Consider the following 57,671-nt stretch of genomic DNA (forward strand, 5'->3'; position numbering starts at 1 on the left):
GCCCCGACTCTTTCCCAGCCCGCACCGGTGCGTGAGCGGGGCGTGATCGACACGTCCCTGCGGCAGGCCGCGCGGCGGCGCAAGGGGGTCCGGTCGGTCGGGTTCCACGCGTTCATGATCGTGTGCACGATCGTGGTGCTGTATCCCGCGGCGTGGATGCTGATGAGCTCGTTCAAGCCCAGCAACGAGATCATCGGGAACATCAGCCTGTGGTCGGACAACCTGTCGTTGTCCAACTTCGCGACCGCACTGTCCGGGATCGGCGGGGTCGGGTTCTGGACCTTCTTCGGCAACTCGATGATCCTGGCCGTCGCGTCCGTGGTCGGGGTGGTGCTGTCCTCCACGGTCAGCGCGTACGCGTTCGCGCGGATCGACTTCCCCGGCCGCAGCGTGTTCTTCGCGATCATGATCGGCACCCTGCTGCTGCCGTTCCACGTCGTGATCATCCCGCAATACATCATGTTCAACGAGCTCGGCATGGTGAACACGTTCATCCCGCTGCTCGCGCCGAAGTTCCTCGCCGGCGAGGCGTTCTTCGTGTTCCTCATGGTGCAGTTCATGCGCAACCTGCCCCGCGAGCTCGACGAAGCAGCCCGCATCGACGGCGCCGGGCACGCCCGCATCTTCGGCTCGATCATGCTGCCCCTGATGCGCCCCGCGATCATCACCTCCAGCATCTTCGCGTTCATCTGGTCCTGGAACGACTTCCTCGGCCCGCTGCTCTACCTGAAGAAGCCCGACCTGTACCCGCTGCCCATCGCGCTACGCCTCTACGTCGACCAGACATCCGTGTCCGACTACGGCGCCCAGATGGCCATGGCCGTCCTGGCCCTGCTGCCCGTGATGCTCTTCTTCATCCTCTTCCAGCGCTACATCGTCGACGGCGTCGCCACCCAAGGCCTCAAGGGCTGACGATGGCACACGGCGAGACGGTGCACAGGAACGCGACGGAAGGGGTGGCCATGGCGGCAAGGTCCGGGCGGGAGGGTCGCGGCCGGCGGAAGCGTTCCGGCGCGGCGGGCGAGACCCGCACCGGGGCGGCCCTCGGGCTGTTCGCCGAGGTGGTGCTGGCCGGCGTGCTGGTCGCGCTGGGCAGCCTGCTTCTGGTCACCGCGGTGCCGTCCCTGGCGGCGGGCGTGGCACACGTCCGCCGCCAGGTGACCGGCCACGAGATCGGGGTGGCCCGCTTCGCCCGCGACTGGTGGGCGGCCGTGCGGGCCCTGTGGCCGCTCGGTCTCGCCGCCGTCGCGGTGGCGCTGCTGCTCGCCCTCGACTGGCAGCTCGCCCGGGCGGACGTGCTGCCCGGCGCGAGCGTCGTCGCGGTGGTGGTCGCGGTGGCGGCGGCCGCCGTGGTCGTCGTGCTGGCCCGGGCGGCGGGGGCCTGGTCCGAGGGGGCCGACACCTCCTCCGGCAGCGCCACCGGGATGACGGCGCGCGAGGCGCTGGCCGCGGGCGCGCAGCGCACGCAGGACGACCTGACCGGGTCCGTGCTGCTCGCCGTCGCGGCAGCGCTGTGCGTCGTCTTCGTCTGGATGCTGCCGCCGCTCGTGCTGGTGGTGGGCGGCCTGCTCGCCCTCGCCGTGGTGGGTGTCGAGATCCGCCGCTCCGCGGCCGGCTGAGCCGACCAACACACCGCCGATGGTCGAGCGGGTCGAGACCTGGTCCGTGGTCTCGACAGGCTCGGCCGACACTGTCTGATTCCGCAATGCAACGATGCAGAGAGGAACGAACCCATGCGTACGACCAGAACCACCGCGGGCGCCGTCGCGGCACTGACGGCGGGAGTGCTCGCCGTCGGCGGCGTCTCGGCCGCCGCGGCGCCGGCCCCCACCGGAGGCCACGGGCGGCCTGACGGCGTCCAGCTGGAGCACCTCGACCGGGGCCTCGTCGCCGCCTCGACCAGCGAGGGCGTGTTCCTGTCCTGGCGGCTGCTCGGGGACGAGGTCACCGGGCACACCGACACCGGGATGGCCGGGCCGGGTTTCGTCGTCTTTCGGGACGGGAAGCGGATCGCGACAGTCACGGACTCCACGAACTACGTCGACACGGCGACAGCAGGCGGCGGCGCGACCGCGCGCTACGCCGTCGCGCCCGTCACCGAGGGCAAGCACGGCACGGAGCTGGTCGGCAGGCCCAGCGCTCCCGTGACCGCCTGGTCCGACGACCACCTCGACGTCCCGCTGAACAAGCCCGCCGACGACGTGACGCCGCTGGGCGAGCCGGTCACGTACTCCGCCAACGACGCGTCCGTCGCGGACCTCGACGGCGACGGCGCTCTCGAGATCGTCGTCAAGTGGTACCCGTCGCGCGCCAAGGACGTGTCGCAGAAGGGGTACACGGGCAACACGTACCTCGACGCCTACGAGCTCGACGGCACCCAGCTGTGGCGCATCGACATGGGCGTCAACGTCCGCTCGGGCGCGCACTACACGCAGTTCCCGGTGCAGGACTTCGACGGCGACGGGACCGCCGAGGTCATGGTGAAGACCGCGCCGGGCACCAAGGTCACGACGTACCGGGACGGGCGGCCCGCGAACGAGCGGTACGTGCCGATCTCGAAGGCGGACCGCAAGGCCGGCGTCACGAACCAGGACGACTACCGCTGGAGCGCCGCGGACTACGCGGACCACCTCGTGGAGCTGTTCCAGGGCTGGACCGAGGAGCCCGAGGTCGAGAGCGGTCAGTGGCCGGCGACGATCGAGGCGGCGCTCGGCATCGAGCCGCGGTACGACTACCCGCTGTCCGAGGACGACGCCCGCGAGCTGGTGGACCTCTACGTGGACGAGTGGGCGCCCGCACGGTCGGACCGCAACGACCTGCGCACCTTCGACGGCTTCGTCCTCACCGGGCCGGAGTACCTGACGGTCTTCGACGGCCGCTCGGGCAAGCCGCTGGACACCGTGGACTACGAGCCGGGCCGCACGGACGACGGGCTGCGCTGGGGCGACTACGAGTGGACGCGGATCGAGCCGGGCAACCGCGTCGACCGGTTCCTCTCGGGCGTCGCCTACCTGGACGGCGAGCACCCGTCGGCGATCTTCGCCCGCGGGTACTACACGCGCGCCGCGATCGCGGCCTACGACTGGGACGGGCGGCACCTGTCGACGCGCTGGACCGCGGACTCCGGGTTCAAGCCGATGAACAACCCGTTCCTGGACAGCGCCAACAAGGGCGTGCGGCCGGACCCGGAGAACGAGCTGACGCAGCTGTGGGGGCAGGGGTTCCACTCGCTGTCCGCGGCGGACGTCGACGGCGACGGCCGGCAGGAGATCGTCTATGGGGCGGCCACGCTCGACGACGACGGGACGCTGCTCTACTCGTCGTCCGACACCCTGCCGGAGGGGTCGTCGAACCCGGGCGCCGAGGCGAACCTCGGCCACGGCGACGCCATGCACGTCACCGACATCGACCCGGCGCGCCCGGGCCTGGAGATCTGGACCTGCCACGAGGGCGGTGCCGGCGTGCCGTACGGCTCGGTGCTGCGCGAGGCCGCGACGGGCGAGGCCTTGTTCGGGGCGTTCTCGGGCAAGGACACCGGCCGGTGCCTGGTCGGCGACGTCGACCCCACCCCCGGCATCGAGGTCTGGGCGTCCATGCCCGACGGCACGGACGCGTCCGGGCTCCTCAGCGCCACGGGGGAGCAGCTGCGCGCCACCACGCCGGGCACCAACCAGACCGTGCGGTGGGCCGCCGACGGCACCACCCAGATCGTCACCGGCTCGCGCGAGGAGACCCCGCGGATCGTCGACGGCGACGGCACCGTGCGCCGCACGCTGGAGGGCACGCGCACGAACAACGACACCAAGGGCAACCCGTCGCTCGTCGCCGACGTGCTGGGCGACTGGCGCGAGGAGGTGCTGGTGCGCACGACGGACTCGTCCGCGCTGCGGATCTACACCTCCACCGAGGTGAGCGACATCAAGATGTACACCCTGCTGCACGACCCGCAGTACCGGGCCGAGGTGGCCCGCCAGCAGACCACCTACAACCAGCCGTCGTACCCGGGGTTCTACCTGGCGTCCGACACCGACTGGTCGCAGGTCCCCGTCCCGTCGCTGAAGTAGTCCGCAACTACCTCGGCGGGGCAGGAACTACCTCGCCAGAGAGGAACACCCATGAAGGTCCCCGCCCGTCGCCGGCTCGTCGCCGTCGTCGCCCCCGCGGCCGTCGTCGCGCTGCTCGCCTCGTCCTGCTCGGCGGACGACGCCCCGTCGGGCGTCGCCGAGACGCTCGACCCGGACGAGAAGATCACCTTGACCGTCGCCTGGTGGGGCGACGACGACCGCGCCGCGCGGTACACCGAGGCGCTGGACCTCTTCGAGGAGCAGCACCCGAACATCACCATCCAGAGCTCGTTCGTGACGTTCGACGACTACTGGACGGCGCGGGCCACCGAGGCGGCAGGCAGCTCGCTGCCCGACGTCATGCAGTTCGACTCGTCCTTCCTGCGCGAGTACGCCGGCACCGGGCAGCTGCTCGACGTCACGCCGTACCTCGGCGAGGGGTCGGACGCGGCGATCGACACGACCGAGCTCGCGCCTGAGCTCGTCGACTCGGGGTCGATCGACGACGCCGTGTACGCGGTGCCGACGGCCACGAACACGTGGGCCACGTTCTACAACCCGTCCGTGGTGGAGAAGCTGGGCATGGAGCCGCCGGCCGAGGACTTCACGTGGGACGACCTGGCGGCGTGGACCGCCGAGGCGAGCGAGACGGGCGCCGGCGAGGACCCCGCGCTGTACGGGGCCAACGACTACACCGGCGTGTTCTGGGCGTTCCTGCAGCACCTGGTGCAGGAGGGCGTCACGCCGTTCACGGACGACGGGAAGCTCGGCTTCACCCGCGACGACATGGCCGAGTGGCTGCACTCCGGGGACGCGCTGCGCGAGGCCGGGGCGTTCTTCCCGGTGAAGCGTGCGCAGCAGCTCGCGCCCGAGGGCGGCTTCACCGTCAACGAGCAGGCGCTCGAGATGAGCTGGGACAACTTCCTCGCCGGGTACGTGGCGGGCTCCGGGCAGGACGACATCGCGATGCTGCCCACGCCGTCCGGGTCGGACGGCGAGAAGCACATGTTCGCGCGCACCTTCCAGATGGCGGGCTCCGCGCACACCGAGCACCCGGCCGCGGTGGCCGCCCTGCTCGACTTCTTCGTCAACGAGCCCGAGGTGGGCCGCATCTTCGGCACGTCGAAGGGCGTGCCCGCCACGCAGGCGCAGCGCGACGCCATGGAGCTCGAGCCCGGCTCCGTCGACGAGCGGGTGGTGCAGTACGAGGAGGAGCGCGCCGACGACATCACCGAGCCGGCGCCCATCCCCGTGGAGGGGTTCGGCGCGCTCGAGGCGGAGTTCAAGCGCCTCGGCGAGGAGCTCGCGTACGGCAACGTCACGGCGGACGAGTTCGTCGAGCAGTGGTTCACGATGGCGGACTCGCAGCTCGCCTGACCGCCTGACCCGGCACCGTCACCGCGAGATCCGAGCCACCTCGGCAGAGAGGCACACATGAAGGTCACCATCCTGGGCGCCGGCGCGATCGCCGGCGCGCACGCGGAAGCCGTCCGCGAGCTGTCCGCGCGCGGCGGGCCCGTCGGCGTCCGGCTGACGCACGTCGTCGACGTCGACCCCGGCCGCGCGGCCGCGTTCGCGGCCGAGCACGGGGTGCCGCACCACGGCACCGACCTGCAGGCGCTGCTCGACGCGGGCGAGGTCGACGTCGTGCACATCTGCACGCCGCCGTCGGTGCACCTGGACGCCGCGGTGGCGGCGCTGCGGGCGGGGGCGCACGTCGTCGTGGAGAAGCCGGCGGTCCTGTCGCTGGCCGAGGCCGACGCCCTGGCGGCGGCCGAGCGGCAGGCGATCGACGCGGGCCTGCCGGGTCGGTTCACCCAGATCGTGCAGCACCGGTTCGGCGCGGGGATCCAGCGGCTGCGCCGCATGCTCGACGACGGCACGCTGGGCGCCGCCTACGTGGCGCAGTGCGACACCCTCTGGTTCCGCACCCCGGAGTACTTCGAGGTGCCGTGGCGGGGGCGCTTCGACACCGAGGGCGGCGGCACCACCATGGGCCACGGCATCCACCAGTTCGACCTGCTGCTGGCCGTGCTCGGCCCGTGGACCGAGGTGCGGGCGATGGCCGGCAGGCTCGCGCGGCACACGGACACGGAGGACGTCTCGACGGCGCTGGTGCGGTTCGCGGGCGGCACGATGGCGACGATCACGAACTCCGCGATCTCGCCGCGCCAGACGTCACGACTGCGCTTCGACACCGAGGCGGCGACGGTCGAGCTGGAGCACCTGTACGGGTACGACGACACGAGCTGGACCATCACCCCCGCGGCCGGGCGCGAGGACGTCGCCGAGGCGTGGGCGGCGGACGCGGCGGCGACGCACGAGGCGTCGGACGGCGGCGCGAGCGGCCACCTGGCCCAGCTCGTGCCCACCTATCTCGCCCTGGCCGAGCGGCGCACCCCGCCGGTCACGGTCGCCGACACCCGCGCCACCCTCGAGCTGGCCGCGGCGATCTACAAGTCCGCGTTCACGGACGCCACCGTCCGGTCCGGCGAGATCGTCGAGGGCGACCCGTTCCACGCCTCGATGGCCGGCTCCGGCACGCCCTGGCCGCCGGTCAAGGACGTCCCGTCCGCTGGTTGAGCCTGTCGGAACCCGGCTCCCGGGGTCTCGACAGGCTCGACCAGCAGTGCCCCCGCCGCCCGGTCTGACACGCCCTGAGAAACGCCGACCGCGCGGTCGGCGCCCCTGTTAACGTGACCACGCTCACACGCGCCCGGGGCACGCGCCCCGGCCGACGTCACGACGAAGTGGGGACGGATGCGACAGGTCACGAGACGGGAGCTCCTCGGCTGGGGGCTCGCCGGGGGAGCGACGGCGATGCTCGCCGGGTGCGCGACACCCGGCACGACGTCGGTCAACGCCCAGCCGGTGGTGCCGGCCGCGGCAGGGGAGAAGGTCACGCTCACGTACTGGGCGTGGCTCAAGGACCTGCAGAAGGTCGCCGACGTCTGGAACGCCAAGAACCCGGGCGTCCAGGTGCAGGTCTCCTGGATCCCGGGCGGTAACGACGGCGGCTACCAGAAGATGTACTCGGCGCTCGCGGCCGGCGGCGGGCCCGACCTGGCGCAGGTGGAGATGCGCACCGTGCCCGAGTTCATGCTGGTCAACGGGCTGGTCGACCTCGAGCGGTACGGGGTCTCGGAGCACGCCGACAAGTTCGACGAGACCCTCTGGAGCCAGGTGAGCTTCGCGGGCGGCGTCTACGGCATCCCGCAGGACTCCGGCCCCGTGGGGATGTACTACCGGCCCGACCTGTACGAGCAGGTGGGCGCCGACGTCCCCACCACGTGGGCGCAGTGGGCCGAGGTGGCGCCCGCGTTCCGCGACGCCGGCGTCTACATCGACTCCTTCCCGCTGGACGACACGTCGGTGTTCACCGCGCACGCCATGCAGGCCGGGGCCACGTGGCTGCGCAGCGCCGAGGACGGCTGGGTCATCGACATGGCGGGCGAGGTGACGCTCGACGTCGCGCGCTTCTTCGACCAGGTGATCGACGACGACCTGGTGACCACGGCCGCCAACCCCTACACCCCCGGCTGGTACGCCGCCGCGGCGCACGACCAGATCGCCTCCCTGGTGAGCGCGAGCTGGGGCGACGCGCTGCTGCAGAGCGTGAGCGGGGCCGAGGGGAAGTGGCGCGTGGCGCCCGCCCCGCGCTGGGACCACGGCTTCGGGTCGTCGTTCATCGGCGGCTCGACGTCGGCGGTGCTGGCGAACAGCAAGCACCCGAAGGAGGCGATGGAGTTCGCCGTCTGGATGAACACGGACCCGGAGGGCATCGACGCGATGATCGAGCACTCCGGGATCGGGTGGTCGCCCGCCCGCGACTACATCGGGGCCGCGCGCGAGGAGCCGAGCGAGTTCTTCGGCGGGCAGCGGTACAACACGGAGGTCTTCCAGCCCGCCACGCAGGACCAGAACCCCGACTGGCAGTGGTGGCCGATCACGCAGCAGACGTTCAACATCCTCGGCGACGGGTTCCGGCGCAAGGCGACGGGCGGCACGCTCGTCGACGCCGTCGTCGCCGCGGAGGAGCGGACCATCGAGGTGTTCCGTCAGAAGGGCCTGACGATCCGGAAGGCGGAGCGATGACCACGCAGACCACCACCACGCCGACCGGCGCGGCGCCCGGTACGCGCGTCGCGGGCCGACCGCCGAAGAAGCGCAGCACCGCCGTCGACCGTGCGCCCTGGATCCTGGTGGGTCCGTTCCTCGCGCTGTTCCTGCTGACGTTCGTGCTGCCGATCATCGTGGCGATCGGGCAGAGCTTCACCACCGTCACCCGTGCCGGCCTGTTCGGCGAGCAGGGTGTCACCACGGGCTTCGCCTGGTTCGAGAACTACCGGATCGCGCTCGAGGACGGGAACTTCGTCGCGTCGATCTGGCGGATGCTGCTGTTCGGCGTCGTGCAGGTGCCGGTGATGATCGTCGCCGCGACGGTGCTCGCGCTGCTGCTCGAGTCCGCGTCGGCGCGCTGGCCCGGCTTCTTCCGCGCCACCTTCTTCATGCCGTACGGGATCCCGGGCGTCATCGCGACGATCCTGTGGTCGTTCCTCTACGTGCCGGGCCTGAGCCCGATCATCGACCTGACCGAGACGCTGTTCGGGTTCACGCCCGACTTCCTCGGCGCCGGCACCGTGCTGTGGTCCATCGCGAACATCGTCACCTGGACGTACGCGGGCTACAACATGCTCATCATCGTGGCCCAGCTCAAGGCCATCCCGCCGGAGATGTACGAGGCGGCGCGCGTGGACGGCGCCGGCCCGTGGCGCACGGCGTGGAGCATCCAGCTGCCGCTGATCCGCCCGGCGCTGGTGCTCACCACCGTCTTCTCCATCATCGGCACGCTGCAGCTCTTCGCCGAGCCTCAGCTGCTCATGACGGTCTCGCCCGCGATCGACTCGCAGTTCACGCCCAACCTGTCCGCCTACACGACCGCCTTCGCCTACAACGACTACAACGTCGCGGCCGCCCAGTCGGTGCTCATCGCGCTCGTCGCGTTCGCGCTCTCCTTCCTCTTCCTCCGGCTGACGAACAGGAGCTCGCGATGACCAGCGCCACCGTCTCCACCGCGCCGCGCCGCACCGACGTCCCTGACGTCCCCGCCCCGCGGGAGGGCCGTTCCGGCCGCCGTCCGGCGTCGACGATCCTCGTCACCGGCATCCTCGTCGTCGTCGCGATCTACTTCCTGGTGCCCGTGTACTGGGTGGTCGTCGCGGCCTCGAAGACGACGGACGACCTGTTCGGCACCAACGGCTTCTGGTTCGGCAACACCTTCGCCCTGTTCGACAACCTCGGCGCCGTGCTCACGTACGGCGGCGGTGTCTTCGTCCGCTGGTTCGCCAACTCGGTGCTGTACGCCGGGGTGGGCGGGCTGATCGCCACGTACCTGGCCGCGGCGGGCGGGTACGCCCTGGCCAAGTACCGGTTCCGTGGGCGGAACCTCATCTTCGGGCTCGTGCTCGGCGGCGTCCTGGTGCCCGGCACGGCCACGGCCCTGCCGCTGTTCCTGCTGTTCAGCCAGCTCGGGCTCGCCAACACGTACTGGAGCGTGCTGATCCCGTCGCTCGTGTCGCCGTTCGGGTTCTTCCTGTGCCGCATCTACGCGGACGCCACCGTGGACTCCTCCCTCGTCGAGGCGGCCCGGATCGACGGCGCGGGGGAGCTGCGCATCTTCCACACCCTCGGGCTGCGGATCATGACGCCCGCCCTCGTGACCGTCTTCCTCTTCCAGATCGTCGGGATCTGGAACAACTACTTCCTGCCGCTCGTGATGCTGAGCGACCAGGACCTGTACCCGATCACCCTCGGGCTCAACAACTGGAACAGCCAGACCGACCGGCTGCCCGAGTTCTACGAGCTCACCACCGGGGGCGTGCTGCTCTCGGTCATCCCGCTCGCCGTCGCCATGATCGTGCTGCAACGGTTCTGGCGCGGCGGCCTGACGGAAGGCGCTGTCAAGGCATGACCCTGCACTCCCCGCTCCCGCACGAGTCCACCGCGCCCTGGTCGGGGCGGGTCGACCCGCCACGGTCCGCCCCCGCCGGGGACACGCCCCGGCTCTCCCTCGACGGCACGTGGGGCTTCCGCCTCCTGGCGGGCGTCCCCGGTTCCCCGGGCGGCCACGGCGTGCTCCCCCACGGCGAGGCACCGGCCGACTTCGCGCAGCCGGGCTACGCGCCGTCGTCCGCCGCCGGCTGGGGCGAGCTCCCCGTGCCCGCGCACTGGGTGCTCGAGGGCGACGGCGCGCACGGGCGCCCGATCTACACGAACGTGCAGTTCCCGTTCCCGGTGGACCCGCCGCACGTGCCGGACGAGAACCCGACCGGCGACTACCGTCGCGAGGTCGACGTCCCGGAGGCCTGGGCCGAGAGCGGCCGCGTGCTGCTGCGGTTCGACGGCGTGGAGTCGTTCTTCACGGTGTGGGTGAACGGCGTCGAGGTCGGTTCGGCATCGGGCAGCCGGCTCGCGCACGAGTACGACGTGACCGACGCCGTGCGCCCCGGCGCCAACACCGTCGCCGTGCGGGTGGTGCAGTGGTCGGCCGCGAGCTACCTCGAGGACCAGGACCAGTGGTGGCTGCCCGGCATCTTCCGCGACGTCACCCTGCTGCACCGGCCCGTCGGCGCGCTCGACGACGTGTGGCTGGACGCCGACTTCGACCCCGCCACGCAGGACGGCGTCCTCGTGCCGGAGGTGCGGGCCGACGACGCCGCGTACCCGGTGCGGCTGCGCGTGCCCGAGCTCGGGGTCGACGTCGTATGGGCCTCGCCCGAGGACGTCGCGCCCGTGGCCGTCGGCGCGGTGGAACCGTGGTCGGCGGAGGAGCCGAACCTGTACGACGCGACCGTGGCGTCGGCGGGCGAGACGGTCACCCTGAGGGTCGGCTTCCGGCGCGTCGAGATCGTCGGCGACCGGCTGCTCGTCAACGGTCGCCGGGTCACGTTCTCCGGCGTGAACCGGCACGAGACGCACCCCGACCGCGGGCGCGTCTTCGACGAGCAGCATGCCCGCCGCGACCTGGCGCAGATGAAGCAGCACAACGTCAACGCCATCCGCACCAGCCACTACCCGCCGCACCCCGGGTTGCTCGACCTCGCCGACGAGCTGGGGCTGTGGGTGATCCTCGAGACCGACCTCGAGACCCACGGCTTCGAGGCCGGCGGCTGGGTGGGCAACCCCAGCGACGACCCGCGCTGGCGCGACGCCTACCTCGACCGCGTGCGCCGCACCGTCGAGCGCGACAAGAACCACCCGAGCATCGTGCTCTGGTCGCTCGGCAACGAGTCGGGCACCGGCAGCAACCTCGCCGCGATGGCGGAATGGGTGCACCACCGCGACCCGTCGCGGCCCGTGCACTACGAGGGCGACTACGCCGGCGAGTACACCGACGTCTACTCGCGGATGTACTCGACGGTGCCGGAGACGGAGTCGATCGGTCGCGACGACGTGCTCTCCCCGCTGCTCGGCTGCAGCGTCGCCGATTCGGCCCGGCAGCGGTCCAAGCCGTTCCTGCTGTGCGAGTACGCCCACGCGATGGGCAACGGCCCGGGCGCGCTGGACCAGTACCGCGAGCTCGTGGACACCCACCCGCGGCTGCACGGCGGGTTCATCTGGGAGTGGCGGGACCACGGCATCCGCACCACCACGCCCGACGGAACCCCGTACTTCGCGTACGGCGGCGACTTCGGCGAGGTCGTGCACGACGGCAACTTCGTCATGGACGGCATGGTGCTGTCGGACGACACCCCCAGCCCGGGGCTGACCGAGTTCTGGCACGTCGAGCGGCCGGTCGTCGTGCGGCCGGTGGACGGGCCGGCGTCGGGGAGCGTCGAGATCTGGAACCGCCGCCACACCGCGGACACCGCCGACCTCGTGCTGCGCTGGCGCGTCGAGCACGACGGCGAGGTGGTCGCGTCCGGCGAGGACGGCGCGTCGGTCGCGGCGGGGGAGCGGGCCGTCGCCGGGCTGCTCGACCCGGCGTCCCTGCCGGAGGCGAGCCGGGGCGCCGAGGCGTTCCTCACCGTGGAGCTCGCGCTGCGCGAGACCGCGTCGTGGGCCGACGCCGGGCACGTCGTCGCGCGGGACCAGTGGGCGCTGCCGACGCCCGCCGCCGTCCGCGCGCCGCGTCGTGCGGGCGTGGCGCTCGCGGACGCCCCCGTCGCCTTCCGCGGGCCGGAGCTGGTGAACCTGGCCGGCGCGGACGTGTCCGCGCCGCGCGTCGAGCTGTGGCGCGCACCCACGGACAACGACCAGGGTGCCGCGATGGGGTCCTACGACGTCGGCGACCCGACCGCCATGCCGTGGCGCGGCATGCCCGCGCCGCCGGTCGCGGACCGCTGGCGCCGCCAGGGCCTGGACCGGCTCACCCACCGCACCGTCGCCGTCGAGCAGACCGCCGACCGGCTGCGGGTGCTGCGGCGCGTGTCGGCGGCGCAGAGCCGCGCGTCGATCGCCGTCGAGGAGACGTGGACAGCCGAGCGGTCCGCCTCCGGTGTCGTGGAGGCCGTGCTGCGCGTCGTCATGACGCCCGACGACCGGTGGGACGACGTGTGGCCGCGGATCGGCGTGCACCTGGCGCTCCCGACCGACGTCGACGGCGCGGGGTGGTTCGGCCTCGGCCCGCACGACTCCTACCCCGACGTGCGCGGGTCGGTCGTGGTGGGGCGCCACCGCGCGGGCATCGACGACCTGTCCGTGCCGTACGCGCGGCCGCAGGAGTCCGGGCACCGGTCCGAGGTGCGCGAGCTGGTGCTGGAGCGCGGCGGCCGGCCGTGGGCGGGCGTGACGCTCGGCCGCGACGCGCGCGGTCGCCTGCCCGGGTTCACGCTCGCCCGGCACTCCGCCCACGAGCTCGCGGCGGCCGCCCACCCGCACGAGCTGCCCGAGCCGTCGAGCCACCACCTGTACGTGGACGCCGCCCAGCACGGCCTGGGCTCCCGCGCCTGCGGCCCGGACGTGTGGCCGACGGCGATGCTCCGCCCGCAGGCCCGCACCCTCGAGCTGCGCTGGCGCGCTCTGTGACGCCCCGATCGCGCGTCGCGAGGTAGTGCACATCCCGCCGAGGTAGTCCGGTCCCTGCCGAGGTAGTTCGTGACATCGCGTCACGAACTACCTCGGCGGGAGCTGAACTACCTCGGCGGGACGGCGGAGGTGTCCGCGACGGTCGCGCCGCCGTCGAGCACGATCCGCCGGCCGCGGAACCGCTCACGCATCGTCCGGTCGTGGGAGACGAGCACGAGCGTGCCGTCGAACGCCGCGAACGCGCGCTCCAGCTCTTCGACGAGCGCGGGGGACAGGTGGTTGGTCGGCTCGTCCACCAGCAGCACGTCCGTCGTGGTGGTGACCACGCGCGCGAGCTCGAGGCGGGAGCGTTGCCCCTGGGACAGCTCGCGGACCGGGCGGGGCAGGTCCTCCGGGCGGAACAGGCCCGTGGCGAGCAGCGCCTCCGCGTGCTCCTCCAGGTCGCCCGGCCGGCCGGCGGCGAAGGCGTGCAGCACCGTGCGCGCGTCGAGCGACGTGAACCCGCCCGCCTGGCGCAGGTGCCCGACGGCGCCGACGGTGCGAGCCGTGCCGGTGTCCGGTGCGACCTCGCCCGCCACCACGCCCAGCAGCGTGCTCTTGCCCGCACCGTTCGGGCCGGTCACGAGCACGTGCTCGCCCGCGGCGATCGTCAGGCGGGGGACCGCGAGGCGCGGCGCGTCGAGACGGCCGCGCACCTCGACGCCGTCGAGGAGGATCGCGGGGCCGGTGCCGTCGGCCCCGCCGTCGCTCCGGTCCGTCGCCGGCCCGGCCGTAGCGACGTCGGTCCGGAATTCCGCCCGGTCGGCGGGCCGCTCGGCGGGGTCGTCGGTGAGCCGCCGCACCCGCTCCTTGGCGTTGCGGATGCGCCCGGTGGCGCCGTGGGTGCGCGCCCGGGAACGGAACGCGCCCGAGCCGAAGGAGGCCATGGGCAGCTTGCGCGGGATCCGCTCCATCGCCTCCGCGTTCGTGTCGGCGATCCGTTGCTGCCGGCCCAGGTCCGCGCGCCACCGCTCGTAGGCGAGCCGCAGCTGCTCGCGCTCGGCGTCCTTCGCCGCGAGGTAGCCCGCGTACCCGGTGCCGTAGCGCCGCGCGCCGCCGCCCTCGACCTCGACGAGCGTCGTGGTGAGGCCGGCCAGGAACGCGCGGTCGTGGGTGACCGCGACGACGGTGCCGTCGTGCGCGTGGAGGCGGTCGGTGAGCCAGTCGAGGGCGTCGTCGTCCAGGTCGTTGGTCGGCTCGTCGAGGAGCAGCAGCTCCGGGTCGGCCGCGAGCGTGGCCGCCAGCGCGAGGCGCGAACGCTCCCCGCCCGAGAGCGTGCCGAGCGCACGGCCATGGTCCAGGCCGGGCAGGCCCAGCCGGTGCAGCGCGACGGCGACCCGCCGGTCCGCGCCGCTCCCGTCGCGGGCGTCGAAGCGCGCGGTGAGCGCCCCGTACCGGCGCAGGGCGTCGTCCAGCGCGGCGCCGTCGAGCGTGCCGAGCCGGTCCTCGAGCGCCGCGATCTGCGCCGCGAGCGTGCGGAGGTCCGCCAGGAGGTGGTCGATCGCCTCGGCGACGGTGCTCGCCCCCGGCAGCTCGACCGTCTGCGGCAGGTACCCGGCGCCGCCCGGCGCGTGCACGACGCGGGTGCCGTTCTGTGGCTCCAGCGAGCCGGCGACGACGGCGAGCAGGGTGCTCTTGCCGGAGCCGTTGTCCCCGACGACGCCGACGCGCTCGCCCGGCGCGACGGTCAGGGACAGGCGGTCGAGCACCACGCGGTCGGCGTAGCGCAGGGTGATGTCGGTGAGGGTGAGCTGTGACGGGTCCATGGGTGGGACTCCTTCCGTCGCCGGCGTCGGCGACCGTGGAGGACGGCGGGCGCGCGGACGCCGACGCGGAGCAAGGCTGTCGGACCTGCTCGACGCGTCGGCGCGGGTGTGCTCACAGAGTTCCCATCGCCGTGCACCCTACGGACCCGGCGCGCGGCGCACCAGCGGATTGTCGGGGGCCGGGCTCACCAGGACAGGGCGACCGGACCGATCAGCCCGGACGGGCGGCGGTCGCCCTCGTAGTAGTTCGCGGCGCTGTTGCTCACCAGCACCTCGAGGGTGCGACGGCCCGGCCGGAGCGTGCCCGCCGGGAGGTCGAGCACGTACGGCGCGGTGAGGGCGTGCCCGACGACGACGCCGTCCACGCGCACCGTCGCCGCCTCGCCGACGACGCCGAGGTCGAGGCGGGTGGCGCCCGCGCCGTCGGGCACGTCCACCTCCGCCGCGTACCGCACGGAGCCGGCGAGCCGGCGCAGCGCGGGCTCGCGGGACCAGTCGCCGAGGCGCAGCTCCGGGGGCGCGACGGCGGACGGGTCGTCCGCGATCGCGTCCGCGTCGCCGACGACGCGATCGACCGTGCCGCGCCAGCCCGCGACCTCGAGCCGCCGGCCGAGGGCCGGGGCCGCGGGGACGACCGGGCGCCCCGCGGCGCGGACGAGCGCGAGGGTGCGGCGGCGCTCCAGGTCCAGCAGCACACGGCCGTCGGCGTCGCGCTCCACCGGGTGCCGGGTGTCGGCGAACGGGTCCCACCAGCAGGCGTCGTCGGGCACGGCGGGGAGCTGCAGCGCGGTGCGGACCCGCTCCTCGCCCTCGTGGAAGACGACGTACCCGGCGCCACCGGCGAGGACGACGGCGCGCAGGCCGGGCGCCGCGGGCTCGGCGTCGACGACGGGCAGCGCGCGCGACCGCAGGTCGTCCTTGAGCGCAGCGACGTCGGGCACGCCGTCGTCCGGGTCGACCAGGACCAGGTCGGTCCCCGCGGCGGCCGCGGCGTCGTCGCGGTCGACGTAGCCGAAGTCGACCTGCGCCTCCAGGAGGGCGCGCACCACCGGGCCCGACGGCGCGGCGTCGGGCCGGCTGAGCACCCCCACCGGCCACACGGGCGGCGTCGCGTCGAGCAGCTCCGCCACCCGCCGCACGTACCCGACCAGCGGCGCCAGGTGCGGCCACCACGAGTTCCACCGGCCGAGGTCGGGCTCGCTCTCGAACGCGCGGCCCCCGCGCACGGAGGCGAAGAACGCGTGCAGCACGGGCGTCGTCACGCCGCGGCTCAGGTACCAGTCGAGCAGCCAGCGCGCCTCGTCGAGGCTGAGTCGCCAGCCGTACGCGCCCAGCACCTCCGTCACGGCGGGTGCCCCCCGCCGTCGCGCGGCGCTCGCGGCCACCTTGGGCGCAGTGCTCTCGGGCCCGTCGAGGCCGCTGGTGCCCACGGTGTCCCCGGGAAGCACCCAGCGCCAGACCGTGTCCTGCCCCGGCCAGTGCAACCGGCCGGCGGTGGCCAGGTCGTCGGGCTCGGCCGGGTGACCGGTGAGGGCGATGCCGTGGGCGGCGCACCACGCGGCCTGCGCGTCGTAGTACACGCGGTGCAGCCGCGCCCGCACGGCGTCGTCGTAGGCGCGCACGAACCCCGTGGCGTCCGGGTCCGTGCCGCCGGGCCGCGTGCCGTCGCCGCTGTCCCACAGCTCGGGAAGCCGTCGCAGCACCTCGGGCTCGGGGACGTCGAGGCGGGCCGCGACCTCCGCCTCCAGCCCCGGCGTGTACGGGCGGGCGAGCGGGCGGTGCCCGCGGCCCAGCAGGAACGGCTCGTCCGTGAACATCGCGACGACCGTCGTGCCCAGGTGCTCCCCGAGCGCCGCCGCGTACGCGTCGTGGGTGAGCTCGAGAAACGTCGCGATGGCGTCCGGGTTCAGCAGGTCGGCCGCCGGCGGGGCGAGCGCGGAGCCGTCGTCCTGCTCCGCGTGCGCCCCGCGGATCGTGCCGCCGCTGGTCGCGTCGAACACCGCCGTCACGCGCCACGCGCCCGTCGGCAGGGCGAGCCGCACCAGTCCCGGCGCGTGCACCGGGAGCAGCACGGCGACCCTGCTTCCCGTGTCGTCGCCCGCGGGCCGCGCGACGACGCCCAGCAGCCGCGCGTCCAGGTCGCGACCCAGGGCGGGCCGCCAGTACGCGGCCTCGTCCCCGCCGTCCGGCCCGCTGTCCGTGACCGCGACGTCGCGCGTCACGGGCACGAGGCAGCGCGCGGCGAAGGCGGGGTCGCGCGCCACGACGCCGCCGTTCGCCGACCCCGACGGGTACGACGCCTCGTCGTACAGCATCACCGCCAGCCCCAGCCGGGCGCACTCGTCCACCGCGACGCGCACCAGCCGCAGGAACTCCGCTGTCAGGTACCCGACGCGGCGGCCCAGCCCGACCCGGGCGCTGAGCGTGACCCCGACGAACCCGGCGCCGGCGATCTCCCGGAGCTGCCCGAGCACCGCGGCGTCGTCCAGGTCGTCGTTCCAGAACACGAACGCGTAGGGCCCCACCGGCCCGTCCGGCGTGGGCGGCGGCATCAGCCGACCCGCACCACGCGCACCGCGCCCGCGGGCACGACGAGCGGTCCGTCGACGGCGTCGCCGGTGAGCAGCTCGACGCCGGTCACCGGGGCGCCTGCGGCGCCGAGCGTCGCGTCGGCGTCCGTGTGGTTGATCGCGAACAGCCACGACGTCGCCACCCCGGTCGAGCCGCGCTGTCCTGAGCGTGTCGCAGGGTCGTCGGCCCACCGCCGCACCACCTCCACGCCCGCCGGCGCGACCACGTCCGGCCCCACGCCGGCCTCGGCCACGAGCCGCTCGGCGAGCGCGTCCAGGCCTGCCTCGTCGAGCCGCGTCGCGACGTACCAGGCCCGGCCGGACCCCACCTCGCGGCGGGTGATCGCCGGTCGCCCGGCGAGGGTGCCGTCGTGGTACGACGCGACCACCTCGGTGCCGTCGGTCACGCGCGTCTTCTCCGTCCACAGGTCGGCCCCGGCCTCGCCGCCCACCGCCTTGCCGACCACCCGCACGGACACGCCGTCCTGCAAGGGGTGGAACTCCTCGGTGCGCACGCCCAGCAGGTCGCGGAACGCGCCGGGGTAGCCGCCGAGGCGCACGTGGTCGCTCTCGTCCACGATGCCGGAGAAGTAGGTGACGACGACGGTCGCCCCGCGCTCGGCGGCCGCCGCCACGTTCGCGGCGTCCGCGTCGGTGACGACGTACGTGGTGGGCAGCACGACGAGGTCGTACCCGCCGAGGTCGGCGCCCGGCGGCACGAGGTCGGTCGTGACGCCGAGCCGCCACAGGGCCCGGTACCAGGCCTGCACCTGGTCCATGTAGCGCAGGTCCTGGGTGGGGTGCGAGTCGAGCTCGGCCCCCCACCACGAGGGCCAGTCCACGACGACGGCCGCGCGCGAGCGCACCCGCGACCCGCGCACCTCGCCGAGCGCGCGCAGCGCCTTGCCGAGGTCCACGACGTCGCGCCACAGGTCGGAGTCGCGGCCGGCGTGCGGCACCATCGCCGAGTGGTACTTCTCGGCGCCCGCCCTCGACTGGCGCCACTGGAAGAACATCACCGAGTCCGCGCCGCGCGCGACGTGCTGCAGCGAGTTGCGCAGCATCTCGCCCGGGGCCTTGGGCGTGTTGCGCGGCTGCCAGTTCACCGCCGACGTCGAGTGCTCCATGAGGATCCACGGCGCACCGCCCGCGACGCCGCGCGTGAGGTCCGCGGAGAAGGCCAGGTCCACGTGCCGCTCGGGGTCGGCGGACATCGTGTAGTGGTCGTTGGCGACGACGTCCAGCTCAGGGCCCCACGTGAAGTAGTCCATGCCCTTGCAGTGCGCGGTCGCCATGAGGTTGGTCGTGACGGGCACGTGCGGCGTGATCTCGCGGAGCGTGTCGCGCAGGTCGCGGTAGTAGTCGAGCAGCGCGTCGGAGGAGAACCGGTGGAAGTCGAGCTGCTGCGTCGGGTTGGCGAAGGTGGGCGCAGTGAGGGGCGGCAGCACGTCGTCGAACGACCCGTAGCGCTGGGACCAGAAGGCGGTGCCCCACGCCTGGTTGAGGGCGTCGACGCTGCCGTACCGGGCGCGGAGCCAGTCCCGGAACGCCGCGGCGGCCGTGTCCGAGTAGTCGCGCGACACGTGGCAGCCGATCTCGTTGTCCACGTGCCAGACGGCGAGGGCGGGGTGGTCGCGGTAGCGCTCGGCGATGCGGGTGGTCATGCGCAGCGCGTAGTCGCGGTGCACGGGGTGGGTGACGGCGTACGACTGGCGCCCGCCCTGGTGCAGCACGGTGCCGTCGGCCAGGCGGGGGAGGATCTCGGGGTGGCGGCGCGTGAGCCACGGCGGCGGCGACGCGGTGGCGGTGGCGAGCGCTACGCGGATCCCCGCCGAGTGCAGGCGGTCCATCGTCTCGTCGAGCCAGACCCAGTCGAGCTCGCCCTCGCGCGGCTCGATGGTGGCCCAGGAGAAGATCGCCACGCTGAGCACGTTGACGCCGGCCTCGCGCATGAGCTCGAGGTCCTCCAGGCGCACGTCCTGCGGCCACTGCTCGGGGTTGTAGTCGCCGCCGAAGCCGAGGCCGTCGAGGCCGGCGTTCCAGGGGCGGGGGGTGGGGGTGGACTCCGGTGTCGTGCGTCGTCGCATGGCACGAGTCTGTCATGTATCGATTCAACGGGGAAGCGCTTGCCGACCGGTGTCCGGATGCCGAACATGCACCTGCGCTCGGGATGTCGCCGCATCCCGAGCGCAGGTGCATGTTCGGCAGGTGGGTGGTGGATCAGCCGACGCCGGTCGTCGACTCGCGGACCACCAGCTCGGGCTGGAACGTCACCTGCTCGACGACGTCGTCGGGGTCCAGCAGCAGGTCCGCGGCGCGGTGGCCGAGCTGGTGGGTGGGCTGGCGCACCGACGTCAGGGGCGTCGCCAGCTCGCCCGCGAACGTGACGTCGTCGTACCCCACGACGGCCATCCCGGACGGCACCGGGACGCCGGCGGCGCGCAGCGTGCGCAGCGCGCCGAGGGCCGTGAGGTCGTTGACGCACATGGTGGCCGTCGGCCGGTCGGCGAGCCCGAGCACCTGCTCGGTGCCGGACTGGCCGCCGTCGGCGTTGAGCGTGGAGATCGTGATCTCGACCAGCGCCTCGCCCGGGTCCAGCCCCAGCTCGACGAGCGCGTCGTGCAGGCCGGCGCTGCGGTCGGCGCACTGGCGGATCGTGTGCGCCCCGTTGAGGAAGGCGATGCGCTCGTGCCCCAGGTCGACGAGGTGGCGCGCGGCGGCGGCGGCGCCCGCGCGGTCGTCGACGGCCACCGACGACAGCGTGTCGACCGGCGACGGGCGGTCGAGCAGCACCACGCGCACGCCGCGGGCGCGGAGGGCCTCCAGGTGCTCGACGTCGGGGGTGGACGGCACGACCATGAGGCCCTGCACCCCGTGCTCCTCGAACAGGCGCAGGTAGCGAGCCTCGCGCTCCGGGTTCTCGTCGGAGCTGGCGAGCATCAGCGTGTAGTCCGCCTCCTCGAGGCGGTCCTCGATACCGCGCGCCACGTCGGTGAAGAACGGGTTGGACACGTCGAGCACGATGGCGCCCGCCGTCGTGATGGTCCCGGCGCGGAGCTGGCGGGCGGAGCCGTTCGGCACGAACACGAGGTCGTCGATGGCGGCGAGCACCCGTTCGCGCGTGGCGGGGGAGACGCGGTCCGGGCGGTTGAGCACGTTCGAGACGGTGCCGACCGACACCTTGGCCTGGCGCGCGACGTCGCTGATCGACGCGCGGCGGCGGGGGGCGGTCGTCGTCATGGGCTGCTCCTCGGGTTCGGGCGCCTCGTCGCGCCTGGGCTCCAGCGTAGAGGTACCTGTGCGTGGTCCGGTCTTGCTAGGTTCATCGTATGAACCGTTTCACCGACGACGGCGCAACGACGCACGTCTGTTTCGTGTCCCGCGTACGACGCGACCGGCTCGAGGAGTACAAGGCGGCCCATGCCGCGGTCTGGCCCGAGATGCTCGAGGCGCTGGCCGAGACCGGCTGGTACGACTACCGCCTGTTCCTCGGCGCGGACGGGCTGCTGGTCGGGGTCCTGCGGACGGACGACTACGAGCGCGCGCAACGCGACATGGCCGCCCGCGAGATCAACGACCGGTGGCAGGCCGCCATGAAGGGCTTCTTCGAGCCGGCCGAGGGGCGGCCCGACGAGGGGTTCGTCCAGCTCGAGGAGGTCTTCCACCTGGAGTCGCAGCTCGAGGCCGCCCGCCGGGCCGGCTGACCTGCCCCCGAGTTGTCAGAGCCACCTCGGGGTATACCCCTCCCTGGCTCTGACAACTGCGCAGGCTCGCGAGTTGTCGGACTCACGGCGGGCTATACCGCTCGGCGGGTCTGACAACTCGGTGGGGCGGTGCTCGAGCCTGGACGGGCGGTTGACGCCGCCGCGGAGCCCCTCTAGGCTATGAAACGATTCAAAGCGGGCCGTGCACCGGCCGCACCAGCATCGCGCGACGGAGCGCGGACGAGGAGGAGACCATGACGGCGACGACGCCCGTGCTCGACGCACGGCTGCGCAAGGCCCTCGGCGAGCAGACCATCGAGCTGCCCTCGTGGGCGTTCGGCAACTCGGGCACCCGGTTCAAGGTCTTCGGCACGCCCGGGACCCCCCGTGACCCGTACGAGAAGATCGCGGACGCCGCCCAGGTGCACCGCTACACGGGCCTCGCGCCGCGGGTGTCGCTGCACGTCCCGTGGGACCTGGTCGACGACTTCTCCGACCTGGCCCGGCACGCCAAGGAGCACGGCGTGACCATCGGGATGATCAACTCGAACCTGTTCCAGGACGACGACTACAAGCTCGGGTCGCTCACGCACTCCGACCCGGCCGTGCGCCGCAAGGCGGTCGCCCACCACGTGCAGTGCATCGACGTCATGCGCGCCACGGGGTCCAAGGAGCTGAAGGTCTGGCTGCCGGACGGCACCAACTACCCGGGGCAGGACTCGATCCGCGCCCGGCAGGACCGGCTCGCCGAGTCGCTCGCGGAGATCTACGCCGAGCTCGACGACGACCACCGGATGGTGCTCGAGTACAAGTTCTTCGAGCCGGCGTTCTACCACACCGACGTGCCGGACTGGGGCACGTCGCTGCTGCACTGCCTCGCCCTCGGCGAGAAGGCGAACGTCGTCCTCGACACCGGGCACCACGCGCCCGGCACCAACATCGAGTTCATCGTGGCGCAGCTGCTGCGGCAGGGCCGGCTCGGCGCGTTCGACTTCAACTCCCGCTTCTACGCGGACGACGACCTCATGGCCGGCGCCGCGGACCCGTTCCAGCTGTTCCGGATCATGCACGAGATCGTGCAGGCGGACGCGCTGCGGCCCGAGTCGGGGGTGAACTTCATGCTCGACCAGTGCCACAACATCGAGGAGAAGATCCCCGGCCAGATCCGCTCCGTGATGAACGTGCAGGAGGCCACGGCCAAGGCGCTGCTCGTCGACGCCGAGGCCCTCGACGCGGCGCAGCGGGCCGGCGACGTGCTCGGCGCCAACGGCGTGCTCATGGACGCCTACAACACGGACGTCCGCGGCCTCCTCGCCGACCTGCGCGTCGAGCAAGGCCGGGACGCCGACCCGATGAAGGCGTTCGCCGCGTCCGGCTACGCGGAGCGGATCGCGGCCGAGCGCGTGGGCGGCCAGCAGGCCGGCTGGGGCGCCTGAGCATGACCACGACGGCGGGCACGACGGCGGGCACGACGGCGGGCACGACGGCGGGCACGGCGCAGTCCGCCGTCGCCGATCGCGTGCTCGACGGCCCGCACGGCGACCTGCGCGTGCGCGTCTACCGGCCGGCGGGCGTGCCCGTCGCCGGCCTCGTGTGGGCCCACGGCGGCGCGTTCGCGCACGGCGACCTGGACATGCCCGAGGCCGACGGCGTCGCGCGCGGCCTTGCCGCCGCGGGGATCACCGTCGTCAGCGTCGAGTACCGCCTGGTGTCCGCGCTCGACTACCGCGTCCCGGGCGCGACGCCCGGGACGGACGGCGTCCGCTTCCCGGTGCCGTCCGAGGAGGTCGCCTTCGCCTTCGCGTGGGCGACGGGCGAAGGGGCCGCCGACCTCGGGGTCCCCGCCGGTCGGTGGTCGCTGGGCGGCGCGAGCGCCGGCGGCGACCTCGCCGCGGGGGCGTCGCTGCGCCTGCGCGACCTTGCGACGGTCTCCCGTCGACCCGCCGCCGTCCCGCTCGGGCTCGGGTCGACCGGTCCGGACGGCGCGACGCCCGTACCCACGCCGCGCAGCGTCGTGCTCGCCTACCCGGTGACGCACCAGGAGCTGCCCGAGCCCACCGCCGAGCTGGCCGCCAAGATCGCGGCGCTGCCGCCGGAGAAGAACTTCCCGCCGGGGGCGGTGCGCGCGATGAACGCGAACTACCTCGGCCACGACGGTCCCGCGGCCTCGCCGTACGCCTTCCCGGGCGGTGCGGACCTCCGCGGCCTCCCGCCCACGCTGATCGTCAACTCCGACCACGACGCGCTGCGCTCGGGCGGCGAGGCCTACGCCGCCGAGCTCGCGGCCGCCGGGGTCGACGTCCTCGTGGTCCGCGAGGACGGCACCACCCACGGCCACCTCAACCGGCCCGGCGAGCCCGGGTTCGCGCGCAGTCTCGCGCGGATCGCGGCGTGGTTGACCACGGACGCGCTCGTCGGCACCACGCACGAGCCCCCGCGCTGACGTTCCCGTACCTCCTGACCGCACCCATCCCCGTCCGTCGGCCGACGGACCGACCACCGGAGCACCGATGACGAACCAGACCGTCAACCCGACCGTGGAGGCCCTCGTCGCCCGGTCGAACCGCCTGGGCGCCGACCCGAGGAACACCAACTACGCCGGCGGCAACACGTCCGCCAAGGGGATCGAGAAGGACCCGGTCACCGGGCAGGACGTCGAGCTGCTGTGGGTCAAGGGCTCCGGCGGCGACCTCGGCACCCTCACCGCGAAGGGCCTCGCCGTCCTGCGCCTCGACCGCCTGCGCGCGCTCACCGAGGTGTACCCCGGCGTCGAGCGCGAGGACGAGATGGTCGCCGCGTTCGACTACTGCCTGCACGGCAAGGGCGGCGCGGCCCCCAGCATCGACACGGCCATGCACGGCCTCGTCGACGCCGCGCACGTGGACCACCTGCACCCGGACGCCGGTATCGCGATCGCGACCGCCGTCGACGGGCCGGAGCTGACGCGGCGGATCTTCGGCGGCAAGGTCGTGTGGGTGCCGTGGCGCCGCCCCGGCTTCCAGCTCGGTCTCGACATCGCGGAGATCAAGGCCGCGCACCCCGAGGCGATCGGCACGGTGCTCGGCGGGCACGGGATCACCGCCTGGGGCGAGACGGCCGAGGAGTCCGAGGCGAACTCGCTGTGGATCATCGAGACGGCCGCGGCGCACATCGCCGAGCACGGCGCGCCGGAGCCCTTCGGGCCCGCCCTCGACGGCTACGGCGCCCTGGCCGCCGACGAGCGCCGCGCCAAGGCTGCCGCGCTCGCCCCGCACCTGCGCGCCGTCGCCTCCCACGACAAGCCGCAGGTCGGCCACTTCACCGACGCCGACGTCGTGCTCGACTTCCTGGCGAGCACCGAGCACGCGCGCCTCGCCGAGCTGGGCACCAGCTGCCCCGACCACTTCCTGCGCACCAAGGTGAAGCCGCTGGTCGTGGACCTGCCGGCCACCGCGACGGTCGAGGAGATCGTCGAGCGCCTGTCCGAGCTGCACGGGGCGTACCGCGCCGACTACACGGCGTACTACGAGCGCGGCGCCGCCGGGGCGCGTGCCCGCGGCGAGGAGCCGCCCGCCATGCGCGGCGCGGACCCGGCGATCGTCCTCGTGCCCGGCGTGGGCATGTTCTCCTACGGCGCGGACAAGCAGACCGCGCGCGTGGCGGGGGAGTTCTACGTCAACGCGATCAACGTGATGCGCGGCGCCGAGGCGCTGTCCACGTACGCCCCGATCGACGAGTCGGAGAAGTTCCGCATCGAGTACTGGGCACTCGAGGAGGCCAAGCTCCAGCGCAAGCCGAAGCCCAAGCCGCTCGCGACGCGCGTCGCGTTCGTCACCGGCGCCGCGTCGGGCATCGGCAAGGCCATCGCGACCCGCCTCGCGGCGGAGGGCGCGTGCGTCGTCGTCGCGGACCTGGACCTGGAGAAGGCGCAGGCCGCCGCGGCCGAGCTCGGTTCCACCGACGTCGCCGTCGGCCTGGCGGCGAACGTCGCCGACGAGGCCGCCGTGCAGGCCGCGCTCGCCGAGGCCGTCCTCGCGTTCGGCGGGGTGGACATCGTGGTGAACAACGCGGGCCTGTCGCTGAGCAAGTCGCTCTTCGACACCACCGAGGCGGACTGGGACCTGCAGCACGACGTCATGGCCAAGGGCTCGTTCCTCGTGGCCAAGAACGCCGCGCGCATCCTCGTGGACCAGAAGCTGGGCGGCGACATCGTCTACATCTCGTCGAAGAACTCCGTCTTCGCGGGCCCGAACAACATCGCCTACTCGGCCACCAAGGCCGACCAGGCGCACCAGGTGCGGCTGCTGGCCGCCGAGCTCGGCGAGCACGGCATCAAGGTCAACGGCATCAACCCGGACGGTGTCGTGCGCGGCTCGGGCATCTTCGCCTCCGGCTGGGGCGCGAACCGCGCCAAGACGTACGGCATCGAGGAGCAGGACCTGGGCAAGTTCTACGCCCAGCGCACGCTCCTCAAGCGCGAGGTGCTGCCCGAGCACGTCGCCAACGCCGTCTACGCGCTGTGCACGTCCGACTTCTCGCACACCACCGGTCTGCACGTGCCCGTCGACGCGGGCGTGGCGCAGGCGTTCCTGCGATGACGTCGACGTCGGCCGGACCCGGGGCGACGGCGGCGGGCACCCTCGCCGCCGTCGACCTGGGCGCCACCAGCGGGCGCGTCATCCTGGGCCGGTTCTCTTCGACAGGCTCAGGGCGCCGCGGGCAGACGATGCACCTGCAGCACGTCGCACGGTTCCCCAACGAACCGGTCCGCACACCGGACGGCCTGCACTGGAACCTGCTGGAGCTGTACCGCCAGGTGCTCGACGGCCTGGCCGCGGCGGAGCGCGAGGCGCCGGGGGAGATCCTCGGCGTCGGGATCGACTCGTGGGCCGTGGACTACGGGCTGCTGCGCGGCGGCCGCCTGCTCGGCGTGCCGTACCACTACCGCGACGCGCGCACGGCGGACGGCGTGGAGCGGGTGCACGCCCGGGTCGACGCCGCCGCGCTGTACGCGCGCAACGGGCTGCAGCACCTGCCGTTCAACACCGTCTTCCAGCTCGCGACGGAGGGGCCGCTGCTCGACCTCGCCGACCGCATGCTGCTGGTGCCGGACCTGCTGGCGCACTGGCTCACCGGGGCGGAGGTCGCGGAGCGCACCAACGCCTCCACGACCGGGCTGCTCGACGCCCGCACGGGGGAGTGGGACACGGGTCTCGCCGACCTCGTCGGGATCCCGCCCGGGATCCTGCCGCCCCTCGTCGACCCGGGGGCGTCGCTGGGGACCCTCAGCCCCGACGTCGCGCAGCTGGTGGGCCGGGCGCTCGAGGTGACGGCCGTCGGCTCGCACGACACGGCCTCCGCCGTCGTCGCGGTCCCCGCCGCCGACCGGGACGTCGCCTACGTCTCGTGCGGCACGTGGGGGTTGGTCGGCCTCGAGCTCGACGGGCCGGTGCTCTCCGAGGACGCCCGCCTCGCCGGTTTCACCAACGAGGGCGGCGTCGACGGTCGCACGCGCTTCCTGCACAACGTCATGGGGCTGTGGCTGCTCAGCGAGTCGATCCGCACCTGGGAGCGCGAGTCCACGGCGGCGCAGCGGTCCAGCACCCTGCAGGAGCTCCTGGCCGAGGCGGCGCACGTCACCGCGCCCGTCGCCGTCTTCGACGTCGACGACCCGCGCTTCCTGCCGCCGGGCGACGTCCCGGGGCGCATCGCCGCCTGGTGCCGCGAGCACGACCAGCCGGTGCCCGCCACGCGGGGCGAGTACGTGCGCAGCATCGTCGAGAGCCTCGCGCAGGCGTTCGCGGACGCCGTCACGACGGCGGCGAGGCTCGCGGGCCGCACCGTCTCGACCATCCACGTGGTCGGCGGGGGCGCGCAGAACACGCTGCTGTGCCAGGCCACGGCGGACCGCTCCGGGCTGCCCGTGGTCGCCGGTCCCGTCGAGGCCACCGCGATCGGCAACCTGCTGGTGCAGGCCCGTGCCCGCGGTCTCGTGGACGGCGGCCTGGAGGACCTGCGCGCGCTCGTCGCCGCGGCGTTCACGCCCGAGCGCTACGCGCCGCGGTAGGACGCGGCGGTCGCCATGCCGATCGCCATGCCGGTCGCCATGCCGGTCGCGATCCTGGCGTCCGTGCCGGCGACCCCCGCGGGCACGGCGACCAGGGCGACCGGCCCGACCGCCGGCGTGGCGCCGGCCAGCGGCGCGGCCGAGGCGAACTGCGCCCACACGTGCTTCTCGCCGTGGTCGGTGCGGTACCAGCCGACCCGGTCGGCGATGGTCTCGGCGAGCCGCAGCCCGTGCCCGCCCTCCCCGGGCTCGCGGTCCTGCGGCACGACGGGCGGCCGGTCGGGGCTGCGGTCCACGACGTCGAGCACCGCCACCCGTCCGTCGCACAGCAGCCGGGCCGTGACCGGCGGGCGCGCGTGCTCCAGCGCGTTCGCCACCAGCTCGCTCGCGACGAGCACCATCTGCTGACGGCCGGACAGGCCGCCGACGTCCGCCGCCGGCCCGGTCGCCGCGGCCTCGCAGTGACAGGGGAGGCGTGCCTCGAGCTCTGCCCGCACGTCCGCGAGCTCGTCGACGGTGCGCAGCGTCCACGACCCGACGACGGCGAGCCCCCGCGGAGGAACGCCCTCCCGCGGGCTCAACGAAGCACGCCCTGAACCATGCCGCCTCCTGTGCCAACGGGGTCGTTTCCCTGCCGCAGGGCCGCGCCGGCGGCCGAGTCCGACGTCGACCCTACTGCCCCTCGGGCGGCGTCGCGCGCGCAGCCACCGGTTGCCTCGTGCGCGGCTGTGACCTGCAACGACGCCCCGCCCGCGACCGTCGTCGGACGGTCGCGGGCGGGGCATCGCACCGGGGCGGTCAGCGACGCCAGGGGCGCCAGCCGTCGTCGCCGGTGAGGTACGCCTCGCGGGTGTGCGCGGCGGCCTCGTCGTCCGTCAGCTGCGGCCGCCCGTCGACGACCTGGCCGGCGGGCGCGGCGCCCGGCCCGGCGTTGCGGAACTCGCGCATGAAGTCGTCGCGCCACGACCATCCGCTCATGTCCGACCAGGCGGGGGTGCCGACGTGCGCGCCCAGCCACGAGTCGCGCACCACGACCGACGGGTCGACGAGCGGGTTGCTGCTCGGGTGCCACGGGCGGCCGAGGAAGACGGTGCCCGCCGCGGCGTCGGAGGTGAACCGCGTGTGCGTGAACAGGAAGCCCTTGCCCCCCGGCACGGTCGCCGGGGCGGCCACGTACCCGTTGTTCGTCCCGGAGCCACGGTCCAGCGAGCGGATCTCCGAGTCCTCGACGACGAGGGTGCCGCCGCCGTAGACGAAGTCGACGTCCCCCTCGATGTACGAGCCCGTCACGTACGTGCGCGACGCCGTGTCGCCGGAGCCCGGGTCTGCGAGGTACGTGTCCTGGTTGCCGAGCAGCCGCACGTCGTCGAGCACCGTGCGGTCGCCCGACGTGCGCAGCGCGAGAGCCTGGCTCCCGCCGTTCGCGGCCTCGTCGTAGGCGTTCTCGACGGTGAGGTCGCGCAGCGTGACGTCCTCGGCCAGCACCGACAGCACCGGCGAGCCGGTGTGCCCGAACGTGCCGCCGTAGAACTTGGCCTGGCCGGCGGCGAGGTCGTAGGTGAGCACCACGTCCTCGGGGTCGCCGGTCGCGCCACGGATCGTCACGCCGTCCGCGCCGGGCCACACGCGCACCACCTCGCGGTAGACGCCCGGCTCGACGACGATCTCCACCGGGTGCGACGAGCGCGAGGCCGCGCCCACGGCGGCCCCGATCGACGCGTAGTCGCCGGTGCCGTCGAGCGCTACCGTGACCGTGCGACGGACCTTCTCCGGCGCGCCGAGCGTGCCCGCGTCGGCCGTGAGGATCCGGACGACGTCGGCCACGTCGTCGGGCGCGTACGCGTACCGGGCGGCCGGGTCGAACGTCGGCCCGGTGTCGTCCTTGCGGCCGCGGATCGTGGTGAACCGGTTGTCGCGCGAGTCGACCTTCGAGGCCGGGTCCTTGGCGACGATCGCGTCCTCGCCGTTCGAGTAGACGCTCGACTCGACGACGAGCTGCGACGCCCCGCGCGACATCGTGCCGTACTGCGCCTGCCCGTCGAACCAGTTGTTGTAGAGGTGTCCGGCGGCGACGTTGTCGATGCTCGCGTTGCGCTGGTAGGTGTTCGAGAACCGGTTGTGGTGCATCGTGATCTCGGTGACCACGTTGTCGGTCCAGCCCACGCCCACCGTCTTGTTGTGGTCGTGCAGGTAGTTCCACGACAGCGTGACCGCCGTGGAGTCCTTGCGGACGTCGATCAACCCGTCCCCCAGGCGCGTGAGCTCGTTGTGGTCGATCCACACGTGGCTGGACGTGTCGACGCGGATGCCGTCGTTGTCGTTCTCCGCGCTCTTGCCGTCCCAGTCGCCCGGCACGTACGAGTCGCGGAAGCGCAGGTTGCGCACGACGACGTTCTGCACGTGGTCGAGCCGGAGGCCGACGCCCACCAGCTCGGCGTCCGACGCGAGGCCGACGATCGTCTTGTCGCTCGCCACGTCGATCATCGAGCCGAACTCGGCGGGCTCGATCGTGCCCTTGACGTAGATGGTCAGCGGGTCGTCGGACGCCGCCGCGTCGGCGAGCGCGGCCGCGTCGCGGACGGTGACGGCGTCGCCGCCCGCCCCGCCGGTCGTGCCGTGCGGGAGGTCGTCGGTCGGGGTGGCGGCGAAGCCGGTCGCGACGGGCGACCAGACCGGGCCGTCGGCCGTCGTGGTGGTGGGCGCGCCGATGCGGTCCAGCACCGTCGCCCCGGCCGCGGCCGGGTCGACGTCGGTGGCGTGCGCGGCGGGGGCGAGCAGGGTCAGGGCCAGCACCGGGGCGCCGAGCACGGCGGCGGCACGGGTCGTCGTGAGTCTCATGGATGCTCCTCGATCAAGGGTGTCGATCAGGGGTGGTCAGGAGTCGCGCGGGTCGTCGGTCGAGCGCCCGCCGCCGACGAGGGCGACGTCGTCGAGCACCGTGCCGTCGCCGGCGTCGCGCAGGGCGAGCGTCTCGCGCGGCCCGTTCGCCTCGGCGTCGTACGTGTTCTCGAGCGTGAGGTCGCGCAGGGTGACACCGTCGGCGAGGACGGTCGCGGTGGCCCAGTCGCTGGCGGGCTTGTCGTACGTGACGACGACGTCGGCCGGGTCGCCGGTGGCGCCGCGGATCGTGAGGCCCTCGGCGCCCGGCCACACGGACAGCACCTCGCGGTACGTGCCCGGTCCGACGACGATCTCGACCGGCCGGAGCGACCGCGACGCCGCGCCGACGGCGGCCTGGACGGACAGGAAGTCGCCCGTGCCGTCCTGCGCCACCATGACCTGGCGTCCCAGGCGCTCGTCGCGCGAGGAGCGGGTGCCGGCGTACCGGGTGAGCAGCGGGACGACGTCCTCGACGTCGTCGGCCGTGTACTCGTAGAGGTCGGACGCCTCGAAGGTCGGCCCGGTCTCGGCCGGCTCCTCGCCCCAGTTCCCCCGGAACAGGTTGTCGCGCTGGTGCAGGCGGGCGGCGTCGCCGCTGAGGATGAGCGGGTTGCGGGCGTTCTCGTAGACGCTGGACTCCACCAGCAGCGTCGACCCGCCGCGCGACGTCGTGCCGTACGAGCTCACCCCGGACAGCCAGTTGTTGTAGAGGTGGCCGAGCGCCACGTTGTCGATGCTGCCGTTGCGCTGGTGCACGTTGGAGAACCGGTTGTGGTGCAGCGTCAGCGTGGTCACGACGTTGTCCGTCCACCCGACGCCGAGCGTCTTGTTGTGGTCGTGGAAGGAGTTCCACGACGCCGTCACGGCGGTGGAGTCCTTGCGCACGTCGAGCTGGCCGTCGCCGAGGCGCGCGAACTCGTTGTGGTCCACCCACACGTGGTCGGAGGTGTCGATGCGGATGCCGTCGTTGTCGTTGTCCGCGCTCTTGCCGTCCCAGTCGGCCGCGACGTACGAGTCGCGGAACGTCAGGTTGCGGATGATGACGTTCTCGACCTCGAGCAGCCGCAGCCCGCCGCCGACGAGCTCGCCGCCGGTCGCCGCGCCGACGATCGTCTTGTCGCTCGCCACGTCGATCATCGAGCCGAACGGCTCCACGTCGAGGGTGCCCTGCACGAGGATCGTCAGCGGCTCGTCGGCCGCCGCGAAGGCCGCGAGGTCCGCGGCGTCGCGCACCGTGACGGTGCGGCCGCCGGCGCCGCCGGTGGTGCCGTCCGGCAGCTCGTCGGTCGGGACGGAGGCGAAGCCTGTCGCCGTGGGGGACCAGACGGGGCCGTCCGCGGTGGTCGCGGGCGGCGCCCCGATGCGGTGCAGCAGCGCCCGGCCGGCAGCCTCGGGGTCGGTGCCGGGCGACGCCTGCGCCGCCGGGGCGAGCAGCGTCAGGCCGAGCACGGGCGCGGCCAGGGCCGCCGTGACCCGGCGGGCTCGCGAGCCGGTCCGGTGCGGCCGGGGGGAGGTGGTGCGGTGCGGGGAGTGCCGATGGTCCGCGGTGAAGGGCATCGTCGCGCCTCTCGTGAGACTCGGGCCGGTGGCCCTCGGGTCGGGACGAGCGGGCGGCGGCCCCGGGCGCCGTCGTGGCGGGTCCCCGGTGGTGCCTGTCGTTGCTGGTCGTGCTGCTCGTGGTGCGGCCGACGTCGGTGTCGGACTTCCCGTGCCCGTCGCGCTCTGCGACCGGAAACGCCTCAGAAACCGGTTTCTCACAACGTAGCCGATGGTGGACGCCCGCGTCAATAGTTCAGCCGCCGGTACCAATCGGAGCGTGCGGAGGGCGGAGCTACCGCGCCGCTGCGCCGAGCCGGTCGCGCCATCGCTCCCACGGGGGCGCGACCGCCCAGTTCAGCCGCAGCGTGCGCGCCGCCCGGACCAGGCGACGGCGGCGGCCGTACCGCAGGGTCCGGGCGGACACACCGACCCGGAGGTGCCGGTCCCGGACGATCCGGCGGCGGGGCCCGAGCGCGAACGCGAGGTCCAGGTCGTCGTGGACCTCCGGGTCGACTCGTTCGACCTGGTCGCGCACGGCCCACCAGGTGCTGCGGCGCAACGCCATGCAGGAGCCCCACAGCGCGGTGTGGCCGAGCGCCATCCGGGTGCTGGCGTAGTAGGCGGAGAGGTAGAGCGCGCACGCCCAGCGGCCGCCCCGCAGGTCGGTGAACGTCCCCGTCCCGGTCACGGCGTCGACGGCCGGGTCGGCGGCCATGCGCTCGGCGACGGCCCGCACCCAGCCGGGGCCGGGCTGCGAGTCGGCGTCGAGGCGCGCCAGGACCTCGCCCCGGGCCGTGTCGTACCCCGCCGCGGCGGCCGCGGGGATGCCGACCCGCGGCTCGTGGACCACGACCGCGCCCGCGCGCCGCGCGACGTCGGCGGTCTCGTCGGTGGAGGCGTTGTCCACCACCACGACCTCGAGCGGAGAGAGGGTCTGCGCCGCGAGGAGCGTGAGGCACCGCTCGAGCGCGGCGGCGTCGTCGCGGGCGGGGACGACCACGGAGACCGTGGGAAGCGGCCGCCCCGCGGGCGGGGCGGCCGGCACCCCCGTCACGGGAGCCCCCGCGCCGGTGTCCGGGCAGCGACCCCGGCGACGAGCAACGCCGCCGCGACGCTGCCGGCCAGCGCCGCCGCGAGGTCGCCGACGGTGTCCGGGTACGTCACGTGGATGCTGTCGTCGACGAAAGTGTGCCCCGCGGCCTCGAGCAGCTCCCAGACGACGGCGAGCAGCACGCCGAGGCCGGCCGTCGTCAGCGCGGCCGTCGCGCGGTGCCGGACGGGGGAGACCGCGACGCCGCCCCGGGTCAGCACCTGATGGGCCAGGGCCGCGAGCGCCCCGGTCGCGACGGCGTGCACGAGCAGGTCCAGACCCTCGACCCGCTCGTAGAGCCCGGCCACGGCGCACCACGCGGCGGCGAGCATGACCGTGCCGCACGTGACGTCGAGCCAGGCGGGGGCGCCGGCCGCCCGGGGCACCATCGAGCCGCCCAGGACGAGGGCGAACAGCGCGACGGCGACGCCGTCCGACGTCGCCGCGGCGACCAGGACGCTCACCAGCGCGGCGGCGCGGACGGCGTCGCCCAGCACGATGCCCCACGTCGGCCTCCCCGGCGCGGGGCTCCATGCCGTCCTGGTGCGCGTGGTCAGCGGTGCCGGCGTCACGTGGCCAGCCTAGGCAGCGGCGGCGGGAGCCCACCCGTCGAGCGACGGAGAGGGCCCCTGCCGCCGGACGGTCAGGGCAGCCGGGCGGCGCCCACCCGCGCGACGGCGAGGTCCGCGACGTCCCCCGCCCCCACGATGTCGAGGCGCCGGTCGACGACGGCCGCCACGACGTCGACCTCGAGCGACGACCCCGCCGGCACCTTCCGCACGGCGTCCCAGGCGAGCGCCGGGCCGAGGCCCACGTAGTCGCCCACGCGCGCGAACCAGGGGTCGGGCTCGCCGGACACCTGGGCCAGCACCAGCGTGGTCCACGCCGACCCGGACCGTCGCACGACCGCCACCCACGGGTTGCGCGAGCCGTGCACGTCGCCGCCGCGGTCCGGGCTCAGCGCGACGGCCTCGTCCCCCGACGGGAGCCGCCAGAACCACCCGCCGTACCCGGCGCCGGGGCGGCCGTTGGTCGCCGGGCTGCCGATCTCCACGTCGGCGTCGCCCGCGTGCAGGGAGCCGTGCCAGCCGAGCGCCCAGGCGTCGACCTCGGGCAGCACGACGGCCGTCAGGCGCCGCTCCTCCGTGAGCTGCACGCCGCCGCGCTCGTCGAGCCAGCGCAGCCCCTGGCTCAGGGTCGACCCGCCGTCCGTCACCTCCGTGCGCGCGACCTCTTGCCGGCCGTGGTTCGCGAGCAGGGTCGGGCCCTGGTCGCGCACATAGGTGCGACCGCCCCAGTGGCTGGTGCCGTCGACGTCGGCCACCGCCATCGAGACGCCGTAGTGGTGGCGGTGGTCCACCGGGCTCTTGGCGGTCATCGCCACGCCCTGCAGCGAGTGCACCGGGTGCAGGAACGGGCGCGGGCTGTGCACGCCCGGCATCGACGCGCCGCGGGTGTACCGGGCCAGGGGACGGTCGTCGCCGATGCCGAGCACCCAGTCGTCGTCGGCGGCGCGCCAGCGGGCACGGACCTGGTCGTCGCGGGCGTGGGCCCGCCCCGCGAGGTCGGCGGACGTCACGCCGAGCCGCCGCGCGGGCGGCACGGGTCCCGTGCTGCCCCGCACCACCAGGCCGGGCGTGACGTGCAGGGCGGCGCCGTCGCCCGGCGTCGGGCGCTCCGTGCCGAGCACCCGGGCGTGCAGCAGCTCCCACGCGCGCCGGCCCAGGTCGGCCTGCGGCACGGCGGCCGTGGTCAGCGACGGCGTGGCGTACCGCGCGAGCTCGATGTCGTCGAAGCCGCCGATCGAGATGTCGCCCGGCACGGCCACGCCCGCCTCGTTGAGGCGCGCCAGGAGGCCGAACGCGACGAGGTCGTTGAACGCGACGACGCCCGTCGCGCCGGTGGCCAGCACCGCGTCGGCCGCGCGGTACCCGGCGTCCACCGTCGGGCCGCAGGGCACCGTCGTGACGCGGAGGCCGGGGTGCCGCTCGCGGGCGTCGTCCAGGGCGCGGGCACGCAGCGCGTTCGAGGCGCTGGACCGCGGCCCCGCGACGTAGGCGAGCTCGCGGTGCCCGAGCGCGACCAGGTGGTCCACCATGCTGCGCACGCCCGCCGCGTAGTCGACGCGCACGCTCGGCACGGTGAGGCCGGGCACGTGCCGGTTGATCACGACCACCGGCTCCAGGCGCGGCAGGAGCTCCAGCAGCGCGTTCTCCGACGTGCGTGGCGCGGCGAGGACCAGTGCGTCGCAGCGCAGCCGTGCCTCGAGCGCGACCTCGGCCTCGTCGCCCGTGTTCTCCGCCGTCTCGGCCACGAGCACCCGGTAGTCGTGCGGGGCGGCCGCCGCCATCGTGCCCCGCAGGATCTGCTGGAACATCGGGTTCGCGAGGTCGGGCACGACGAGCGCGACGGAGTTGGTGCGGCCCAGGGACAGGCTGCGTGCCACCCTGCTGGGCTGGTAGCGCAGGTCCCGCGCGGCGACGCGCACCCGCTCGGCGATGTCGGTCGCGACGGTGGCCCGTCCGTTCATCACCCGCGAGACGGTGGCCCGCGAGACCCCGGCGGCGGCCGCCACCTCGTCGATCGTGGGCCCGCCCGAGCGGGCCATCAGGCGTCCTTCCCGGCCACGGCGACGCGCACCGGGCCGAAGGTGCCGCCGTCGTCCGGCCGCAGGTCCGCCCCGAGCGGGGCGCTCGAGAAGAGGCCGACCTCGGCGCCGATCCAGTGGCCGACGCGTGCCTGCCACGGCGCTGCCGCCTCGTGCCACTCCGCGGCGGCGGCGCCGTCGCCCTCCGCCGGCGGGTCGGGTCGCCAGCTCCATGTGACCGCGCCCTCGGCGTCGACCGCCGTGCGCAGGACGACGCTCGTCGCGCCGCCCGGCACGGGCTCCTGCGCGAGGATCTCCTCGTCGCCGTAGGTCCCGCCGCGCCGCACGGTCACCTCGACGCCGACAGGAGTGCGCAGCAGACCTGCCCACGCGTACTCGCGGCCGAGGACGGCGACGCCGGCGCGGGTGCCGGGCGCGTCGCCCGACAGCGCGACCCGGGTCTCCCAGGTGCTCGGCTGCCCGGGCAGCTGCTGGCAGAGCACGGCGCCCTGGTCGCGCAGGTTGCCCCGCGCGGACGGCTGGGCGGGCAGGCGCAGCGTGCCGGCGCCGTCGGCCACGGCCCAGCCGTCGACGGGGTTCGCCTGCCAGTGCCAGCGGGGCGCGAGCCCGGGGGCGGAGAAGTCGTCGCTGCGCACCGGCTCGCCCGGCTCGGCGCCCGGCACCGGCGTCGGGTGGGCGAGCACCGGCCGGCCCTCGTCGCCCAGCACCGGCCACCCGTCGTCGTCCCACCGCACCGGCTGCAGGTGCACCACGCGCCCGAAGACGCCGCGGTCCTGGAAGTGCAGGAACCAGTCGTGTCCGTCCGGGGTGTCGACCCACGCGCCCTGGTGCGGGCCGTTGACGGGGGTGTCGCCCTGCTCCAGCACCACGCGGTGCTCGTACGGCCCCCAGACCGAGCGGGACCGGAACGCCGTCTGCCAGCCGGTCGCGACCCCGCCCGCGGGGGCGAAGATCCAGTACCAGCCGTCGCGCTGGTACAGCTTGGGGCCCTCGAGGGTGCGGAAGCCGGGCAGCTCGTCCCCGTCGACCACGGTGCGCGCCGGCCCGACGGCGCGGCGCAGCGCCGGGTCCACCTCGACCACCGTGAGCCGGTTCTTGACCCCGGCGCGGCTCTTGGCCCAGCCGTGCACGAGGTAGGCACGGCCGTCGTCGGCCCACAGCGGGCACGGGTCGATGAGGCCCTGGCCCGGGAGCAGGCACCACGGCTCGGACCACGGCCCGCGCGGGTCGGCGGCGGTGAGGACGAAGATGCCGTGGTCCGGGTCCGGGTAGACGATCCAGAACAGGCCGTCGTGGTGGCGCAGGCTGGGCGCCCACACCCCGGAGCCGTGCCGGGGGAGCGCGTAGTGCCCGGCGGGCGGCACGGCGGGCAGCGCGTTGGCCACGTGCTCCCAGGACACCAGGTCGCGGGAGTGCAGCACGGGCAGCCCGGGGGCACGGTTGAAGCTGGACGCGATCAGCCAGTAGTCGTCCCCGACGCGTACCGCGTCGGGGTCCGGCCAGTCCGCGTCGAGGACCGGGTTGCTGTAGTGGGTCATGGTCGCCTTCCGTCACGTCGCTGGGACAGTCGGCGAGAAACCGTGAGAAACCGGTTCCCGCCGTGCTGAGCCCAGCCTAGCAACCGGTTTCCGCCGGAGGGAACGCCCGGGTGGGCTCAGCCGGCCAGCACGTGCGACACGTAGAGGGCCGTGGACCCGACGAGGGCGACGGCGCCGAGCCCGAGGGCGAGCCGCTGCATCGCGCGGTTCCCCGCACCGGAGCGGAGCCGGACGGTCGCCCAGGCGACGGTGGCGGCGGCCGCGACCGGGGCCACGACCGTCACGAGGGAGAACACCGCGAGCACGACGAGCCACACGTCCGCGGCGGGGGTCGGCGCCCGGTCCGGCGTCGGGGCGGCCGGGGCGGCGGTGGTCGTCCCGGCGGGGGTCGCCGCGGCGGCGATGGCGTCCACCGGCCCCAGCTCGTCGAGCACGCGCCGCGCGGAGTCGTCGTCGGCCCCGTACCGGGCGAGGGACTCGGCGGCGTGCTCGCGCACCGCGGCCAGGGTCTCCGCGCGCTCGCGCGGGTCCGCGGTCGTGAGGGCGCGGTCGAGGTCGTCGAGGTACGCCTCGACCAGCGGCGGGACGGCGGGAGATGCGGTCATCGAGGCTCCAAGGTCGTGCGGACGTCTTCCGTGAACCGGGCCCAGGTGGCGGTGAACGTCTCGAGCGCCGCCCGGCCCTCGGCCGTGAGCTCGTAGTACCGACGCGGCGGGCCCACCGGGGACGCCACCTGCGTCGTCGTGACCCAGCCCTGCTGGCGCAGGCGCGAGAGCAGCGGGTACAGCGTGCCCTCGCTGGTCAGCAGGGTGCTCGTGGCGCCGAGGCGCTCGGCGAGCTCGAGCCCGTACGCGGGCCCCGAGCGCAGGCAGGCCAGGACGCAGTACTCCACGACTCCCTTGCGGAGCTGGGTGAGGACGGCGTCGCGCGTCGGTACCATGCCTCACAAGGTAGCCATCCGGTTCCTTGCGACGCAAGATAGCGGGGCGCACGACGGCCGCGGACGGTGCCGCCGCCAGGTGCCGGAGCGTCAGGCCCCGGCGTCGTCCGCCACGGCGAGTGCGAGCTCGCAGAACATGGAGTCGGCCCACGAGAACCAGGGCCGGGAGAAGGCCGTCGGGTCGGACGGGTCGAAGCTCTCGTGCACGCGCCCGGTGCCGCCGTCGGTGTCGGCGATCAGCCGCAGGAGACGCACGCGGTCCTCGGGCGTGCCGGTGAGGCCCTCGACGGCGAGGGCGATCGGCCAGACGTGGCCGGGCTTGGTGTGCGGGCTGCCGACGCCGGCCGCCACGGTGCCCGTGAACCAGTACGGGTTCGCCGGGCTGAGCACGAAGTCGCGCGTCGCGCGCCAGACCTCGTCGTCGAGGACGTCGGGGGCGGTCAGCGGGAGGGACAGCAGCGAGGGGGTGTTGGCGTCGTCCATGCACAGCACGCCGCCGAGCCCGTCGACCTCGTAGGCGTACATCGGCCGGCCGGCGGCCGGGGACCCAGCGGGGGCGGGCACGACCCCGTGAGCGGTGACGCCGTCGACGAGCTCGCAGGACAGCCCCCGCGCGTCGTCGGCCAGGGCCGGGTCGCGGTACACCTCGTCGGCGATCTCCGCCACGGCCCGCAGCGCCTGGGCGGCGAACAGGTTCGCCGGCACGTTGTACCCGTAGGTGCAGGCGTCGTCCGAGGGGCGGAAGGCGCTCCACGTCATGCCGGTGAACCCGACCGGGGTGCCGCGGCCGTCACGCGCGAGCGTCTCCGTGGGGATGTCCGTCTCGCGGGAGAAACGGTACGGCGAGCTCTCGTGCCGCTGCTCGGCGCGGAGCTGGTCGACGACCGTGCGCAGCACGCGGTGCGTGCGGTCGTCGAGGACGTCCGTGCGCCCGGTCTCCCGCCACAGCCGGTGGGCCAGCGTGACGGGGTACGCGAGGCTGTCGACCTCGTACTTCTGCTCCCACACGTGCGGGTCGTCGCAGACGTCCTCGGGGTCGTAGTGCGCACCCGTGGGCCCGTCGTTGAACGCGTTGGCGTACGGGTCGTGGTCCAGGCAGGCGAGCTGGCGGCGCACGACGGCCGCGACCAGGTCGGCCAGCGGCGGGCACTCGCGCAGGAACCGCAGGTAGGGCGTGAGCTGCGTGGTCGAGTCGCGCAGCCACATCGCGGGGATGTCGCCGGTGATGACGAACGCGGAGCCGTCGGCGCCGATCGTCACCGTGTCGGTCAGGGTGCGCCGCAGCGCGGCGGCGACCATCGCGCCGACGCGCTCGCCCGCGACGGCCCGCACGCGGCCCGCGGCGGCGTGCAGGGTCGCGTCGATCGCCGGGTCGAGGCGGTGGGGCCCGGTCGTGCTCAGCGTTCCCACGGGGTGGAGTCCTCCTGGTCGGTGACGCGCACGGTCGCGGCGTCGGCGGGCTGGTCGGTGTCGGGGGTGCACCACACGCCGACCGTGAGCGGCACGGCGGCGGGCACGCCCGAGGCCCACGACCCGAGCTCGTCGAGGCCGAGCCGGAACGTCAGCGGCGTCGTCGCGCCCGGCTCGACCGTGACGCGCCGGACGCCGAGCAGCGTCCGGCGGCGCGGCCTGATGCCGCGCTCGTGGCGCCGCCCGTAGAGGGGCACGGACACCGTGGCGGGAGCCGGGCCGTCGTTGGTGACGTCGACGGCCACCTCGGCGGCACCGCCTTCGGCGAGGACGGCCGCGGCGACCGAGGTCACGTCCGCACGGAGGGCGGCCGTGACGCCGGGCGTGTGCGCGGTCCCGAGCGGCAGCCCCCGCAGCACGGGGTTGTCCACGTAGCCGCGGGCGGTCTCCATCCGCTCGTCGTGCGCCACGGGCACGACGCCGTCGGCCGCGGGGAACGTGGCCGGCAGCCGGCCCGAGGCGGCTCCGGTGAGCAGCGCGTCGGCGATCGCGGCGCCGCCGGCGGGGCCGGGGAACGGGACGACGAGCAGCGCGTCGACGAGCGGCAGCAGCTCGCTCAGCACCCGCGGGCGACCGTCGACGACGACGCCGACCACCGGACGGCCGGACGCCCGCGCGGCGCGCGCGACGTCGAGCTGGGCCTGCGGCAGGGCGACCGAGGACAGGTCGACGCCCTCGCCGTTCGTGGTGTCGGGGGCGGGGCCCTCGACGGCGCCGTTGTCCGCGAACTCGTCGTCGTAGCTGCGCCGGCTGGAGCCGCCGAGCACGACGACCGCCACGTCGGCGGCGGCGCACGCCTCCCGCACGGCGTCGAGCGCACGGGGCCCGTCGGGCTGCTCGTCGGGCCGGACGTCGAGCGGACCGCGCAGCCGGCTGCCGGGGGCGTGCCGCACGGTCCCCGCGCCGAGCCGGGCCGTGAGCGCGGACAGCACCGTGGACGCCGCCGGGTCCGAGGGCGGGCGCGGCGGCGTGTAGTCGCCGAGCTGCGCGTCGAGGTCGTCGGCGTTCGGGCCGACGACGGCGACCGTCGCCCCGGCGCGCAGCGGCAGCACGCCGTCGTCGCGCACGAGGACCACGGACTGCCGCGCGGCGCGCTCGACGAGCGCGACGACGTCCCGCTCGGGGGCCGGCGTGGCGGGCACGGGGTCGCCGAGCAGCCCGAGGCGCTGCTTGAGCCCGAGCACGCGGTCGACGGCTTGGTTCAGCACGGCCTCCTCGACCAGGCCCCGGTCCAGGGCCTTCTCGACGTGCGTGAACGCCTCGTCCCAGAGGCTGAGGTCCACGCCCGCCTGCAGCGCGAGCGCGGCGGCCGACGCGGGGTCGGGGGAGCTGTCGCGCAGGCGGTCGATCGCGGTGCCGTCGGCCATCACGAGCCCGCGCCAGCCCCACGCCTCCCGGATCGTGCCGGTGAGCAGCTCCTCGTTCGCGCTGCACGGCACGCCGTCGACGTCGTTGTACGCGGCCATGTACCCGGCGACGCCCGCGCGCGCCGCGGCGAACGCGGGGCGCAGGTGCAGCTCGCCGAGCTCGCGCCGCCCGATCGGGGCTCCGGAGCCGTTGCGGCCGCCGATACCGGCCCCCTGGCCGGCCAGGTGCTTGGCCACGACCGCGACGTGCCCGCCGTCGATCGGGTCGTCGCACGACGTCGTGCCCTGCATGCCCCGGACCGTCGCCTCGACGAGCGCCGCCGCCAGCGCCGGGTCCTCGGAGAAGCACTCCTCTGCCCGGCCCCAGCGCGGGTCGCGCAGCACGTCGAGGCCCGAGACGAGCGCGACGTGCGTGCCGCGGGCGCGTGCCTCCGTCGCCACGAGGGCGCCGAGCTCCTCGGTGAGCGCGGCGTCCATGCCGGCGCCCAGGGCAAGGTTGACGGGCAGCGTCGTCCCGCCGAGCGCCATCAGGCCGTGCGGGGCCTCCTCGACGAACAGGACGGGCAGGCCGTCGCCGTACCGCGTCACGTGCTCCTGCACCGCGGCGTACGCCTCGGCGCTGCGCTCCGGCGGGACGCCGTTCTCCCAGCGCACCGCCGACCAGGGGTCGGCGCGTAGCACGCCGTAGAGGGCGCCGAGCCCGCCCCACCGGTCGACCTCGGCGCGCAGGACGTCGGTGACGCGCGGCGCTCCGTCGACCCAGCGCACGGCCTCCCAGCCCTTGAGGCGCTGGTTGACCTGGCCGATGCGGGTCCGCAGGGGCAGCGAGGCGGCGGCGACGGGCGTCATCCCTTCACCGCACCCGAGAGCAGCGCGCGCTGCATCTGCCGCTGCAGCACCGTGTAGACGAGGTACACGGGCAGCAGCGTGAACAGCGTGCCTGCCATGAGGACGCCGTAGTCGGTGCCGGCGTCCACCTTGAGCGTGGGCAGGGCGACCTGGATCGTGCGCTGCGCCGTGTCGGGCCCGATGAGGATCAGCGGGTACAGGTACGCGTTCCAGAACGACAGGAAGTTGAGCAGCAGCACGGTCGCGATGCCGGGGATGCAGATGGGCAGGTAGACCTGGCGCAGCACCTGCAGGGAGGTGGCGCCGTCCATGGACGCGGCCTCCTCGAGCTCCCGCGGGATCGTCCGCATGAACGACGTGAGGATGACGATCGAGAGCGGGAGGGCGGTGGCCGGCAGCAGGAAGACGACGAACGTGCGCGTGTGGAAGAGGCCGAGCGCCGCCGCGAGCAGGAACGTCGGGAAGAGCGCGGCGAACGACGGGATCAGGAAGCCGAGCGCGAAGACGCCCTCGACGACCTTGCCGGCACGGCCGCGGGCGCGGGCCAGCGCGAACGACGCGGGCAGCGCCAGCACCAGCGTGAGGACCAGGGCGGCGAGCGTCGTCAGCACCGAGTTCGCGATGGCGAGCCAGAGGTCGGCCTGGTCGATCGCCGTCACGAAGTTCGACAGGTCCCACGTGGTCGGCAGCGACAGCGGGGACTCGAAGATCTGCTCGTTGTCCTTGAACGACGAGACGATGAAGTAGTAGAAGGGCACGATCAGCAGGGCGGCGTAGATCCAGGCGAGCGTGCCGCTCGTGATCGAGCCGATGCGGTCGCGCATCGGGAGGGTGGTGGTGCGCCGGGCCATGGCTTGCTCCTGGGGCTGGTCGGGGATCAGTGGGTCGCGCGGAGCACGCGCCGGATGGCGCCCATGCCCAGCAGCCCGATCACGAAGAGGATGACGCCGACGGCCTGGCTGTAGCCGAGGTCGGCCTCGACGAACGCCTTCTGGTAGATGAGGTAGGCGAGGGTCGTCGTCGAGGTGCCGGGGCCGCCCTGGGTCAGCAGCAGCACGTTCTGCGCCGAGTTGAAGAGCATCGACAGGAACTGGAGCATCGTGACGACGCCGATGAAGTCGCGCGCGATGGGCCAGTACATGCGCCAGGCGATGCGCCAGTCGTCGGCACCGTCGATGCGTGCCGCGGAGACGATCTCGGTGTCCACGCCGTCGAGGCGGGAGGCGATGAGCACGGCGGAGTAGCCGATGCCGCTCCACAGCTCGACGGCGATGATCGCGCCCAGGGCCGTGGTCGGGTCGGCGAGCCACGCGGTGCCGTCGAACCCGAGCGGGCGCAGCACGCCGTTGACGAGGCCGTCCGGGTTGAGCATCGCGTAGAACACCATCGCCGTCGCGGGGGCGGAGATGAGCGCCGGGATGAAGAGCAGGTACCGCAGCACCCGGTGCCCGCGCGGCTTCTGCACCACGTAGAACGCGAGCAGGAAGGCGAGCACGATCATGATCGGCAGCCCGACGACGATCTGGACGGCGGAGTTGCGGGTCGCGGCCCAGAACGTCTCGTCCGAGAACACGGTGGCGAAGTTGTCGAACCCCGCGAACGTCGGCGTGGCGAGCATGCCCGGCCACGACAGGAACGCGATGACGAACATCGCCACCACGGGGCCGATCATGAACACCGCGTACCAGACGAGCGCGGGCAGGGCGAGGCCGGGGAACCGCTCGCGGAGCGTCCTGCGCCGGGTCCTGGCGGGGGTGCCCGGAGGCGGGTTGCGGGTGGCGGCGGGAGCGCCGGCGTCGACGAGGGCGGTCATGGGGATCCTTTCGTGGCGCCGGCGGTCAGGCCGCGTCGTAGGACTTCTCGAACGCGTCGACGATCCGTGCGGCGGACGCGGAGGACCCGTAGGCCATGGCGGTCACCTTGATCATCGGTTCGAAGACGGAGTCGGGGATGAGCAGGTCGGGCAGCATCACGGGCGTGACGTCGTCGTCGGTGAGGCGGGACGCCTGCGCGACCAGCGGGAAGTCCTGGCTGACCGTGTCGGTGACGCGGTTCATGTCGCGGCCGGAGCCCAGGACGAACGCGTCGGTGACCTCGTCGGAGTACAGGTCCTGGACGAACGGCTTGATGAGGTCGAGCTTGTCGGCGCCGTTCTCGCTGATCCAGATGCCGTGCCCGTTGTAGCTCTTGATGACGCTGGGGTGTGCCAGCACGCCGCCGCTCGACGGGACCGGCCAGCCGCCGACGGTGACCTCCTTCGCCCGCTCGTTCGGGACGAGGGCGAGCGCCGAGGACATCGCGGGCACGATGGCGGCCTTGCGGGTGTTGAACTGCGTGAGCTCGGAGTCCGAGGTGTAGCCCTGCACGTCGTCGACGAAGACGCCCGCGTCGCGCAGCATGACGAAGTGCTCCACGCCCGCGACGGCGCCGGCGCTCTCGGAGAGCTTGCCGGTCGAGAAGACGGTGCGCGCCTCCTCCTGGCTGACGAACCCCTGGAGGATCTGCAGGAACAGCTTCTGCCCGCTCCAGTCCGAGCCGCCCACCGTGACCGGTCCGATGCCCTTCGACCGCAGGGCGTCGGCGACGGCGATCAGCTCGTCGGACGTGGTGGGGACCTCGACGCCGGCCTCCTCGAGGAGGCCGGTGTTGAAGGACACGGGCCAGTTGGTCCGTGTGAAGGGGAACGCCCGCAGGCGGCCCTCGTCGTCGGTCCACTCCGCCACGGCCTCGGGCAGGATCTTGTCGCGCAGGTCCCAGGCGTCGAGCAGGTCGGTCACCGGGATGGTCGCACCGGCGTCCGTCCAGCCCAGCGTGCGGCCCATCATGTTGACGATCGCGACGTCGGCCTGCTTGCCCGCAAGCGTGCTCGTCTCGAAGACGATGGGCAGGTCGGAGCCGTTCTTGAGCTGGGCGACGATGCGGCCGGTGCGGCGCCGGTAGGCCGCGACCACGTCCGAGAACACCTGGGCGCCGGCGACGGCGCCGCTGAGCTGGGTGTGCACGGAGATCGAGCCCGGCCCGCTGGACGCGGGGACGAGGGCTCCGCAGCTCGCGAGGAGCGGCGTGGCGATGGCGCTGCCGAACACGGCTTTCAGCACGGCACGCCTGCTGACGTCGTGGGTCACTGAGCCTCCCTGGGAGCTGCGGTGCGTCGTTCAGGTGGTCGGAGACCGTCCTCCGACACCGCCTCTTGTAAAGCGGTACACATCAAGTGGCGAGCAACGTATACCGCTTTACACGGGAGGGTCAACCCCCTACTCTCGGACGCACCATGACAGCAACGAGCCCGAAACGCGTGACGATCGCCGACGTCGCCCGCCGCGCCGGCGTCTCGCCCTCCGCCGTGTCGCACGCCTTCAACGGGCGCCCCAACGTGTCCGAGGCGACGGCAGCCCGGATCCGCGCGGCGGCCGACGAGCTCAACTGGCGGCCCAACTACGCGAGCCGCAAGATCTCCGGTCAGGGCGGACGCAGCCTCGGCCTCGTCATCGCCCGCTCGCGGGACACGTTCGGCCGGGACCCGTTCTTCATGCGCCTGCTCGCCGGGCTCACGGAGCCGCTCGCCGACATCGGGTGGTCGCTCTCGCTCACCCTGGTGCAGGCCGACGAGGAGGAGCGAGTCTACCGGCAGTGGTGGGGCGAGCAGCGCGTCGACGCCTTCCTGCTGGTCGACGTACGGGACGACGACCCGCGGCTCGGCCTCGTCGAGCAGCTCGGCGCCCCCGCGGTGCTGCTCGGTGCGCCCGTCGAGGACGGCGTCCCGGCCGTCACCGTGCAGGACGAGACGGCGTTCGCCACCGTCCTCGACCACCTCGCCGGCCTCGGCCACCGCGGCGTCGCCCGCGTCACCGACGCACCTGGCCTCGCCCACACGGGGGCTCGCGACCGACGCTTCTCGCGGGCTGCCGCCGAGCTGGGGGTCGAGGCCACGTTCGTCGCCTGGGACCCGGCTGCCGGCGACCCGGTCGCCGACCTCCTCGGCCGCCTCGGCGCCGCGACCGCGATCGTCGTGGACAGCGAGTCGATCGCCGCCCAGATCGTCGCGCACGCGCCGGAGGTCGGCGTCCGGGTGCCCGACCAGCTGTCCGTCGTGGCCTGGGAGGACTCCTGGGTCTCGACGCTCGTGCGGCCGCGGCTCACCGCCCTCGACGCCCCCGTCGAGGAGAGCGCGCGGACCGCCGTCGCGCTGCTCGAACAGCTCGTGCGCGGCGAGGCCGCCGAGTCCCGGACCGTCAGCGGTCGCCGGCTGGTCGTGCGCGACTCGACGGCGCCGGCGCCCCAGTAACCACCCCCAGCACCACCGAGACACAGCGAGGAAGCACCTTGACTTCGACCGTGCCGCGCTTCGGCGTCAACTACACCCCGTCCCGCGACTGGATGTTCCAGTGGATGGCCGTCGACCCCGATGTCGTCCGCGCCGACTTCGAGGCGATCGCCGGGCTGGGCGTCGACCACGTCCGTGTCTTCCCGCTGTGGCCCGTGCTGCAGCCGAACCGCACGCTGGTGCGCCGCCGCGCGCTCGACGACGTCGCGCTCGTGACCGACGTCGCCGCGGAGTTCGGGCTCGACGTCGCGGTCGACGTCATCCAGGGGCACATGTCGGGCTTCGACTTCGTCCCCGCCTGGCTCGTGAACTGGCACGACGGCAACATGTTCGCCGACCAGGGCGCGATCGACGCCCAGGCCGCCCTCGTGGCCGCCGTCTACGACGCCGTGCGCGACAGGCCGAACTTCATGGGCCTCACCCTCGGCAACGAGCTCAACCAGTTCCTGGAGCCGAACCCGGCCGCGATGCCCGCCACCGCCGACCAGGTGACCCACTGGATGACGTCGCTGCTCGAGGCGCCCCGCGACCGCGACCCGCGCCACGTCGTCGTGCACAGCGAGAACGACCACCTCTGGTACTGGGACGACCACTCGTTCCTGCCTGAGCACGCCTCGCGGCTCGGCGACATGACCACCGTGCACTCCTGGATCTTCAACGGGACCGCCACCCGTTACGGCGCGCTGTCGCCGCAGTCCGTGCGGCACGCGGAGTGGATGATCGAGCTGTCGAAGGCCTTCGCCACCGACCCCGGCCGCCAGGTGTGGCTGCAGGAGGTCGGCGCCCCGTCGATGAACCTCGCCGAGGCCGAGATGCCCGAGTTCTGCTCGCGCACGATCGAGGCCGCTCTGACGTCGAGCGACCTTTTCGCCGTCACCTGGTGGTGCTCGCACGACGTCACCCGCGACCTGGCGGACTACAAGGACCTCGAGTACTCGCTCGGTCTTCTCGACACCGAGAACCGCGTCAAGCCGCTCGGCCGCCGGTTCGCGGAGGTCGTCGCCGACGCCCGGCGGGGCGCGCTGCCGCTCGCGCAGCCGCGCACCGTCGGCGTGGTGGTCGACGTCGACGGCGCGGACCTGCCGCTCTCGCGTCCCTCGCTCGGCCCCGGGGGCGCCGTCTTCGAGCTCTGGCACGAGCTGCGCGAGCGGGGCGCCGACGTGACCGTCGTGACCAGCGCGACCGCCGCCGACCCTGCGGCGCTCGCCGCCCGCGGCGTCACCGAGCTCGCACGCGCCGAGGTGCGCTGACGTCCCACGTCCCACGTCCCACGGCGCCGCACGACGACGCCCCGCCGCCTCGAGGAGGCGTCGGGGCGTCGCCCCGTTCGGGATCAGCCCGCCGCGGCGCGCACCAGAGCGGTGAGCCGCTCCTCGAACGCGGGGGTCCAGGCGAGCACCGCGAAGGCGGTCGGCCAGTAGTCGCCGTCGTCGAGCTGCGCGGCGGGGTCGAAGCCGACCGTCGCGTAGCGGGTGCCGAACTTCGCGGCGGGCTGCACGAACACCACGATCTTGCCGGCGGCGTTCGCGAACCCGGGCATGCCGTAGTACGTCTTCGGGACGAGGGCGGGCGCGACCTCGGTCACCACGCGGTACAGGCCCTCGGCGATGTCGCGGTCGGTGCCCTCGAGCGGCTCGATCGCCTCGCGCACGGCCTTCTCGCCGGCCGCCCGGTTCTTGCCCGCCTTCTCCTGCTCGCGCAGCTCCTTGGCACGCTGCTTGACGGCGGCGCGCTCGTCGGCGCTCAGACCCTCGGACGTGGCCATGACGTTCCTCCCCGGCTGGTGGCGCGACGCCCGCTGGCGTCGCACCACCCACGCTAGAGACCGGCCCCCCGCCGCGCTTCTCCGATCCTGATCGATACCCACGGCGCCCTCGTCCCGCACGACGACGCCCCGCCGCCTCGATGAGGCGACGGGGCGGCGTGCGGCGGGCCGGCGTCGGCGACAGACCCGCACCGGGGTGTCAAGGCCCGGTGTGCTGGGCGGGCTACAGGTGCGGCAGCACGTGCCGCGCGTACCGCTCGCCGACGGTGCGGGCGGTGTCCCGGGGGTCGGCGGCCCAGATCTCCTCGTTGAAGATCTCGGTCTCGACGTCCCCGGTGTACCCCGTCTCGGCGACCCACCGCGAGATCGTCGGGAAGTCGACGTACCCGTCGCCCACGTGGCCGCGCGAGTTGAGCGGGTCGGCGGCGAGCGGCAGGTTCCAGTCGCACACCTGGTAGCCCGCGATCCGGCCCTCGGCCCCGGCCCGCGCGATCGAGGACCGCAACTGCGGGTCCCACCACACGTGATAGGTGTCGACGACGACGCCCACGGTCTCGGGGGCGAACGGCGCGGCGAGGTCGAGCGCCTGCCCGAGGGTGGAGATCACGGCGCGGTCCGCGGCGAACATCGGGTGCAGCGCCTCGAGCACGATCCGCACGTCGTGCTCGGCCGCGAACGGCGCGAGCTCGGCGAGGCGGTCGGCCACCCGGGCGCGGGCGGCGGCGACGTCCCGGTCGCCCGGCCCGGCGTCCGGGCGGGGCCCCTGGCCGGGCACGCTGAGGGCGGGCAGCCCGCCGACGACGAACACCAGCTCGCGGGTGCCGACGCCCGCCGTCTCCTCGATCGCGCGCTTGTTGTCGTCGAGGGCGGCCGCGATGCCCGCCTCGTCGGCGGCGGTGAGGAACCCGCCGCGGCACAGCGACGACACGCGCAGGCCGGCGTCCGACACGATCCGCGCGGCCTTCTCGGCGCCGTGCTCCTGCACCTGGTGGCGCCACAGGCCGACGGCGCCGAGCCCGGCCGACGCGGCGGCGTCGACCGCCTCGGAGAGCGTGGCGTGCTTGACGGTGGCGGTGTTGAGCGAGCAGCGGCTCAGGTCCGGGGTGCTGCCGGTGGCGCTCACGCGGTCACCCCGTTCGTCACCAGCAGGGCGTCCAGGCGGCGCGCGGCCAGGGCGGGGTCGAGCAGCATGCCGCAGCCGTCGGCAAGACGGGCCAGCTCCACGAGGTGCGCCAGCGAGCGGCCCGACTGGAGGCCGCCGACCAGCTGGAAGCCGGGCTGGAACCCGTTCAGCCAGGACAGGAACGCCACGCCCGTCTTGTAGTAGTAGGTCGGCGGCGCGAAGATGTGCCGCCCCAGCTTCTCGGTCGAGGCGAGGATCGCGTGCCCGCGGGCCGCGCCGTCCGGGTCGCCGGCCGTGCCGGCGTCGAACGCCTGCAGCGCGGTGGACGCGGCCGGGTAGATCGCCGCGAAGATGCCGAGCAGGGCGTCGGAGTGCCCCTGCTCGTCGCCCGCGATCAGCTCGGGGTAGTTGAAGTCGTCGCCGGTGTACAGGCGCACGGGCGAGCCCTCGAGCGCGGCGAGCGCACGGCGCAGCCCGATCTCGTGCTGCGCGTCGAGCAGCGAGACCTTGACCCCGTCGACCTTGTCCTGGTGGGCCTTGACGAGGTCGAGGAACGTCGACGTCGCCGACTCCACGTCGTCGGAACCCCAGTAACCCGCGAGGGCCGGGTCGAACATCGTGCCGAGCCAGTGCAGGACGACGGGCCTGTCCGCCTCGGCCAGCACCGCGTCGTAGACACTGGCGTAGTCCTCGGGGGAGCGCGCGACCTTCGCCAGCGCGCGCGAGGCCATGACGATGACCTGTGCCCCGGCGTCCTGCACCACGCGGACCTGCTCGCGGTACGCGTCCGTGACGGCGGCCAGCCCGGCCTCGCCGGGCTCGACGGACGCGGGGTCGAGCTGGTCGGTGCCCGCGCCGCAGGCGATGCGCGCGCCGACGGACGCGGCCTCCGCCGACGACCGGCGCACGAGCTCCTGCGTCGCGGCCCAGTCCAGGCCCATCCCGCGCTGCGCGGTGTCCATGGCGTCGGCGACGCCCAGGCCGTGCTCCCAGATCCGGTGCCGGTAGGCGAGCGTCGCGTCCCAGTCCACGAGTGCGGGCGCGCCCGGCACGTTCTCGGCGCCGACCTGCGGCACGACGTGGGCCGCGGCGAACGCGACGCGCGAGGTGATCGGGCCGGACGGCGTGGTCCACGGGCCGGGCGCGTGCAGCTCGCGCACCTCGGTGCCCGTGGCGCGCCCCGCGGCGTCGAACCGGGGGAGGCGCACGGTGACGCCGGAGGGCTCCAGCACGGGGAGCAGGCGGGTGGCGGTCGGTGTCGTCACAGCGTGATCTCCGGGACGTCGAGACGGCGGCCCTCGGCCGACGACTGCAGGCCCAGCTCGGCGAGCTGCACGCCGCGCGCGGCGGACAGCAGGTCGAAGCGGTGCGGGCGGCCGGCGACGACGTCGCGCAGGAACTCCTCCCACTGCAGCTTGAAGCCGTTGTCGAGGTCGGCGTTGGCGGGCACCTCGAGCCACTGGTCGCGGAAGGGCTCCGTGACGGGCAGGTCCGGGTTCCACACGGGCTTGGGGGTGTGGGCGCGCTGCTGCGCGACGCACTTGCGCAGCCCCGCGACGGCCGAGCCGTGGGTGCCGTCGATCTGGAACTCCACGAGCTCGTCGCGGTACACGCGCACGGCCCAGGAGGAGTTGATCTGCGCCACGACCGGGTCGCCGCCCGGGGTCTCGATCTCGAAGATGCCGTACGCGGCGTCGTCGGCGGTGGCCGCGTACTCCTTGCCCTGCTCGTCCCATCGGGTGGGGATGTGGGTGGTGGTCTGCGCGTTGACGGTCTTGACCGCGCCGAGGATGCCCTCGAGGACGTAGTTCCAGTGGCAGAACATGTCCGTGGTCATGCCGCCGCCGTCCTCCTTGCGGTAGTTCCACGACGGGCGCTGCGCGGCCTGGTGCTCGCCCTCGAACACCCAGTAGCCGAACTCGCCGCGCAGCGACAGGATGCGGCCGAAGAAGCCCTCGTCCACGAGGCGACGGAGCTTCACCAGGCCGGGCAGGTACAGCTTGTCGTGCACGACGCCGGCGGTGACGCCGGTCTCGTCGCGCAGCCGGGCCAGGTCGACGGCCTCGGCCAGCGTCTCCGCGGTCGGCTTCTCGGTGTAGACGTGCTTGCCGGCCTGCATGGCCTTGGTGAGCGTCTTGGCGCGCAGCGACGTCATCGAGGCGTCGAAGACGACGTCGATCGAGGGGTCGGCGATGATCCCGTCGAGGTCGGTGGTGTATTCCGTGACCCCGTGCTGCTCGGCCAGCTCGGCGAGCTTGGACTCGTTGCGGCCCACGAGCACGGGCTCCACCTGCACGCGCGAGCCGTCGGGCAGCTCGACGCCGCCCTGGTCGCGGATCGGCAGGATCGAGCGCACGAGGTGCTGGCGGTAGCCCATGCGGCCGGTGACGCCGTTCATCGCGATGCGCAGGGTGCGCGTGGGAGTGGTGCTCACTCGGGACTCCTTCGTCGGTGCGTCCCGGAGGGGAGACGCGAATTCGGAATGCGCTTTCCCTCAAAGTAGGACGCCGTGGGCGCCGGCGTCAAGAAGGGAGCCGTGCCGCCCGCTCGGGACATGCGGGAATCCGGCTGGTTGACACCTCAGGGTCATCCGTGTTTCCTATAGGAAACACGATTCGCCCCGATCGACGGAGATCCCCTTGCGTACTGCCGACACCTGGCCCATCGCGGCCAACATGCTGTCCTTCGGCTCCACGGCCGCGGACGGCACTCCCAACCTCGAGGCCCCCGCGGCGGCGTGGCGGAGCCAGCTCCAGCAGGTGGCCGACCTCGGCTTCACCGACGTCGACCCCACCGACGCCTGGCTGTCGATCGGGGAGATGAGCGACGTGCGGTTCGACGAGCTGCTCGTCGTCCTCAAGGAGGTCGGGCTCAGCGTGCCGTCCGTGTCGACCACGCGCCGCAGCGTCGTGGACGCCGCCCGCGGGGAGGACTACCTGCGGTTCGGGCACACGATCATCGACCGGGCGCCGGCGCTCGGCGCCGAGGTCGTGAACTTCGGCTTCATGCAGGCGCTCGCGCCCGCCCAGGAGCGGGCGCTGTGGTTCTGGCTCGCCGAGGGGCACCGCGACGACCTCGAGGACACCGAGAACCGTGACCTGGCCGTCCGCCGGATCCGGGAGCTCGCCGACCACGCCGCCCAGGTGGGCGTCCAGGTCAGCCTCGAGATGTACGAGGACACGTACATCGGCACGCCGGACCTCGCGGTGCGCTTCCTGCAGGACGTCGACCGGGACAACGTCGGCCTCAACCCGGACCTCGGCAACCTCGTGCGCCTGCACCGGGAGATCGAGGACATCCCGACGATGTTCGCCAAGGTGCTGCCCCACACGAACTTCTGGCACATCAAGAACTACACGCGCGACGTGGACCTGGCGACGGGCGCGTACGCGACCCACCCGACCCCGCTGGTGCAGGGCGTCGTCAACTACCGCGTGATGATCCGCCAGGCGCTCGAGCACGGTTTCGACGGCGTGTTCGTCTGCGAGCACTACGGGTCCGACAGCCTCGGGGTCGCCGCGCTCAACCGCGACTACATCCGCGGCGTCCTGCGCTCCGCCGGGCGCTGAGCCTCCGCCCCTCCGGTGCGCCCGCGGCGCGCCACCCCGATTCGCACGAGCAAAGGTGCTGGTCCATGACGTACGTCCACAACCGTCCCGAGGACTTCGCCCGCGAGGCCCTGAGCGGCCTCGTCAAGGCCCATCCGGGCACCCTGCGCCGGGTGCCCGGCGGGGTGGCGCGCGCCGAGGGCACCCGCCCCGGCAAGGTCGCCGTCGTCGTCGGCGGCGGCTCCGGCCACTACCCGGCGTTCGCCGGGCTGGTCGGCGAGGGCGTGGCCGACGCCGCCGTCTGCGGCGAGGTCTTCGCCTCCCCGTCCACCCGCCAGGTGCTCGACGTGTGCCGCGCCGCCGACGCGGGCGCCGGCATCTGGCTGTCGTTCGGCAACTACGCCGGTGACGTCCTCAACTTCGGCGCGGCGGCCAGCCGCCTGCGCGCCCAGGGCGTCGACGTGGCCGTACGCCTCGTGACCGACGACGTCGCCTCGGCCCCCGCGGACCGCGCGGCGGAGCGCCGCGGCGTCGCGGGCGACCTGGTGGTCTTCAAGGTCGCGGGCGCTGCCGCGGAGTCGGGCGCCGACCTGGCCGAGGTGGACCGTCTCGCGGGGCTGGCGAACGAGCGCACCCGCTCCTTCGGCGTCGCCTTCGACGGCTGCACGCTGCCCGGCGCGGACTCGCCGCTCTTCAGCCTCCCGGAGGGGACGGCCGGCTGGGGCCTCGGCATCCACGGCGAGCCGGGCATCGGCGAGGAGCAGGTGCCTCCGGCGGCGGACCTCGCCGCCGAGCTCGTGGGGCGCGTGCTCGCGGACCGGCCCGGCGACGCCGACGGGCGCGCCGCCGTCCTGCTCAACGGCCTCGGCACGGTGAAGTACGAGGAGCTCTTCGTGCTGTGGGACCGGGTGCACGACCTCCTGCTCGAGCAGGGCGTCACGCTCGTCGCGCCGCTCGTCGGTGAGTACGTCACCAGCCTCGACATGGCGGGCTGCTCGCTGACCGTCGCGTGGCTCGACGACGAGCTCGAGCCGCTGTGGCTCGCGCCCGCCACCACGCCCGCGTTCCGGCACGGCGGCTGGCGCGCCGCACCGTCGTCGTCCGCGCCCGAGGCGGCCACCGAGCCGGAGCCGCCGCTCGTCCTGGCGACCACCGCCGAGGGGGCCGCCGCCGCTCGCACCGTCGTGCGGGCGCTGCACCGCGCGCAGGAGGTGCTGCACGCCGCGGAGGACGAGCTCGGCCGGCTCGACGCCGTCGCCGGTGACGGCGACCACGGCCGGGGGATGGCGCGCGGGGTCGACGCCGCGGTCGGGGCGGCCGACGAGGCGCTGGCCGCCGGCGCGGACGCCCCGTCCGTGCTGCGCCGCGCGGCCGACCGCTGGGCCGACCGGGCGGGCGGGACCTCGGGCGCCCTGTGGGGCGTCGGGCTGCTCGCGCTGGCCGACGGGCTCGCGGCCGACGTCGCGCTGACCGGCACGCACGTCGCCGACGGCGTCCGCGCCGCTCGCGACGAGGTGTGCGCGGTGGGCGGCGCCCGCGTCGGGGACAAGACGCTCGTCGACGCGCTCGACCCGGCCGTCGAGGCGCTGGCCGCGGCGCACGCGGACGGCGCGACCGCCGCCGACGCGTGGCGCGCCGCCGTGCGGGCCGCCCGCGAGGGCGCCGCCCGCACGCAGGACATCACGGCACGTCGCGGCAGGTCGCGCGTGCTGGGGGACAAGAGCCTCGGGGTCGCCGACCCGGGGGCGACGTCGCTCGCGCTCCTCCTCGCCGAGGTGGGGGCCGCGCTCGGCGTCAGCACGGACGACGTGGAGGTGGCTGCACGATGACCACGACGCAGGAGACGACCGCGCTGCGGGTCGTCGTCGGCTCGGACGACGCCGGGTTCGACTACAAGGAGCTGCTCAAGGCCGACCTCGAGGCCGACGCCCGCGTCGCCTCGGTCACCGACGTCGGCGTGGGCGCCGACGAGCACACGCACTACCCGTACGTGGGTGCCGCCGCGGCGCGGCTCGTCGCCGAGGGCAAGGCCGACCGGGCGCTGCTCGTGTGCGGCACGGGCCTCGGCGTCGCCATCGCCGCGAACAAGGTGCCCGGAGTCCGCGCCGTCACCGCCCACGACTCCTTCTCCGTGGAGCGTGCCGTGCTGTCCAACGACGCCCAGGTGCTGTGCTTCGGCCAGCGCGTGGTCGGTATCGAGCTGGCGCGGCGTCTGCTGCGCGAGTGGCTCGGCTACCGGTTCGACCCGACGTCGGCGTCCGCGTCCAAGGTCGCGGCGATCGGCGAGGTCGAGGCCGACGCGGGCACCGGGGCCGTCCCGGAGCCCGTCGGGTCCTGCGGATGACCCGCAGGCCGCTCGTCGCCGTCTCCCTCAAGGCGTACCTGGGGGCCGCGGACACGGAGCGCTGGCTCACCGAGGTCGCGGAGGTGGCGACGAGCGCGGCCACCACCCCGGCGGGCGACGTCGAGCTCGCCGTCCTGCCGTCGTTCCCCCTGCTGCCCGCGGCCGCGCGGCTGCTGGCCAGGACGTCCGCGAGGTGGGGCGCGCAGGACGTCGCGCCCGGGGCGCAGGGCGCGCAGACCGGCGAGGTCACCGCGGCGCTGCTCGCCGAGCTCGGGTGTCGGCTCGCCGTCGTCGGCCATGCCGAGCGGCGCTCGGCGTTCCATGAGGACGGCGACGTGGTGCGCGCCAAGGTGGCCCGCCTCGTCGAGGCGGGGGTGACGCCCCTGCTCTGCGTGGGCGAGGAGGAACAGACCTCCCCGACGGAGGCCGCCGCGGTCGCCGCGGACCAGCTCGAGGACGCCCTGCGCGGCTCGGGGGCGCCGGACGTCGTCGTCGGCTACGAGCCCGTGTGGGCCATCGGCGCCCCCCGCCCCGCGCCCGCCGCGCACGTCGTGACGGTGGCTCGCGCGCTGCGCGAGCGCCTCGACGCGCTCGGCGTCGAGGGCCGGGTGCTCTACGGCGGGGCCGCCGGCCCGGGCACCCTCACGGCGCTCGCCGGCGCCGTCGACGGGGTGTTCCTCGGGCGGTTCGCCCACGACGTCGCCGCCCTGCGCGACGTGCTCGACGAGGCCGCGGCCGCGCGACCTGCGGATTCGGCCGTCCGGCCGTGACCGCCACAGACTGGACCACGAGAGAGGAAGCAACGATGGTCACCAGCATCAGCAGCGTCGCCGTGATCGGTGCCGGCTACATGGGAGGCGGCATCGCGCAGTCGCTCGCGCTCGCGGGCCTGCCCGTCACGATCGCCGACGTCTCCGCCGAGGCGACCGAGGCCGCCTACGCCCGCCTGCTCGGCGAGGCGCAGGAGTTCGAGGACGAGGGCCTGTACGACGCCGGCGCGACGGAGACGATCCGCGCGAACCTGCGCACGGCACCGTCGATCGAGGAGGCGGTCGCGGACGTCGACTTCGTCGAGGAGGTCGTCTTCGAGTCGGTCGAGGTCAAGCACGACGTGCTGGGCCGCATCTCGGCCGCGGCCCGCGAGGACGCGATCATCGGGTCGAACACGTCGACGATCCCCGCCCGGGTGCTCGCGACGGCGGTGAAGAACCCGGAGCGGTTCCTCACCGTCCACTTCTCGAACCCCGCACCGTTCATCCCGGGCGTCGAGCTCGTGCTCGGCGAGCGCACCGACGAGGCCGTCGTGCCCGCGGTCAAGGAGCTGCTCGCCAAGGCGGGCCGCGAGGCCGCGATCGTCGCCGACGTGCCCGGCTTCGTGCTCAACCGCCTGCAGTACGTGCTGCTCAAGGAGGCGATGTCGATCGCCGAGGAGGGCATCGCGTCCCCCGAGGACATCGACACCGTGGTGCGCACGACATTCGGCTTCCGGCTGGGCTTCTTCGGCCCGTTCGCCATCGCGGACCAGGCCGGCCTGGACGTGTACGCCGGCGGGTTCCGCACCTTCGAGGAGGCCTTCGGCGAGCGGCTGAGCACGCCGGACCTCATCCAGGAGGCCGTGGCGGGCGACCGGCGCGGCGTCAAGAACGGCAAGGGCCTGCTGAAGGACTACACGCCGGAGCAGGTCAAGGCGCTCGTCGCCCACCGCAACAAGGCGTACAGCGAGATGGGTCGCCTCGTGCGCGGTCTCGGGCCGGCCCCGGCCTGACCTGCCCGCGCGGCCCGGCGGAGCCGCCGGGCCGCGCCGCGACCCACCCCGGGCACCGCTCGTCGCCGAGCCGTGCCCGCCACCACCGAGACACAGGAGTCCTCGCTCGTGACACAGGTCATCGAAACCGCCCTCATCAGGAAGGTGACCCTCCGGCTGCTCCCGCTGCTGGTCGCCCTCTACACGGTCGCGTACATCGACCGGTCCGCGGTCGGCTTCGCCCAGCTCAGCATGGGGGCGGACGTCGGCATCGGCGACGCCGCGTTCGGCCTCGGGGCGGGGCTGTTCTTCATCGCGTACTTCCTGTTCGAGGTGCCGAGCAACGTCCTCATGCAGAAGTACGGGCCGCGCATGTGGTTCGTCCGCATCCTCGTGACGTGGGGCATCATCACGATGGCCATGGCGCTCACGCAGGGCCCGGTGAGCTTCTACGTGCTGCGGTTCCTGCTCGGCGTCGCCGAGGCGGGCTTCTACCCCGGCGTGATCTTCTACCTCACCACCTGGTTCCCGCACCGGCACCGGACGAAGGCCACGGGCACCTTCGTCATCTCGGCGCCGCTCGCCTTCATCATCATGTCGCCGCTGGCGGGGTGGCTGCTGGGCGTGTCGGGCTTCGGGCTGTCCGGCTGGCAGTGGCTGTTCGTCGTCGTCGGCGCGGCCGCCGTGCTCATGGCGATCCCCACGTGGAAGCTCCTCCCCGAGGGGCCGCGCCAGGTGAAGTGGCTGTCCAAGGACGAGTCCGACTGGATCGAGCACGAGCTCGCGAAGGACAAGGCCGAGCGCAAGCAGGAGGACGGCAAGAACCCGCTGCGCACGCTGATCGACAAGCGGGTCCTCGTCTTCGCGCTGCTGTTCTTCCCGTCGACGGTCGGCGTCTACGGGCTGTCGTTCTGGCTGCCCCAGGTGGTGGACAGGTTCTCCACCTCGACCCTGCAGACCGGCCTGCTCACCGACGTGCCCTACCTGTTCGCGCTCGTGGGCGTGCTCGTGACCTCGCGCTGGGCGGCCCGCCACTTCAAGGACAACTGGGTGCCGCTGGCGTGCCTGTTCGTGGGCGCGGGGCTCGGCATGGGGGCGAGCGCCACCTTCGGGTCCCCGGCGATGCAGCTCGCGTCGCTCTCGCTCGCCGCGTTCTGCGTCTACTCCATCGCGGGCGTCTTCTGGTCGCTGCCGAGCGGGGTCCTCGCCGGGGCGACGGCGGCGGTCGCCATCGCGGCCATCAACTCGTTCGGCAACCTCGGCGGTTTCATCGGCCCGTACGTCGTCGGCCTCTTCACGCAGGCGACCGGCACCACGGAGGCGGGC

44 protein-coding genes (1 of these 44 running past the window's edge) are annotated in these 57,671 nt (G+C 74.0%); 22 read left to right on the forward strand and 22 right to left on the reverse strand.

Annotation, left to right across the window (positions count from 1 at the left end; genetic code table 11):
- The first annotated feature begins 27 nt into the window (after positions 1 to 27).
- The 9 genes from B5Y66_RS04655 to B5Y66_RS04695 all read left to right on the forward strand — a co-directional run bounded on the left by B5Y66_RS04655 (position 28) and on the right by B5Y66_RS04695 (position 13,091).
- Positions 28 to 912 carry a carbohydrate ABC transporter permease gene (locus B5Y66_RS04655; RefSeq protein WP_079574329.1) on the forward strand — a complete coding sequence of 295 codons (885 nt, stop codon included), beginning with the start codon at positions 28 to 30 and terminating at the stop codon, positions 910 to 912.
- Between the two features lie 50 nt (positions 913 to 962).
- Positions 963 to 1,619 carry a hypothetical protein gene (locus B5Y66_RS04660; RefSeq protein ID WP_139820742.1) on the forward strand — a complete coding sequence of 219 codons (657 nt, stop codon included), beginning with the start codon at positions 963 to 965 and terminating at the stop codon, positions 1,617 to 1,619.
- Between the two features lie 114 nt (positions 1,620 to 1,733).
- Positions 1,734 to 4,064 carry a rhamnogalacturonan lyase gene (locus B5Y66_RS04665; RefSeq protein WP_079571885.1) on the forward strand — a complete coding sequence of 777 codons (2,331 nt, stop codon included), beginning with the start codon at positions 1,734 to 1,736 and terminating at the stop codon, positions 4,062 to 4,064.
- Positions 4,065 to 4,115: 51 nt separating this feature from the next.
- Positions 4,116 to 5,441, forward strand: a complete 1,326-nt coding sequence (locus B5Y66_RS04670; protein WP_079571888.1) for an ABC transporter substrate-binding protein — start codon at positions 4,116 to 4,118, stop codon at positions 5,439 to 5,441.
- Between the two features lie 57 nt (positions 5,442 to 5,498).
- Positions 5,499 to 6,647, forward strand: a complete 1,149-nt coding sequence (locus B5Y66_RS04675) for a Gfo/Idh/MocA family protein (protein ID WP_079571891.1) — start codon at positions 5,499 to 5,501, stop codon at positions 6,645 to 6,647.
- 177 nt (positions 6,648 to 6,824) lie between these two features.
- Positions 6,825 to 8,159: an ABC transporter substrate-binding protein gene (locus tag B5Y66_RS04680; RefSeq protein ID WP_079571894.1), complete on the forward strand. Its 1,335-nt coding sequence runs from the start codon at positions 6,825 to 6,827 to the stop codon at positions 8,157 to 8,159.
- The gene (locus B5Y66_RS04685) at positions 8,156 to 9,118 is read left to right on the forward strand and encodes a carbohydrate ABC transporter permease (protein ID WP_079571896.1); all 963 of its coding nucleotides are present in this window, start codon (positions 8,156 to 8,158) and stop codon (positions 9,116 to 9,118) included. Before B5Y66_RS04680 ends, B5Y66_RS04685 begins: the two co-directional genes overlap by 4 nt.
- Positions 9,115 to 10,035 carry a carbohydrate ABC transporter permease gene (locus tag B5Y66_RS04690; protein WP_079571899.1) on the forward strand — a complete coding sequence of 307 codons (921 nt, stop codon included), beginning with the start codon at positions 9,115 to 9,117 and terminating at the stop codon, positions 10,033 to 10,035. Before B5Y66_RS04685 ends, B5Y66_RS04690 begins: the two co-directional genes overlap by 4 nt.
- Positions 10,032 to 13,091, forward strand: a complete 3,060-nt coding sequence (locus B5Y66_RS04695; RefSeq protein WP_079571903.1) for a glycoside hydrolase family 2 TIM barrel-domain containing protein — start codon at positions 10,032 to 10,034, stop codon at positions 13,089 to 13,091. The genes B5Y66_RS04690 and B5Y66_RS04695 overlap by 4 nt, the downstream gene beginning before the upstream one ends.
- 107 nt (positions 13,092 to 13,198) lie before the next feature.
- Here B5Y66_RS04695 and B5Y66_RS04700 read toward each other — a convergent pair whose 3' ends face one another.
- The 4 genes from B5Y66_RS04700 to B5Y66_RS04715 all read right to left on the reverse strand — a co-directional run bounded on the left by B5Y66_RS04700 (position 13,199) and on the right by B5Y66_RS04715 (position 20,706).
- A complete protein-coding gene (locus B5Y66_RS04700) occupies positions 13,199 to 14,896 on the reverse strand; it encodes an ABC-F family ATP-binding cassette domain-containing protein (protein WP_079571905.1) in 1,698 nt (565 codons plus the stop codon).
- 185 nt (positions 14,897 to 15,081) lie between these two features.
- On the reverse strand, positions 15,082 to 17,448 hold the full coding sequence (locus tag B5Y66_RS04705; protein WP_079571908.1) for a hypothetical protein: 2,367 nt from the start codon (positions 17,446 to 17,448) through the stop codon (positions 15,082 to 15,084).
- Entirely contained in the window at positions 17,448 to 19,553 is a 2,106-nt protein-coding gene (locus B5Y66_RS04710) for a beta-galactosidase (RefSeq protein WP_079571911.1), read from the reverse strand. Before B5Y66_RS04710 ends, B5Y66_RS04705 begins: the two co-directional genes overlap by 1 nt.
- Before the next feature lie 133 nt (positions 19,554 to 19,686).
- Positions 19,687 to 20,706 (reverse strand): LacI family DNA-binding transcriptional regulator, encoded by a 1,020-nt coding sequence (locus B5Y66_RS04715; protein ID WP_079571913.1) that lies wholly within the window; start codon positions 20,704 to 20,706, stop codon positions 19,687 to 19,689.
- An 89-nt stretch (positions 20,707 to 20,795) separates the two neighbouring features.
- Between B5Y66_RS04715 and B5Y66_RS04720 the strand changes: the two genes are divergently transcribed.
- The 5 genes from B5Y66_RS04720 (at position 20,796) to B5Y66_RS04740 (ending at position 27,216) form a co-directional block, all read left to right on the forward strand.
- The gene (locus B5Y66_RS04720) at positions 20,796 to 21,170 is read left to right on the forward strand and encodes an L-rhamnose mutarotase (protein ID WP_079571916.1); all 375 of its coding nucleotides are present in this window, start codon (positions 20,796 to 20,798) and stop codon (positions 21,168 to 21,170) included.
- A gap of 254 nt (positions 21,171 to 21,424) precedes the next feature.
- On the forward strand, positions 21,425 to 22,606 hold the full coding sequence (gene rhaI / locus B5Y66_RS04725; protein WP_079571918.1) for an L-rhamnose isomerase: 1,182 nt from the start codon (positions 21,425 to 21,427) through the stop codon (positions 22,604 to 22,606).
- A 2-nt stretch (positions 22,607 to 22,608) separates the two neighbouring features.
- Positions 22,609 to 23,613: an alpha/beta hydrolase gene (locus B5Y66_RS04730; RefSeq protein ID WP_245806938.1), complete on the forward strand. Its 1,005-nt coding sequence runs from the start codon at positions 22,609 to 22,611 to the stop codon at positions 23,611 to 23,613.
- Positions 23,614 to 23,680: 67 nt separating this feature from the next.
- Positions 23,681 to 25,747, forward strand: a complete 2,067-nt coding sequence (locus B5Y66_RS04735) for a bifunctional rhamnulose-1-phosphate aldolase/short-chain dehydrogenase (RefSeq protein ID WP_079571921.1) — start codon at positions 23,681 to 23,683, stop codon at positions 25,745 to 25,747.
- A complete protein-coding gene (locus tag B5Y66_RS04740) occupies positions 25,744 to 27,216 on the forward strand; it encodes a rhamnulokinase (protein ID WP_079571924.1) in 1,473 nt (490 codons plus the stop codon). Before B5Y66_RS04735 ends, B5Y66_RS04740 begins: the two co-directional genes overlap by 4 nt.
- Here the strand turns inward: B5Y66_RS04740 and B5Y66_RS04745 are convergent.
- The 14 genes from B5Y66_RS04745 to B5Y66_RS04810 form a co-directional block, all read right to left on the reverse strand.
- Positions 27,201 to 27,797, reverse strand: coding sequence for an ATP-binding protein (locus B5Y66_RS04745; RefSeq protein WP_176168790.1), 597 nt, complete (start codon positions 27,795 to 27,797; stop codon positions 27,201 to 27,203). The two genes, B5Y66_RS04740 and B5Y66_RS04745, sit on opposite strands and share 16 nt — an antisense overlap.
- A 217-nt stretch (positions 27,798 to 28,014) precedes the next feature.
- A complete protein-coding gene (locus B5Y66_RS04750; RefSeq protein WP_079571929.1) occupies positions 28,015 to 30,054 on the reverse strand; it encodes a pectinesterase family protein in 2,040 nt (679 codons plus the stop codon).
- A 36-nt stretch (positions 30,055 to 30,090) separates the two neighbouring features.
- A complete protein-coding gene (locus B5Y66_RS04755; RefSeq protein WP_079571932.1) occupies positions 30,091 to 31,653 on the reverse strand; it encodes a pectinesterase family protein in 1,563 nt (520 codons plus the stop codon).
- 274 nt (positions 31,654 to 31,927) lie between these two features.
- On the reverse strand, positions 31,928 to 32,689 hold the full coding sequence (locus tag B5Y66_RS04760; RefSeq protein ID WP_245806939.1) for a glycosyltransferase family 2 protein: 762 nt from the start codon (positions 32,687 to 32,689) through the stop codon (positions 31,928 to 31,930).
- On the reverse strand, positions 32,686 to 33,297 hold the full coding sequence (locus B5Y66_RS04765) for a hypothetical protein (RefSeq protein ID WP_245806940.1): 612 nt from the start codon (positions 33,295 to 33,297) through the stop codon (positions 32,686 to 32,688). Before B5Y66_RS04765 ends, B5Y66_RS04760 begins: the two co-directional genes overlap by 4 nt.
- A 71-nt stretch (positions 33,298 to 33,368) precedes the next feature.
- On the reverse strand, positions 33,369 to 35,333 hold the full coding sequence (locus B5Y66_RS04770; protein ID WP_079571935.1) for a DUF6807 family protein: 1,965 nt from the start codon (positions 35,331 to 35,333) through the stop codon (positions 33,369 to 33,371).
- Positions 35,333 to 36,871, reverse strand: a complete 1,539-nt coding sequence (locus B5Y66_RS04775; RefSeq protein ID WP_079571938.1) for a glycoside hydrolase family 43 protein — start codon at positions 36,869 to 36,871, stop codon at positions 35,333 to 35,335. The genes B5Y66_RS04770 and B5Y66_RS04775 overlap by 1 nt, the downstream gene beginning before the upstream one ends.
- Before the next feature lie 116 nt (positions 36,872 to 36,987).
- The gene (locus B5Y66_RS04780) at positions 36,988 to 37,476 is read right to left on the reverse strand and encodes an HAAS signaling domain-containing protein (RefSeq protein WP_079571941.1); all 489 of its coding nucleotides are present in this window, start codon (positions 37,474 to 37,476) and stop codon (positions 36,988 to 36,990) included.
- The gene (locus B5Y66_RS04785; protein ID WP_079571943.1) at positions 37,473 to 37,811 is read right to left on the reverse strand and encodes a PadR family transcriptional regulator; all 339 of its coding nucleotides are present in this window, start codon (positions 37,809 to 37,811) and stop codon (positions 37,473 to 37,475) included. The genes B5Y66_RS04780 and B5Y66_RS04785 overlap by 4 nt, the downstream gene beginning before the upstream one ends.
- 90 nt (positions 37,812 to 37,901) lie before the next feature.
- Entirely contained in the window at positions 37,902 to 39,221 is a 1,320-nt protein-coding gene (locus B5Y66_RS04790; RefSeq protein WP_245806941.1) for a glycoside hydrolase family 125 protein, read from the reverse strand.
- Entirely contained in the window at positions 39,209 to 41,497 is a 2,289-nt protein-coding gene (locus B5Y66_RS04795; RefSeq protein ID WP_079571946.1) for a glycoside hydrolase family 3 protein, read from the reverse strand. The genes B5Y66_RS04790 and B5Y66_RS04795 overlap by 13 nt, the downstream gene beginning before the upstream one ends.
- On the reverse strand, positions 41,494 to 42,348 hold the full coding sequence (locus tag B5Y66_RS04800) for a carbohydrate ABC transporter permease (protein ID WP_217700731.1): 855 nt from the start codon (positions 42,346 to 42,348) through the stop codon (positions 41,494 to 41,496). The genes B5Y66_RS04795 and B5Y66_RS04800 overlap by 4 nt, the downstream gene beginning before the upstream one ends.
- A gap of 26 nt (positions 42,349 to 42,374) precedes the next feature.
- Positions 42,375 to 43,310 (reverse strand): carbohydrate ABC transporter permease, encoded by a 936-nt coding sequence (locus B5Y66_RS04805; RefSeq protein WP_079571949.1) that lies wholly within the window; start codon positions 43,308 to 43,310, stop codon positions 42,375 to 42,377.
- Between the two features lie 25 nt (positions 43,311 to 43,335).
- On the reverse strand, positions 43,336 to 44,622 hold the full coding sequence (locus B5Y66_RS04810; protein WP_079571951.1) for an ABC transporter substrate-binding protein: 1,287 nt from the start codon (positions 44,620 to 44,622) through the stop codon (positions 43,336 to 43,338).
- A gap of 170 nt (positions 44,623 to 44,792) precedes the next feature.
- On the opposite strand from B5Y66_RS04810, the gene B5Y66_RS04815 reads away from it, so the two are divergent.
- Together B5Y66_RS04815 and B5Y66_RS04820 are read left to right on the forward strand one after the other, a co-directional pair.
- Entirely contained in the window at positions 44,793 to 45,782 is a 990-nt protein-coding gene (locus B5Y66_RS04815; RefSeq protein ID WP_245806942.1) for a LacI family DNA-binding transcriptional regulator, read from the forward strand.
- A gap of 38 nt (positions 45,783 to 45,820) precedes the next feature.
- Positions 45,821 to 47,071 carry a glycoside hydrolase 5 family protein gene (locus B5Y66_RS04820; RefSeq protein WP_245806943.1) on the forward strand — a complete coding sequence of 417 codons (1,251 nt, stop codon included), beginning with the start codon at positions 45,821 to 45,823 and terminating at the stop codon, positions 47,069 to 47,071.
- An 83-nt stretch (positions 47,072 to 47,154) separates the two neighbouring features.
- On the opposite strand, the gene B5Y66_RS04825 is transcribed toward B5Y66_RS04820, so the two are convergent.
- The 4 genes from B5Y66_RS04825 to B5Y66_RS04840 all read right to left on the reverse strand — a co-directional run bounded on the left by B5Y66_RS04825 (position 47,155) and on the right by B5Y66_RS04840 (position 51,107).
- The gene (locus tag B5Y66_RS04825) at positions 47,155 to 47,586 is read right to left on the reverse strand and encodes a hypothetical protein (protein ID WP_079571957.1); all 432 of its coding nucleotides are present in this window, start codon (positions 47,584 to 47,586) and stop codon (positions 47,155 to 47,157) included.
- Between the two features lie 223 nt (positions 47,587 to 47,809).
- Positions 47,810 to 48,709 (reverse strand): sugar phosphate isomerase/epimerase family protein, encoded by a 900-nt coding sequence (locus tag B5Y66_RS04830; protein WP_079571960.1) that lies wholly within the window; start codon positions 48,707 to 48,709, stop codon positions 47,810 to 47,812.
- A complete protein-coding gene (locus B5Y66_RS04835) occupies positions 48,706 to 49,917 on the reverse strand; it encodes a dihydrodipicolinate synthase family protein (RefSeq protein ID WP_079573187.1) in 1,212 nt (403 codons plus the stop codon). Before B5Y66_RS04835 ends, B5Y66_RS04830 begins: the two co-directional genes overlap by 4 nt.
- A gap of 53 nt (positions 49,918 to 49,970) precedes the next feature.
- Positions 49,971 to 51,107 carry a Gfo/Idh/MocA family protein gene (locus tag B5Y66_RS04840; RefSeq protein WP_079573189.1) on the reverse strand — a complete coding sequence of 379 codons (1,137 nt, stop codon included), beginning with the start codon at positions 51,105 to 51,107 and terminating at the stop codon, positions 49,971 to 49,973.
- Positions 51,108 to 51,348: 241 nt separating this feature from the next.
- Between B5Y66_RS04840 and B5Y66_RS04845 the strand changes: the two genes are divergently transcribed.
- The 6 genes from B5Y66_RS04845 to B5Y66_RS04870 form a co-directional block, all read left to right on the forward strand.
- Positions 51,349 to 52,278, forward strand: coding sequence for a sugar phosphate isomerase/epimerase family protein (locus B5Y66_RS04845; RefSeq protein WP_079571963.1), 930 nt, complete (start codon positions 51,349 to 51,351; stop codon positions 52,276 to 52,278).
- Between the two features lie 65 nt (positions 52,279 to 52,343).
- Positions 52,344 to 54,086: a dihydroxyacetone kinase family protein gene (locus B5Y66_RS04850; RefSeq protein ID WP_079571966.1), complete on the forward strand. Its 1,743-nt coding sequence runs from the start codon at positions 52,344 to 52,346 to the stop codon at positions 54,084 to 54,086.
- Positions 54,083 to 54,601, forward strand: a complete 519-nt coding sequence (locus B5Y66_RS04855; protein WP_079571968.1) for a ribose-5-phosphate isomerase — start codon at positions 54,083 to 54,085, stop codon at positions 54,599 to 54,601. The genes B5Y66_RS04850 and B5Y66_RS04855 overlap by 4 nt, the downstream gene beginning before the upstream one ends.
- Positions 54,598 to 55,371, forward strand: coding sequence for a triose-phosphate isomerase family protein (locus B5Y66_RS04860; protein WP_079571971.1), 774 nt, complete (start codon positions 54,598 to 54,600; stop codon positions 55,369 to 55,371). Before B5Y66_RS04855 ends, B5Y66_RS04860 begins: the two co-directional genes overlap by 4 nt.
- A 35-nt stretch (positions 55,372 to 55,406) precedes the next feature.
- Complete coding sequence (locus B5Y66_RS04865; RefSeq protein ID WP_079571973.1) at positions 55,407 to 56,366, forward strand: 3-hydroxyacyl-CoA dehydrogenase family protein; 960 nt, start codon at positions 55,407 to 55,409, stop codon at positions 56,364 to 56,366.
- A gap of 144 nt (positions 56,367 to 56,510) precedes the next feature.
- On the forward strand, positions 56,511 to 57,671 hold the 5' portion of the coding sequence (locus B5Y66_RS04870) for an MFS transporter (protein WP_217700732.1). 141 nt of this gene lie beyond the right edge of the window; the window shows 1,161 of its 1,302 coding nt (coding positions 1–1,161); the start codon lies at positions 56,511 to 56,513; the stop codon falls past the right edge of the window.

The sequence above is a fragment of the Krasilnikoviella flava genome, assembly GCF_900167525.1.
GTDB classification, from domain to species: domain Bacteria; phylum Actinomycetota; class Actinomycetes; order Actinomycetales; family Cellulomonadaceae; genus Isoptericola; species Isoptericola flavus.

Excerpts from the sequence above, each read along its gene's own strand:
- B5Y66_RS04660 (WP_139820742.1), top strand. The coding sequence starts at position 963 with ATGGCGGCAAGGTCCGGGCGGGAGGGTCGCGGCCGGCGGAAGCGTTCC.
- B5Y66_RS04665 (WP_079571885.1), top strand. The coding sequence starts at position 1,734 with ATGCGTACGACCAGAACCACCGCGGGCGCCGTCGCGGCACTGACGGCG.
- B5Y66_RS04670 (WP_079571888.1), top strand. The coding sequence starts at position 4,116 with ATGAAGGTCCCCGCCCGTCGCCGGCTCGTCGCCGTCGTCGCCCCCGCG.
- B5Y66_RS04675 (WP_079571891.1), top strand. The coding sequence starts at position 5,499 with ATGAAGGTCACCATCCTGGGCGCCGGCGCGATCGCCGGCGCGCACGCG.
- B5Y66_RS04680 (WP_079571894.1), top strand. The coding sequence starts at position 6,825 with ATGCGACAGGTCACGAGACGGGAGCTCCTCGGCTGGGGGCTCGCCGGG.
- B5Y66_RS04685 (WP_079571896.1), top strand. The coding sequence starts at position 8,156 with ATGACCACGCAGACCACCACCACGCCGACCGGCGCGGCGCCCGGTACG.
- B5Y66_RS04690 (WP_079571899.1), top strand. The coding sequence starts at position 9,115 with ATGACCAGCGCCACCGTCTCCACCGCGCCGCGCCGCACCGACGTCCCT.
- B5Y66_RS04695 (WP_079571903.1), top strand. The coding sequence starts at position 10,032 with ATGACCCTGCACTCCCCGCTCCCGCACGAGTCCACCGCGCCCTGGTCG.
- B5Y66_RS04700 (WP_079571905.1), bottom strand. The coding sequence starts at position 14,896 with ATGGACCCGTCACAGCTCACCCTCACCGACATCACCCTGCGCTACGCC.
- B5Y66_RS04705 (WP_079571908.1), bottom strand. The coding sequence starts at position 17,448 with ATGCCGCCGCCCACGCCGGACGGGCCGGTGGGGCCCTACGCGTTCGTG.
- B5Y66_RS04710 (WP_079571911.1), bottom strand. The coding sequence starts at position 19,553 with ATGCGACGACGCACGACACCGGAGTCCACCCCCACCCCCCGCCCCTGG.
- B5Y66_RS04715 (WP_079571913.1), bottom strand. The coding sequence starts at position 20,706 with ATGACGACGACCGCCCCCCGCCGCCGCGCGTCGATCAGCGACGTCGCG.
- B5Y66_RS04720 (WP_079571916.1), top strand. The coding sequence starts at position 20,796 with ATGAACCGTTTCACCGACGACGGCGCAACGACGCACGTCTGTTTCGTG.
- rhaI (WP_079571918.1), top strand. The coding sequence starts at position 21,425 with ATGACGGCGACGACGCCCGTGCTCGACGCACGGCTGCGCAAGGCCCTC.
- B5Y66_RS04730 (WP_245806938.1), top strand. The coding sequence starts at position 22,609 with ATGACCACGACGGCGGGCACGACGGCGGGCACGACGGCGGGCACGACG.
- B5Y66_RS04735 (WP_079571921.1), top strand. The coding sequence starts at position 23,681 with ATGACGAACCAGACCGTCAACCCGACCGTGGAGGCCCTCGTCGCCCGG.
- B5Y66_RS04740 (WP_079571924.1), top strand. The coding sequence starts at position 25,744 with ATGACGTCGACGTCGGCCGGACCCGGGGCGACGGCGGCGGGCACCCTC.
- B5Y66_RS04750 (WP_079571929.1), bottom strand. The coding sequence starts at position 30,054 with ATGAGACTCACGACGACCCGTGCCGCCGCCGTGCTCGGCGCCCCGGTG.
- B5Y66_RS04755 (WP_079571932.1), bottom strand. The coding sequence starts at position 31,653 with ATGCCCTTCACCGCGGACCATCGGCACTCCCCGCACCGCACCACCTCC.
- B5Y66_RS04770 (WP_079571935.1), bottom strand. The coding sequence starts at position 35,333 with ATGGCCCGCTCGGGCGGGCCCACGATCGACGAGGTGGCGGCCGCCGCC.
- B5Y66_RS04775 (WP_079571938.1), bottom strand. The coding sequence starts at position 36,871 with ATGACCCACTACAGCAACCCGGTCCTCGACGCGGACTGGCCGGACCCC.
- B5Y66_RS04780 (WP_079571941.1), bottom strand. The coding sequence starts at position 37,476 with ATGACCGCATCTCCCGCCGTCCCGCCGCTGGTCGAGGCGTACCTCGAC.
- B5Y66_RS04785 (WP_079571943.1), bottom strand. The coding sequence starts at position 37,811 with ATGGTACCGACGCGCGACGCCGTCCTCACCCAGCTCCGCAAGGGAGTC.
- B5Y66_RS04795 (WP_079571946.1), bottom strand. The coding sequence starts at position 41,497 with ATGACGCCCGTCGCCGCCGCCTCGCTGCCCCTGCGGACCCGCATCGGC.
- B5Y66_RS04800 (WP_217700731.1), bottom strand. The coding sequence starts at position 42,348 with ATGGCCCGGCGCACCACCACCCTCCCGATGCGCGACCGCATCGGCTCG.
- B5Y66_RS04805 (WP_079571949.1), bottom strand. The coding sequence starts at position 43,310 with ATGACCGCCCTCGTCGACGCCGGCGCTCCCGCCGCCACCCGCAACCCG.
- B5Y66_RS04825 (WP_079571957.1), bottom strand. The coding sequence starts at position 47,586 with ATGGCCACGTCCGAGGGTCTGAGCGCCGACGAGCGCGCCGCCGTCAAG.
- B5Y66_RS04840 (WP_079573189.1), bottom strand. The coding sequence starts at position 51,107 with ATGAACGGCGTCACCGGCCGCATGGGCTACCGCCAGCACCTCGTGCGC.
- B5Y66_RS04850 (WP_079571966.1), top strand. The coding sequence starts at position 52,344 with ATGACGTACGTCCACAACCGTCCCGAGGACTTCGCCCGCGAGGCCCTG.
- B5Y66_RS04855 (WP_079571968.1), top strand. The coding sequence starts at position 54,083 with ATGACCACGACGCAGGAGACGACCGCGCTGCGGGTCGTCGTCGGCTCG.
- B5Y66_RS04860 (WP_079571971.1), top strand. The coding sequence starts at position 54,598 with ATGACCCGCAGGCCGCTCGTCGCCGTCTCCCTCAAGGCGTACCTGGGG.
- B5Y66_RS04865 (WP_079571973.1), top strand. The coding sequence starts at position 55,407 with ATGGTCACCAGCATCAGCAGCGTCGCCGTGATCGGTGCCGGCTACATG.